We start from the raw sequence: 57,671 nt of genomic DNA, 5'->3' as shown, positions 1-57,671 counted from the left end.
GCGTGTCTCGTCGAGCGAATCGAGACATAGCAGTAACCGACCCTCCCCGGCTGCCCGGTGGATCGCGCCCATCAGCACATCGCGATCCGCGGGCTCCGCGACTTCAGTGGCGATGACGGCAAGCTGTTCCAGCGGGTGCCGCTCAGCCGCGAGGCTTGGCAGGTAGGCCCTGTCCGAGGCACCGGAGGCGAGCAGGGACCGTAAGTCCACAAGGACCGGCAGCGTCCACCGGCGTTCCGCCTCGCGGCGCACGATGTCACGCATGGCTGTGGACTTGCCTGAGCCGGGCGCACCGAGCAGCAGCACCCGTCCGTACCGCCGAAAAAAAATGTCGAGGTCGACTCGTACGTTCTCCTCATCGAGTGGCCCGACATCGCAGCGGATGGTGGTGTCGATCAATGGCAAATCCGCCCCGAAGGCGAGCAGATCGATCCCACCCGGGCTCCCGACGCGCCGGGAATATCGTTCGACTGCGACGCGCTCCGCGGACCTACGCGCTGACGCGCTTGCGGCTGAGTCGCTGATTAGGTCGAACGGTGGCCGGGCGAGGCGGTCGATCCACTGTTCCAGATCCAGCCCGGTGCGCAGAGATGCGGAGCGACGATGAGCTCTCGCCAACTCCGACGTGGCCGCATGGCCTTGGCCGGCTGCTACCACGTTGCCGTCGAGAAGAGCAGCAGCGACTGGTGGGCCGCCGCGGCGCGCATGCCAGGGGAAGACCACTATTGACGCCCGATCAAGCACCGCGTCTCGAACGGCCGGCGCCAGACGCGACATGGCGCTGGTGAGCTTGGTAAGTGCCTTATGTTCGCTGGGCGTGGGTAGGGCCGCGTGTGGGTCCCGCCTTCGATCCAGGGCTTCGGCCAAGTGCTCGATCTCAACCGTGGCGGTCGCCGACAGCGCCACCATCGGCACGCAACCGTTGGGATCCACAGCGACCTGCTCCACCCACTGGTCGATCACCTTGCGAAACGGGCTCTCCTCCGTGGTTGTCAGCTTCAACGACTTCTTCAGCTGAATCAGAACCCGCCGTCCATCGGTGAACGTGACCTCAAGGTCGTCGACCGCCTCGTCGATCTCCGCGCGGATGAGACAGGGCACACCGTGGGTGCGGTCATCGCCGCTGATCTCGATCTTCATCCCTCGAAGACCGTGAGCGGCTACGTAGGCGGCATAGTCCGCGCGAAAGTCTCCGCCCAGCTCGTTCTCGGCACCCCCGCGCGGGCCCCGGCCCGCAACTCCGGTCGGCATGGCTCCAATGATGCAGCATGGTTCCGACATCGAGGGCGACGCTAGGAGAGGTGTCCGGTATGCCGCAGGTTCTCGCAGTGTTGCCGAGTTTCAGCGGGCTGCTGCCGCCCGGTCTTCACAGCTTGCGCTTGCCGAAACGCGCGAGTTCCGCCGCCCTGTTACGGATGACCCTAGCTGAGAGTCACCGAGGAGGGGCCGTGGAAGACGAGTCAACGAGCCGGGCCCTCGGCGACGATTCTTCGTTGCTCTTCGAGAGGGGGTAGCGCGAGCTGCAATCGGCTGAGGCGTTTCTTGTTTATGCTGGATCGCGAGCCGTGGAGGGTGTGGGCGTACAGCCATCCCTGCACCTCGGGCCGGTTGAGGTAGTGGGCCAGGAACTCTGGCGTGACTTGCGAGCCTGGGCGTACCCGGATGCAGGTGTTGCCCATCAGCCAACCGTTTTCCTGCTCGGTGACGATGCCGAACCGTGTCGTCTCACCGATTCGAACCAGCAGGATGTCGCCGAATTGCAGGCGGTAATCCTTCAGCCGGTTGGCAGTTTGGTCGCTGACCCGAGCTTTCGGGCCTGGCGCGATGCCACCGTCGCGGAGGTCGCCGGCCCTGACTAAAGGGATTCCCTCGGGCACGTAGTCGGATTTGGCCAACAGGGTTCCGGAGGGGCCGGGTCGAATGTCGCATCGTTGGTCCAGGTCGCCTACCCACCAGTTGTCCGGGACGACACCGATGAGAGTGTCCTGGGTCGTCTCTGCCCTGAGTGCCGGACGGTGGTCAAGCCGGTCCTCCGTAGGGCCGGTTCGGTCGGGTGGATGAGCCGATGTCCGTTGGCCGGGGAGCGTTGGTGCTGGCACATGTGGATGCGATGCCTGGTAGGCGGCGGGCTGGAGGGCGTAGTCATGGTCGCGGACCTGGTCCCGGGTCACCGCGACCGCGGTAACTGCGGAGCTGCTGTGGGGCAACGCAGTTAAGCCGTGCAGCCAGCGTTGGTAGGCGTGGAGGATGTCGGCGCAGCCGTCTTCGGTCAGTACCCGATAGCTGCCGTCGGTCCGTGTCGCCTGCTGGGCGTCGATCAGCAGAATGTCCTCGCGCGGCGGATCGGTGGGGTGCGCCAGGATCCACACGGTGACCGGGGTCGCGGTCTCGCGGAACAGGTTCCTGGGTAGCGTGATGACGCATCGCACGACGCCGTGTTCGACCATTCCCGCGCGCAGCGGGCGCTGCTGGTCGCTGAGGTTCGAGGCGAAGCTGTATGGCATGACCACCGCAGCTCGACCTCCCGGAGCCAACGCCGTCGCCACGGTTTGCAACCAGGCCGAGGCGGTGTCGTACTTCGCCGGTCGGCCGCATAGCCACGTCCGTTCGGTACGCGGTACCGGTTCCCACTCGGTCTTGCCGAACGGCGGATTGAGCAGCACCACGTCGTATCCTCCGGGTCCGGCGTCGACGTCGTTGGCGTGGGCCGGGTCCGGTGGCTCGGCGGAGAGGTCGCACCGCAGTTCGTGCACCGCCATGTTGAGGGTGGCCAACTGCCATGTCCGGGCAGTCGTCGCCCGGCCGGTCAACACAGGCGGCGGGCTGTCCACAGCCGGCTTACCGCTCCTGGTCAGGTGCTGCCCGGCGGCTACCAGCAGCGATCCGGGACCGCAGCATGGATCGTGGATCCGCTCACCTGGTTGGGGATCAACCAGAGCCACCATCAACCGCGCCAACGCACCGGGTACCAGGTATTCGTCTGGGCTATGGTGTCGGCGCCGGGCGAACAGGTCCAGCAGGTAGTCGAATGTGTCGGCGGCCGGCGCTGGGGCGCTGTTCAGTCTTGCAATCATCTGCCTCAACTGGCCCGGCCACCAGTCGTCTTTGGGCAAGGTACGCAGCTGCTGGGTCGCCGCCGACAGCGGTTGTGGCAGCCGCCGGGTCACCTCGGCCACGGTGGCCTGAATGCTGCCGGTCGACGCTCGTGCCAGCGATGCCCAGCCGGTGGGATCCATCGCCCGTACGTACATCAGGGACATCACCACTGCTTCGAACTGCAGTGGGTCTCTGCTGTCTACCCGTGGCCGGTCCCACCAGGTCCGCAACCGTTGTTGCGGCTCGCCCTGCCACCGCTTCGTACCATCCCCGCGAGCGGGCGCGGTGGCCAAGCCAACCGCAGAACGAAAACGCTGCCCGTAGTGGGTCAAGCCAGGGGGATCGTTCTCTCGGCGGCTCTTCTGATGGATCTTTCGGTGGTCCAACCATTCAGCCATCGCATCGATCGGGTAGCCGACCCGGCGGCCGATCCGGACCGTTCGAGGGAAGGAGGACGGGTGCCGACTGGCCCATAAGCTCACTGCCTGCTCCTTCACCCCGGCCGCCTGCGCTACCTCCGTCCGCGTCATCAGCCGCCGCTCAGCCACCATCGTCCTCACCCCCTCGGCTGCGTCCGGGCTGGACCGCCCGGCCAGTGCCGGCCCGTCCCCGCAGCGCGCGGATCAACTGGACCAGATGCCGGGTGCGCCGCTCACTAATGATCACCCAGCTGACGAACAACATCGATACCAGGACGGCCACGACCAGGTCGGGCCCTGACAAACCCCCGATCAACCGTGTTAACCAGTCCGCCATGCCGATCTCCTCCCCAACGGTGTACTGCGTCCGAAGGTATGCCGTCCGGGTCTGGCGAGCCCGCGCGGATGCTGGTTCAGGGCGTTTTTGTTTCGCTAGTGAGCGCGATTCGTTTGACGCTGAGAGTGGCTCCGCACTCGAAGCGGCGAACGCAACTGGGCCATGGGCCTCCGGCCAAGGAGCACCCGAGAAATCGCCATCGCGCCGCCCACCGAACGAGGGCGGATGGTCGAGGAGGCCCGACACCGCTGCCCGTCATGCTTCCCGGGTCGCTCGACTCGGCCGGGACCGGCACCTACCGGTGGCATCGGCGACAGCGGCGAATTCCTTGTGTTCGCGATGCCGATGCTGACGGCGGCGTCGGCGTACCAACGGGTCGGCGGCCGAAGCGTCTGACCCAGTTCGACGGCCATCAGTAGTTTTCGCTGCTGCGCATCGTCACCGCGTCGGCGACGAACATGCGGCACAAACGACCTGTGATGTTCGATGAACCGTACTGGCCAGCCGGCCGAGAGGGTCAGCAGACGGGGTCAAAGGACAGCACGCTGCGTGCGGGCGTCGCGGTCAGGGCGGCTTGCAATTGCGGGTACCGCCCGGCCTCGGTGACCGCATCGTCGCGTAGAGAGCCAACGGGCCGGAAGAAGAAGCCGGTGTCTGCCTCGTCGCCGCCCTTCAAGAAGACCGGCCCGGCTGCATCGTCGAAGGTCAACGTCAGTTCTACCTGCCAATAGTCCGGTTGAGGATCACCGCTCGTGCTCGGCACCGCCAACTGACGGGTGAATGAGATGCACGGCCGCCCTCCCTGCCAGGGATAGCGGCCCCACTGGACGATAAAGCCGTCGATGTCCGACTCCGGCTCCGGGACCAGGTCCTCGATCTCGACTTGGAGGAACTCGCGGAATGCGCGCCAGGCCAAGGCAACGTCGATCACTGCACCTGGCTCCTGACCGTGCTTGCGCAGGATCCGCGTAAACTCGTCCGCGCTGCGCGGCCACGGCACGCCCACACCCGTCACCAATTCCTTGCCTGTCCGGGACGTGAAATGGCAAGCGACAGCGGCGTGTTCCCAGACGCCGCACCGCGCCCAGCCACTACGCCGCCAACACCTTGCGCAGATCGCGGACAGCGTCGATAGCCTCGCTTGTGCCCTCGGCGTCGGCGTCCTCCCACAGTTCGCGCCATTCGGAGTCCGCGGCCATGATCCGGTCGATCGCCCTCACTGCCAACGCCGCCAGGTCGTCGGGCACATCCAACCGGCCGCCGTCGCGCAGAAACTCCGGAGCGTACGAAGATGTGATCGGCTGCCCGCTGGGTTGCTGTGCAGCCAAGATCGCAGCCGCAGCGATCGCCTCGCAGGCGACGTCGGCGTCGAGGTAACCCACCTCGCCGGCGGCTCTGGTCAGCGCCTCCCGGACCAGGTTCGGTCGCTTGGACACGTCGGCGTCGTCCAGGTCGCCACACCAGTCAGCCGCGGTGTCGTTGTCGAATGGTCCGCTGTCCCAGGTCCCCACTGTGCCTCCCGCCGTCGGTTGCGCGGCATCCTCGCATTCGAGACCGACAACACCCGCCGAACATGGAGGAGGTTACGGTGCCTGGAGGGCGATCGGACAGGTGTTGTCAGTGCCCGCCGGGACAGCAACGGTCGAGCTCGACGTGTACCTGCGCAGTTCCGCCCAGGCGTGCGTGCGGTATGGCCCTGCAACGCCTCGCTGCCGGACTCCTTTACTCGGCTGGTTTACACTTCACGCGACCTGGGAGAACGTGCTTGAGCACGCCGCTGGGACCCTCAACTACTGGGGGTCAAGGGGTCGTCGGTTCGAATCCGGCCGTCCCGACCGATTGACCTGCGGAGATGAAGATCTTCTCAGGTAACGGCGGTAACATCCGGTAACGGATGATCTTGGTTGGCGGTAACGGCGACGACTTTGGCCGCTGGTCCGATGACTATGGAACGCTCTGACCTGCCGCTTCATCTGCGTCCTGGATGGAGCGGCAGTTTGGTTCTTGATACCGCGTCTAGCGCCCCAAATGTTGCCTGGTGCCGCTGGGCCGGGCGGTCCGACGAGCCCTCGGTGCGCGGCAGGATCGTCGGTTGGGCCTGTTCCTGGTCTCAGAAGGTGTGTGGGAGCAGGTGGCCGAGTCGATGTGACCCACGCGTTGTGCCGATGGCGTGGGGTGTAGAAGCCTTCGACGTAGGGGGCACGTGGCGTGCTACGACAGGACGGGCGTTCGGCGTCGGCCCGAGGCCAGCAACGGCTCGCCGAGCAGGAGCGCGACCGTGGCGAGGGTCAGCAGTGCCCCGACGAGGAACGCGCCGCGGACCCCGAATGCCGACAGCGCGGCGCCGCCGAGGAATGCGCCGGCCGCGACGCCGACGTTGAAGGCGGCTGAGTTCGCGGCGAAACCGATCTCCGTGCGGCCGGGACTTACGTGCAGGATGCGTGCCTGGGTGGCGGTGAAGATGGGTGCGGCGGACCATCCGAGTAGCGCGAGGCCGGTGATCACCATGGCCTGATTGCCCGCTGACTGGAAGAGCAGCAGCATTGCCGCTGTCTGCACGGAGACCGCGAGCACCAGGGAACCGCGCGGGCGCCGGTCCAGCATGTGGCCGAGCACCACGACGCCGAGGATTCCCGCGCCGCCGTAGACGAACAGTAGTGGGCCCACCACGCGTTCCGGGAAGCCGGCGACCTCGGTGATGAACTCGCCGATGTAGGTGAAGCCGGTGTACAGACCGGTCATCGCCACCGCTGTGGTGAGCAGCACGACCACGAAGTGCCGGCGGTCCGGGGCCGAGCCGAACGCCGCGTGGCTCTCCTCCGGTCGGGTGGTGGGCAGCAGCACGGCGATGAGGGCGGCGATGACGAGCGCGATGACGCTGAGAATGATAAACGGCACCTGCCATCGGGTGTGCTGACCCAGCCAGGTGCCGGCGGGAACGCCGAGCAGGGTGGCCAGCGAGCCGCACACGGACGTCACGGCGAGGACCCGGCCGCGTATCTCCGGTGAGAACAGCCCCACCGCGACCGAACCCATGACGGCCCAGAACACGGCCTGTGCCACGGCCACCATGATGCGAGCGCCCAACAGGACGCCGTACGAGGTGGTCAGTACCGACCCGATGGTCGCCACGGCCAGCACGACCAGCACGCCGGAGAGCACGAAACGGCGGGGCATGTGACGGGTGAGCTGTGCCATCGGCAACGACACGACGGCGACGGCAAGACCGTATCCGGTGACCAGGAAACCGGCGGCCGGCAGGGACACGCCGAGGTCGGACGACATCAGATTGAGCAGGCCGATCGGCAGGTTCTCCGTGGTGTTGAAGATGAAGGCGGAGAGGGCAATGGCCAGCAGGACGCTCACGCGGCGTCCGACATCCAACGACATCCGTCGGTCGTTCCCTTCGAGTCGCATCAGGTGTCTGTCAAGGCGTGCCGAACCGCGTGACTCAACGCCACGGCCGCCGCCGGTCCACCTTGAATCGTGGTCTCCGGTTATAACCTGCTCCCATATGCCGTGGCGAGACCCTCTCATGACACATGGTCGGGATTGGAATCCCGGGCGCTTACCATTTGCACCGTACGGTGTCGGCTCGATGCTGTGACTTGGGCATCAGAGACCCAGTGGTGACCGAGCAGCGTCGCCTCGTCGAAACCCTCGGGGAAGATACCGTACTTCACGAGGCTTGTGGTGCCGGCGGGGTCGAAGCAGTTGGGTACGGTAGCCAGAGTGGCGTCGATCCCTGGCAGCGGTATCCCCGACTACCTCCAATAGACTGGACACGATCTGGCCTACCCTGGCCCGGCCAGGCGGTTGCCGAACCGATCCCGGTGCGGTGGCGTCGACCAGGATCAGCACGCGAATCCGCATCTTCGTGGCCTGAAGCTGGTGTGCCATGTCGAAAGCTATGACTCCGATGGATGCCGCTGGCGGCGCGGGCGCAGGAGTCACCGGTCGGCGTCGTCATCGAATTCTGCGAGTGGGACGAATCTCGAAGGTGCGGTTCTCCGGGGTCGATCAGTTCCGCATCAGGGATGCCCCTGATTCCGCGACTCACTTTTGGAACGTTGAAATCGTCCGCAGTGTCGACGCGCCACGCGGGGGCGCCGGATAGGTTGAAGCCGGGTAAGTTGGGCCGAGCCGGCCAGGCGGTACGCGCGTCGATGACAACTCGACCGGATTGCGGTGATCGACTGATGTTCTGGACCAGCTTAAAGAGCCTGCTGAGCCGCAAGCTGCGGCTGGCGATGTCCGCGATGGCGGTTGTCCTCGGGGTCGCCTTCGTGTCCGGAGCGTTGGTTCTCACCGACACACTAGGCCGCTCCTTCGATTCGATGTTCTCCTCGGTGTACTCGGACACCGATGTGGGGGTGACCGGCGCGGCCAAGGTCGAGGTCGCCGAGGTCGACGGCGGCGGAGCGCCGACGAGCGTCCCGGCGTCCCTCATCGACAGAGTCGCGGCGGTGCCCGGCGTGGCGCAAGTAACCGGCGTCGTGTCGGTCGACGGCGTCCGAGTGGTCGGCGGCAACGGCAAGGTGATCCCGTCGGTCGGCGCACCCCGGGTCGGCGAGAACTGGACCGGTGGGGGCGCGCTGGTCCAGTTGCGGGAGGGCCGGGGTCCCAACGCGTCGGACGAGGTTGCGATCAACGCCTCGCTCGCCGAGGTCGGTGGCTTCTCGATCGGCAACTCGATCGACGTGTTGACGCTGGAGCCGCGGCGCTCCTTCAAGCTGGTCGGCATCTTCGGCTACAGCGGCGACCGGGATACCCTTGGTGGCACCATGTCGGTCGCCTTCACAGAGCCGGTCGCGCAGCGCGTGATGCTCGGTGAAACCGACGTGTTCAGCAGACTCAACGTGCGTGCCGCGAACGGGGTCGAGCCGATCGAGCTTCGTGACCGGGTGCGCGAGGCGCTCGGCGGCGGCTACCAGGTCAAGACCGGTGAGGAACTGGCCGAAGAGGCCGCCGCCGGCTTCCAGGACGGGTTGGCGTTCTTCAGCCAGATCCTGCTCGGCTTCGCCGCGGTCGCGCTGTTCGTCGGCATCTTCCTGATTCTCAATACGTTCTCGATCATCGCTGCCCAACGCACTCGGGAGATGGCTTTGCTGCGCTCGATCGGCGCCAGCCGCCGGCAGGTGATGCTCTCGATGCTGGGGGAGGCGACAGCCATCGGGCTGATCGCCGCGATGCTCGGTCTGGCTGCCGGGATCGGTGTCGGCGCCGGACTGGCGTACCTGGTCAGCCGGTACAGCGGCGGTCTCACCCTGGCCGGGCTGAGCGTGCCGCCGGTGGCGATCGCCGCAGCTTTCGGAGTCGGCGTCGTGGTGACGGTGATCGCCGCGGTCGTGCCGGCGCTGCGCGCCTCCCGCGTACCGCCGATCGCCGCGATGCGGGACGCCGCCGGGCCGGACCGGCCGCTGACCCGGCTGGCGACGGTCGGCGCCGTGATCACAGGTATCGGGGCGGTGCTGCTGGTCCTGGGCCTCACCGCAGTGGTGCCCGGCGCGATGATCGCCGTGCTCGGCGGGGTGCTCGCCTCGTTCATCGGGGTCTCGCTGCTCACGCCCGTGCTCAGTCGGCCTGCGGTGGCCCTGCTCGGACGGGCGTTCGTGGGCAGCGTGCCCGGCAAGTTGGGCCGGCTCAACGCGGGCCGGAACCCGCGTCGTACCGCCATCACCTCGGCCGCGCTCATGGTGGGCATTGCCCTGATCACCGCGGTCAGCGTGGTCCTCGGCTCGGCGTCGGAGAGCATCCGTGGCCTGGCATCCGGGTCCCTGCGCGCTGACCTGGTGGTGCGTGGCGAACAGACCGGCCTGCAGCAGCCGGGCGTACGTCCCGAGGTGTTCGACGAGGTGGCGAAGCTGCCCGGGGTGAGCGCGGCGGCCGCGGTCTACCGCGACCAGGCAGTCGTCAACGGCGGTCAGCGGTATGTGACAGTCATCAACGACCTGGATTCGCTGGCCGAGGTCTTCTCCCTGCGCCCGGTGCAGGGCGATCCGCGGACGCTCGGGCCCGCAGACATCGTCATCGACCAGGACTACGCCGCCGACATGGGGCTGTCGCTGGGCAGCCCGGTGGCCATCCAGTTCGCCAAGGGGCAGCAGCGGACCTACACGGTCACCGCCATCTACCCGGAATCCGACCTCCCCGGTGGGATGGCTCTGCCGCAGGACGCAGCGCAGTACCTCAGCGCACCGACGATCTCGCTCGGGTACGTGCAACTCGCCGACGACATGCCGGTGGATCAGGTCAAGCCGCGAATCGAAGTGCTGCTTGCCGAGGATCCGGAGGTCTCGGTGGTCGACCTGTCCAGCTTCGCCAACCAGCAGACCGAGTCGCTCGACCAGATCCGGCTGATGATCCAGATGCTGCTCGGCCTGGCCATCTTCATCGCGATCCTGGGTGTGGTGAATACCCTCGCGCTGTCGGTCATCGAGCGGGTGAGGGAGATTGGCCTGCTTCGGGCGGTCGGTCTGAACCGGACGCAGACCGTAAAGATGATCATGGTGGAAGCGGTGATTATCTCGCTTTTCGGCGCACTGCTCGGTGTGGTCGTCGGAGGCGCCCTGGGCGCAGCCGCCGTGCAGGGCCTCGAGGGCGAGGGCATCAACCAACTCGTCGTGCCATGGGGGCAGATGGCGATCTACTTCGCTGGAGCAGGCGTGGTCGGTGTATTCGCAGCGGTCCTCCCCGCGCTGCGCGCCGCCCGGATCAACGTCCTGGGTGCCATCGCCACGCCATAGGGGCCGCCCGTTCCCCCAGGATTCGGCTGAGGCGGCGTCCTGGTGCATCCGCTCCAGGACGTCGCCCCACACGCTGGGCAGGGAATCCAGGCGCTCCCGGGCGTCCTCGTCCGCGTACCGTCCGACCCAGGTCAACGTCTCTCGGATCGGGGCAGGGCGTTTCGCGACCTACGTGTCATTAGGGTCGCCGCACCAGTCGGCGGCGGTGTTGTTGTCGAAAGGATTTGCTGTCCCAGATGCGCACTGGGCCTCCAAGATTGGTTGCGCGGCGTTCTCGCACCGGTCACCGGCAGGATCCTCGAGCAGAAGCCGGCTATGGCGCCCGAGTGGCGATCGACGGGTCGCGACGAAGGTGGCGGCCGTGGACTGAAGCGAGCCCGGCCGGACTGCCTGGCATGGGAAGCGCTTGACGATCCGCGGTAACGAGCCCGGTAACGGAGGGAATCGCAACGGGCGGATGAGGCGGTGAGCCACGGCATGGAAGGGCATTTGAGGGTGTCGTTTCTTTCCGTTTCAGGGACCTTTCAGCCTTTCCCGGCACGGCGTGACAGAATCGTTGTAAAACTGGGGGTCAAGGGGTCGTCGGTTCGAATCCGGCCGTCCCGACAGCGAGAGGGTTTCCACAGGTCAGAGCCTGTGGAAGCCCTCTTTTTCGTGTTCATGGTCGTTCGTCGAGGTCGAGCACGCCGCTTATCGACCCCTTGACTCGACGGGTGACCGACATGGCTCTGCTGGACCTGACCAAGCTCACGACTGACCTGTCCTCGACCTGGGCGGGATACCTGCGCGACTGGGACCGGACGCTGCGGGCGGGCAACTATCCGGAGACGACGCGGTACAACTACCTGCTCGCCGCGGCGCAACTGGCTCGGTACCTGGCCGAGCACTCGCCGGACCCTGATGCCGTCGACGCCGCGGAGGACCCCACCGAGGTGACCCGGGGACATGCGGAGGCGTTTCAGGCGTGGATGATCGAGACCCGGTCCGCGTCGACCGCGCTGAACAAGCACAAAGGTCTGCAGCAGTTCTTCAAGTGGCTGCTGGCTGAGGAGGACATCGACCGCTCTCCAATGGACCGGGTCCGACAGCCTAAGACGCCACAGAAGCTGATCCCGATCATCCGGGACGAGGACACGAAGAAGCTCCTCGACGCCTGCAAGGGCAAGACCTTCCCGCACCTGCGCGACGAGGCGATCATCCGCCTGTACTACAACACCGGAGCGCGGCTGTCGGAGGTCGGCAACCTGCTGCTCGATGATGTCGACCTGAACACGGAGTCGATGCACTACCACGGCAAGGGTGCCAAGGACCGCCGGGTGCGATTCGGGCCGAAGACGGCCCGGGCCATCAGCCGCTACCTCCGAGCGCGCGGCAAGCACAAGGGCTCGGAATTGCCGGATCTGTGGCTCGCCGACCGTGGTGGGCGGAGGTTAGCGGCCAACGGCATCAAGATTCGTCTGAAGCGGCTGGGTCTCGCCGCGGGCGTTGCGAACGTGCACGCCCACCGCTGGCGGCACAACTTCGCCCACGAGTGGAAGCGTGCCGGCGGGAACACGGGCGACCTGATGCTGCTGTTGGGCTGGACCTCGGAGGACATGCCTCGCCACTATGGCGCCAGCGCGGCGGCCGAACGCGCCCAGGAGATTCAGGTGCAACTGGGCATCGGGGAAGGGGTGTAGACGCGGGCAACACGGTCGGCCGACCCGGGTACCGGCTTGCCGACCACGTTGCTCTCGTCGATCGGCGGGCCTGAGTCGCGTCAGGGCTTGTTTCGGTGTACTGGCAGCTCCGGTGCAGATACCGGTACGTCTTGTCGTACAGAGCTGCATCGGATGAGCCGATCTCCCGCTGATCGCTCATCGACACTCCCGACGCCTTCAGTCCCGGTCGACGTTCCAATCGGTGGCGATGTGTAACGGGTGGCCAACCAGCGACGCGGGGCTCGGCGTTCAAGTAGCCGAGAGCAGCGTGTCGTCGAGTTGCGGTCAGGCTGTGCCCGGCCGAGCTCGCCAAGGCGTCGACCGATAACGACCGGCTCGGATTGGCGGGGCCAGACGACGCGCTCTGCTCGCACTCAGCGGCGGCACCACAGATCAGACCGAGTGGGAGCCCACACGACGTTGGCATGGTGGATCTGGCATGGCGAACCGCCTTCGCTCTGAAGTACCCGAACGGGCACTTGGTAGATCACCACTCTGTGGATGACGATGATCACCCAGGGTGGCTATCCTGCTTGTATGTCGGCGGCAGAGACGGTGCAGCAGAAGGGCATTGACGGTGCCGACCTGGCCAAGCGTTGGCTGGAGAGCACCACGTGGATCGAGTTGCCCTTCGATGCATACCACAACGCTCCGATTTGCACTCTGATGCGCCTAGATGGGAAGAAAAAGGTCTACGACCTGTTCGGGTGGATCCACGGGAGCCCGAAGACTCCGTTGTACATCGAGTCCAAGGGCTACGACTCAGTGGGCGGAAAGCAGGCGAAAGAGTTCTGGGAGTTTCTCGCCAACGCGTACAGCATCACGGCAAAGGACCTAAAGGACGGAGAAGACGCACTCCGTGAGTTCTGGTGGATCACGCGTATGCCGTTCAGCTCGACGGACTGGGCCGACTTGACCACGGCCGAGCGGATGAAAACGGCACTTGAGGAGCACCACTCGGAAGTTCTCCCGGACGGCGACATCGACGTCGACACGTTGGCCACTGCCGCCGCCCGGGTCGAGGTGTTCGTCGTCAACCGGCGTCAGGAGGACTTCATGCTCACGGCCCAAGAGCTGGCCCTAGTGGAGAGCACGCTCAACCGGAAGGGCATGAAGTGAGCAACCGCAGCCTCGCCGTAACCGAGCAGATCCGTACGGCAATGGCGTCGAGCAACCCGGACGATATCGTGACTGGGGTCAAGGAGGCAGTTGCGCAGGAGGTCACTTCGCTCAGCCCTGATGCCAAGATCGTCCTAACGAGCTACTTCAACCACACCTACATGCCGGACCTCGTGCTGGAGTGGCACGACGCCGGGAAGCGGGACTCGCGGCCGATCTTCTTGAGGAACGACCTCCGGCCGGAGGTGACTGAGCAGGATGTGCGCAGCCTGGCCCGCCAGGAGCCTGTCGTGCTGTCCCTCACCGCACTCGATGAGCCTTCCGTCGCGGCCGGCCCTCTCCGCGAGCGCGCCCGGGAGGCCAACCGGGTACTCGTGACCGATGTGGTCTCGCTGGCGGACATGGCAACGCCGTTCGGCACTCAGCGTTCCGCCCTGCACGGCCAGGAGGACGCTCCACTGCTGCGGCTGGTGCAGGCGAACCTCCTCAAGGGTGGGCGGGGCCTGCTGACACCCCAGGACGTCGAGCGGCTCGCGCAGAGCGCCACGCCGCCGGACAGCGGCGTTGTTCTCACCGATCAGTTTCTGGCAACGTTCCAAGAGACCACCGACGAGATGTTCGCCCCCGACGCCGCTCTGCGTCTTCGGCGCTCGGCCGAGTTGCTTAGGCTCGGTCTCTCGACGGAGGTCATCGATGCCGTCACCGGGCTGAACGGAGAGCTCCGAGATTGAACTTCGGGTCCTCGTCCCGTATCTGCTCGCCGACGAGACCGCACGAGCCAACACGCGTCTCTGGCATTTCATCGGCTCAATGATGTCCCTGGAAAGGCTTGAAGATTTGGGTGACGCACTGGCGGAGATGGACGTGACCGCTCTCGTCGTGCCGAACTTGGAGATCTGGACGGCCAAGCGAGCACAATTGGTGATCAACAACTCATACGACGAGGAATCAACGGTCACGGTCTCGACCCCGATGTTGCGAACGGCTGGCTCTGAGGTGGAACCTGAGTCCGAGCAGGAGTGCCTGAACGGCGACGAATCCTTCTGGTTCATCAAAAACCGGCTGCTTACCGCCGATGCGGGTCCGTGGCGACTGTTCATCGCATCCGATGCCCGCAGGCTGAAAGGACGCATCGACAGCATCGCCGCTAACTGGGACGACATCGCGCCGCTGATCAACGGATTCGCGCTCGACTCGGTGGACATGCGCGGCTTGTCACGCAGGATCTACGTCGGCGCCGAGGGTAACGGTGACGTCAGTTCAGATGTCGCGCTGATCCGATCCTCGATTGATGACAGCTACCAAGTCACCAAGGTGCAAGTCCGCCGGCCTAACGACGACGAGTCATTCGAAAGCCTGAACGTGGAATTCACCGCAATGACCGTAACCGCCGGGCGCGGGGGCGCACCGATCGCATCGCTGGTCCGAGCCGCAGAACTACTCGCACATCGGCAGCCGCCCGACTTCACCGCGCTCACAGCCTTCCAAGCCCTGCCCATCACCGATTCGAGCGGCCGAGAATCCGAGAGTGCCTAGCGTGATGAGGTGCCACCACGAATGGGCTATATCCGGACCGGCGTGCACGCCTCTGCCGCAGACTCCGCGCGTGGGAATTGAGAAACTACTACCGCCGTTGCGACCGGTACTTCCGGGGCAAGGCCGTGATCTTGGTCTGGTCGCGGTCACCGTTTAGCACGTCGAGCAACTTATCCGGGCACAGCTCGTAGAGGTCGCCCAACCACCGGCGGGCCTTGTTGTCCCAATCCGGTTGCCGCCTGAGACGCCTCTTGCCATGTATCGCCGCCTGCCCATCGCCAAACAAGTCTTCGGAAGCGGTGTCTCAGCCCGTTGTGGGGGTCGCCTTCAGGCGGCAGCGTACCTGCCTATCCACTCGGATCTGTACGCCGACGGCGGGACTTCCGGGACAGTTCCGCCAGCTGCAACATGTACGCCGTCCTCGCGTGTCGTGCCATTTCCGCGCGTACATCTGGATCGAGCAGGCCCTCGGGATCGACCTGTCGTTCGAAGCGATCGAGGAAGCCCTGCGTCCCCGCTGCCGTGCGGGCGCGACGGTCGATCGTTCTGGCCCAGGATGTATGCGCGGCTATGCGTGCCCGGCGTCGACGCTCCTCCGGTGTCAGCCCCGTCGACCTGGCTTTCCGTTCTTCGGGCTCAGACACGCTCACCGATCCCGACACGGGATTGGCTCTCCTGGGCGCGCTCGGCGGCTGCGCTGGCGCCGTAGTGCCGGGGCATGTCGTCTGAGGTCCAACCGAGCAGCAGCATCAGGTCGCCCGTGTCGCCGCCGGCGCGCTTCCACTCGTGGGCGAAGTTGTGCCGCCAGCGGTGGGCGTGGACGTTCGCGACGCCGGCGCGGCGGCCGCGACGTTTGAGCATGAGCTTGATGCCGTTGGCGGCAAGTGCCCGTGTGCCTCGGTCCGCGAGCCAGAGCTCGGCAAGGAGTGATCCTTTGTGCTGGGACCGCGTTCGGAGGTAGCGGCTCATGGCCCGCGCCGTCTTGGGTCCCAGTCGTACCCGGCGGTCCTTGGCACCCTTGCCGTGGTAGCGAACAGTGTCTGTGTCGGCGAGGCTGACATCGTCAACATGAAGGTTGGCGACCTCGGACAGCCGGGCACCCGTGTTGTACAGCAGGCGGATGATCGCCTCGTCTCGCCGGTCGACGAACGCTCTGCCACGACACGTGTCCAGGATGCGTTTCGTGTCATCGTCGCGGATGATCGGTATCAGCTTCTGCGGCGTCTTGGGCTGCCGAACACGCTCCATCGGAGATCGATCGATCTCCTCCTCGTCCAGCGCCAGCCACTTGAAGAACTGTTGCAGAGCTTTGTGCTTGTTCAGGGCGGTTGCGGGTGAGCGTGTCTCCACCATCCACGCCTGGAACTCCTCCACGTGCGCCCGGGTCACGGCAGTGGGATCGTGTGCTGCCTCCGACGTGTCAGGTGCCGATTTCGCGCGATCCTGCAGGTAGCGGGCCAGTTGCGCCGCGGCGAGCAGATAGTTGTAGCGGGTCGTCTCCGGATAGTTCCCGGACCGCAATGACCGATGCCAGTCCTCTAGGAAACCTCGCCAAGAAGGGGGCAGGCCAGCGAGCATCTTTCCTGCGTCTATTGGCACGGGGTGACGCTCCAGGTCGAGCATTCGTCGAGGATCGGCCGCAGGGTGCCGATGGGCCCGTCGCGGTGGTTGAGCAACCGATCTGCTGGTGCGTGCACGGCTGCGGTGTGGCCGGTCACCGTGGGTCCTGTCCATCTCTGGCCTACCGGGGGACGCGGTCAGCAACTTCGGTTCGGGTGCGCCAGTCCTCGGTGGTGATCTGCCAGCGAGTGCGGGTTGAGTCGCCGGTGCCGCGCGGCGCTGGGTGCCGGCTGAGCCGATTCCGCCCGCGTGCGGGAGGCGTCTCGGTGACGACCTTCCAACCCGCGGCCCGTAGGCCGGCGGCGGGCTTGTCGGTGCGGGTGTAGGTGACCATGCGTCGGTAGCCCATGCGACGAGCGACTCGCCATGCGGCGGCAAGCAGGACCGAGTACGCGTTGCGTGGCCCGTCGGTCGCCAGGCGGGTGACTTCGGCGGTCAGGCCGTCGTCGTGGTGGCGGGCGTCGGGACGGCCGACCATGGCGACTCCGATCAGGTTGCCGGCGTGGTTGGTCAGTCCAAGGGAAAACGTGTGTCCCTGCGGTCGTTCGAGCTGCTGGTCGTGGGCGCTGATGTAGGCGCACGCCTGCCGGTAGCTGATCGGCCGTACCCGCGGACGGGCTGGGCGGCGACGCGACGGACGGCGGTGGGCGGCAGTCTCCGGCTGGTCAGTCACGGTGGCCTGCCCGTACGACGAAGACCAGCAGGTGCAGGTGAGTCGGTGAGCCGTGCTGGCTGGCCGCCGACCGTGCGGCGTCTGCGCTTTCCGCGCTCAGGCCTACCGGTGCGGTGATCGCGAGGACGTGCTGGAGATAGTTCATCCCACCGGCGTGAGCCTCGGGGACAAGCCCGGCCAGGTGCACGACCTCGGTGGGCGCCGGTTGGGTCGAACGCTGCTCGACGATGAGGACCGCGAAGCCGTCCGGGGTGATGACCAGCCGGAGGGCCCGGAAGAGATCGGCCACCGCACGGTCGACGGGCCTGGGCTGTGCGAGCGGCTGGGGTCGCGGCCAGCGCAGTACGACCAGGTCGACCTGCTCCATGGTGTCGAGGCCGGCCAGGTCCGCAGCATGGGTGACCGGGCGGTAGGTGCGTCCCGCGGCAATGCTTTCGTCGCGAACGGTCGGGTCGGCGTCGAAGTCGACCACGGTTGCGCCGCGCCGGCTGTAGACGGCGATGATCCGACGCGCCAGCAGGCGGCGAAATGTGGACGCGCTGGTCTCGCTAGGGGCGCCGCTGCGCCACACCGAGATCCAGATCGGCGAGCCACCGACGATGACGTCGACGTGAAGGAAGTCGCGGTGGTGGCCGAAGGTGGAGCTGTCGGCGTATGGGTCGGGTCTGCCGTCTCGGGACAATGGGTCCGGCCCGGTGGGGTTCTCGGGTGTCGCGGAGGATCTGGTCATCGGCGGGTGGCTTCCACACCGGCTGGCCCGTGCTCACGACCACCAAGAGCGGTCGTGACGGCGGGTTTGCTGGGGGAGCACTACGTTGGCCACCCAACGGCGACCCAACCGTTGGCCAACGGTTGGCCAACCTCCGGTCCGGCGGTGGTGGCGAACCGCGCGGTGGGTTGCCGACGAGTCTGGCGTGGATGTAAACGTCGGATTACCTGCACGAGGTGTCGCGCCGGCTCAGCTGGTCACACAGGGTGGCGGGATCTTGACGCGTTGCGCTAGCGTCTCACCTGCAACGCGGCCGGGTTGGTTGGCGGCCATACGGTGGAGGACGCCTCGCGGGTCCACCGCCACAAGGGACGGAAGGGCGGAACCTTGGTGTTTGAGATCGAAGCAGCGACTGCCCGCCGTCCGGGACGTCGGCAAGATTTTGAATGAGATCGGCGGCGCTGTCGGTGCTGGCCGTGCAACGACGTCTCCACCGAAATGAGCAAGGCCAACCAAGGTACGAGGCTGAGAAAATCAGACGTGCGGCTCCGGTCCGGCTCGAGCCGGACCGGAGCCGCAACGCGTAGCTAGTCGACGAGGTTCGGGGAGTGCCGTGCGTACGGGTAAGGGTCGCCGATCGGTGCTGAAGTTCGCCGTCGCCGTGTCGATGGTCGGCGTGGTGGTCGGTTCCGGGGTTGTGGGCGTGCCAGCTCCTGCGTCGGCGGCCGACACGGTACGCGGCCTGCAGTGGTATTTGGACGCGCTGCAGATCCCGCGGGCCCACGAGATCACCAAGGGGCGTGGGGTGACGATCGCCGTCATCGACAGCGGTGTCGACGCGTCGCACCCGGCGCTCGCCGGCCAACTGGCCGGCCGCCCCGGTGACGCCCCGGCGGGATCTCCGCAGGGCCGGGTCGACCGGGATATGGAGGAGGGCCACGGCACGTCGATGGCCGGCCTGATCGTCGGGCGGGGCGGCGACCGGAACCGGCAGCTGGGGATCGCGCCGGAGGCGAAGGTCCTGCCGATCGCGCTGAGCGGCAGCGCGGGCGACGGCAACGACGGTGAGGTGGCGCGGGACATCCGTTGGGCCACCGACGCCGGAGCCGACGTGATCAGCCTGTCCATCGGCTTCGAGCAGCCCGCCAGCGTCCGGATCGTCGAGGCGGTCCAGTACGCCCTGAGCAAGAACGTCGTGCTCGTCGCGGCGACGGGTGAGGGCGGTCGGACGGTCAACTCTCCGGCGAACGCGCCCGGCGTGATTGCGGTCAATGCGACAACCAGGTCGGGGGACCTCTCCCGCTACTCGGTCGGCGGCTCCGAGGTGGTCCTCGCCGCCCCAGGTGACGACATCATCGCTCCCGTGCCGACGGTGGTCGAGGGCAACGGTTACGCGGTTGCCTCGGGCACTAGTCAGGCGACCGCCATCATGGCCGGGGTGGTCGCGCTGGTGCGGTCACGCTACCCGGACCTGGACGCGGCGAACGTGATCAATCGCCTGATCCGGACGGCCCGGGACGCGGGGGTGCCGGGTCGGGATCCGGAGTTCGGCTTCGGCGCCGTGGACGCGCTTGCCGCGCTGCAGCGGCCGGTGCCAGCCGTAGACGGCAACCCGCTGCTGGCGGCCGGCGCGCAGCCTGATGGAGCGACGACCTCTTCCAGCGCCGGGCAGACCGAACGGCCGGCTGTCGCCATCAAGGTCAAGAACAAGACCGGCCTCATGGTCGCGGGCGTGCTGTGCCTGGCCGTCGTCATCGCCGCGGTGGTGCTGGCCGTAGTCGTCGCCCGCCGCCGGCGCCGCCGTACCGCGCCGCCGGTCGGACCCGAACCGGGCAGAGCGCTGGTGGGTGGTCCGGGGTTCCCGCCGCCCGTGTACGGGCACCCGGCCGTCCCGCCGCCCGGCTACGGCCCGCCGGAAGGTACGCCGCCCCCGCGGTCAGATGCTGCGCAGCATCCTCATCCACGTCAGACCAGGCCGCAGCCCGTACCCCCATTCCCTCCGCCCACTTCGCTACCGGGGCAGCCCGGCGGATCGGCGCAGCCCGGGACCGCACCGCCCCAGGGCTTGGGCGGCCCGCACCAGCGCTGACACACCACCGACCGATCAACGGGGGGGACGGAGATGAGCGACGAGGGCAACAGCCCACCACAGGTGGAGGGCTGGACGCGGTTGCCGCCCGGCGTCGCCGACGCGATGCCAGCGGGCAGCCCGTTGCGGCCCATTGCCACGGTGGCTGCGCACGGGCCGGCCGTGGGGTTCCGTCAGGATGACGTCCGCGCCGGCGCAGGATCGGCGCCGTCGCAGCTCGTGGGCGGGCCCGGTCAGCGCGACGTCACCGAGTGGGAGGCGGACCGCCTAGAGGCGGCCGCCGACAACATCGAGCGGCACGCAAGCTACCTGCGCCGGCTCGCCGTCGACATGGAGGAGATCAAGGACCTGCTCGGCGGCGAAGCGGCGCTGGCCAGCCCGGGCGGCGCGCTGGGCGGCTTTCCCAAAGGGCTGAGCCTGGCAGCCGCTCACCATGGTCTGCACCGGACGACCTCGGAGTCACTGACGAATCTCTCCGACGACATGTACCGCGCGGCCGATGCGTTGCGCGAGGTCAAGCGTCAGTACGACACCGCCGAGGACGCGAACAAGATGTCAGCGCAGGAGATGCAGCGAGCCCTGAGGTCCGGCGGACCCGGTCCGGGCAGCAGCGCGGAAGGAGTTTGACGTGAGCGCTCCGAGCTGGGAGGAAATGGCGCGGCAGGTGCTGGTCGCAGGCCGGCCGGCCGACGTCACCAGCGCCGCGTTGGGCTGGCAGGCGCTGCTGGGCAACGTCGAGGAGGTCAAACGGCTGGTGGACGCCGACATCCACGATCTCGGCGAGAGCTGGAAGGGCCCGGCGTACGACGCGTTCCGCACGCACATGGAAGCGCTGACCAAGCAGGCCGAGACGATCGTGGACGGTGCCCGGGAGTCGGGCAGCGATCAGCACAGCATCGTGACCGTCCTCCAAACCGCCGCGCAGGACCTGGAGCGTGCGCAGAACGCAATGCCGGTCCCCCAAGGGTGCGTGGGCGACCTGGCGGCGGCCCGCAACGGTGCCATAGTCATCGAGACAGGGCTGTTCGAGGCGAGCATCCGGGCCGACTTCACGGGTAGTTGGCCGATGGAGAAGCTCGGCCAGCTCAACGACCGGATCGGCGAATTCTTCAACAACAACACCGAGGACGCGCGCAAAGCCTACGACCAGGTCAGCGACGACTACGCAGCCCGGGAGCGGGAGACCCCCGGAGGCACTCAGTCGGAGAAGCGCACGGGCAGCGGCCCGAGCGGGGTGGACCTGGAAGGTCCGACGGGCACCGGCGGTGCCGGCCAGCCGGCCAGCCTCGGTGGAGGGCCTTCAACCGGCGGTCTCGGCGGTGAACCTTCTCTGGGAACCGGTCACGTCAGCTCTGGCGGGGGAGGTGTCGGCTCGGGCACCCACCCGGACCTCTCCTCCGGCACTGGCGGCTACGACGGCAACGCCCCAAGCGGCAGCGGCAAGCCCTCGGGCGCCGGCAGCGACCTCGGTGGCGGTGCTCTGGCCGGCGAGTACAGCAGCGGCCTGGCCGGCGCAGGCGCAGGTACGGGAAGCCTCACCGGCGTGAACTCCGGGTTTGGTGCCGGCGGTGGCGTGCCCAGCGCGACCGGCCTGGGCGCCGGGGGCGGCGGCCTTGGCGGCACGGCAGGCCTGGGTGCCGGGGGCGGCGGCCCCATACCGGGCGGTGGTTCCCTGGGCCGCCCGGTCAGCCTAAGCATGCCACCGATGATGGGTGGCGCGGCTGGTACCGGTGGTGCGGGGCGCGGTGTCAATGGTCCGTCCAGCAGGGGCGGTGCGGCGATGGCGCCTGGCATGGTCGGCGCGGGCGGCCGGGGTGGTTCCGGTAGCACGGGCGCCCGTGCTGCCGGCGGTGGCGTCCGGGGCGGCCTGACTGGGACGAACGGCGGGGTCGACGACGGCAACGAAGAGTCCCAACACGGCACCTGGCTCAGGGAAGACGACGACGTATGGGGCCCGGACGACGACGGCACGGACGGCGTGTTGCGCTGAGGCTCGCCATCGACCAGTGCTCCGCGCGTTGACGGCGGCGGTCGTCCCTGGGGTCGTGCCCGACAATGATCGCGGCAGACCCATCCGGAGAACAGGGATACCGACGTGCCCGCCAGGCCAGCCCAACAGCGGGGCGCCGTCACCCAACGACGGCGAGTCTCGGCCCAACGGCGGCTGGCAGCCTTCTCCGTACCGCGAAAATCATTTATTTGGTTTAGGTCATGTCTGGCGGTTGGTTGCCACCCGCTGCGGAGTCACCGTGGCGCTGCGGACGAATGCGCTCTGGCGCGGGATCGTCGGACCCGGCGGGCGGCGTACCGGGCCGCGACGGCCGGTGGCCTGTTGAGTGTGCGCCGGTTGATCACGGCCGCGATGAAAGACGACGACCTGCCGATCCGGTCCCTGTGCGCCCGAGGTGCCGTTCAGGCCGCGACGGACCCGGCTCAATTGCGGGGGTTGCTGGTCAGCCGTACTGCGCTGGTTCGGGCTGAGGCGCTGCAGGCCGTGACTGCGGTCGGTGATCTGGGCGCCGCTGAGGCGGCGTTGCCTGACCGGCATCCGCTGGTGCGGGCGATTGCTCAGGCCGGGCTGCGCCGCGGTGGCGCGGATCCGGCAGAGTTCTATCGCCTGCTTGCTCGGCGGGAGCCGCTGGCGCCGGGGGTGATCGCCGGGCTGGGCGAGACCGGTGGCGTCGAGGATGCCGGCCTGGTGCGACGGTGGCTGGCGCATCCACGTGCGCGTGGTCGGGTCGAAGCGGTCCGAGCATTGCGTCGCCTCGGCGTGACCCGGTCGGCCGAACTGGTGCCACTGCTGCGCGACGAGTCTGGCGCGGTGACCAGCCAGGTGGTGGCGGCCCTGCGACACGACCTCGGCGCCCTGGATCCGGAGATGCTTGAGGCCCTGCTCAGGCCGGGCAATGCGCCGCATGTCCGGTTCGCGGGCTACCGGCTACTGACCTTGGTCAACGCGTGGCAGCGGCTGGCCACCAACCTACGGCTGGTCGATGATCCCGACGACCGGTTGCGCGTCGGTGCGCGGGCGGACATCAGCTCGTGGCTCGATCGGCAGGCGGCCACGACCTATCACAGTCCATCCCGGAATCTTGCCGCCGAACTCGACAACCTGATCGAGCGTGCTCGCCCGATCCTGGGCGAGGACAGGGTCCGGCTGCTGCGGTTCCATGCCGGCCTGCGGCATGAGGCGGCGGTATGACCGGCGACGACATACCTCGCCCGCTCAGCGACATCGAGCGGGACGTCATCGCGCGGCTGCTGTCCGTGCCGTTCCCTGGGCGCGACGAGTTGCGGGCGCAGTTGCCGTTCGCCACAGTCGAGGGCAGCTGCGGGTGCGGCTGCGTGACCGTGAACCTTGCTGTGGACCGCGTCGCAGCGCCGGCCCCGGTGTTGTCCGGTGCACCGGTGTCGGCTGACATCAGCGACGACGAGTTCTACGCCGGCATCGTGCTACTCGTCGATGGTGAGGGCTATCTGTGCTGTCTGGAGGTCTACTCCATCGGTGACGAACCCGTCCGGCGGCCCCCAACCGTTGAGCAGATCAACGCCCGTCCGCAGAGGTAAGCGCCGGCCTTCAGCCGGACGGGAGGCGCATCAGCCGAGTGCGGTGAAGCTGAATCCTCCGAGTTCGGCTTGCTGACGAAGCGGGTCGACTGAGGCCGGTCGGTGAGATGGCGGCCAGCCGGTTGAGTGAGCCCCTGGAACAGGTGCGGCAGCGGTGGGCCGAAAGGTCGTTCGCGGAAGTCGTAGCGGTCCAGCAACGGAATCTTCCCTCGGCGGCTTTGATCCGGCGGATGATGCGGACAGGACGGCTACCGATTCCGGCCCGTCGAATCCTGTTCCACCGCATCCACTCTTCCGGGCCGCGGTCACCTGCCCAGCCGCGTCAGGTCCAACAGGAGCCGAGAGCCATCGTCACCGTCTCCGCAGGAAGGCGTAGACGATCCTGTTGGAGGCGAATTCCGACACGCTGACGAGGTCCCAACCGAACTGGCCCAGGACCTCGGCGGCAGCAACCGCCTCGCTGATCTGGTCGCCGCCCAGGCCGTGATGAGATACCACGGCCAGCAGGCGATAGGGGTACGTACGAAGATCGGCCTTGCCCTGCAGAATCGCACGGGCGGTGACGGTGCGGGTTCGGGTGATTTGCTCCGGGGTCTCTGCGGCGGGCATACCCGGCACCATAGTGACTCGTCGCTCGGGCCGTCTGCCAGCGTCGCAGCCGGTATGTTCGAGACATGTCTGCGGTGACCGGTGTGTCTCGTCTTGTCGTGGCGCTCGTTGCGGTGCTCGCCGCTGCCGCCTGTGATGGTGCCTCGGCTCCTGCGGGTGCGCCGACCGCCGGGCCGGCCACGAGCGGCGTTGCCTCCACCGCGCCTACCGCCTCGGTCGGCCCTGTCTACCGCGCTCAGGATCTGGAGCTGTGTAAGCGTACTGATCTTCGGCCGTTGGCGGAGTTGTCGCTGACGGTGACCCGTACCGATCCGAAGCCACCTCTCGGGCAGCCGGGTGCGGCGTGTCTGTTCGAGATGCGGACGAAGGACGGGCATGAGGCGAGCCTGCGGGTGGAGGCGTCGACGCCGGCCAACGCGGAGGAGGCTCTGCTGCTCTATCGGTCTACGGGACGGGTGACGGTGATGATTCCCGTCGGCGGCATCTCCGGTGTGGGCGACGAGGCCGAGGCCTTTACTAGGCGCTCCGAGCCCGGCTTCAAGTACGCCGAGTACATGGTCCACGCTCGCATGGGCAACCTGGTGGTGAAGGTCTGGGTGGCCATCGGTGGTGCCTCGTACGTCGCCACTGAAACGCTCGCGCCGAAGGCGCTGACGCTCCTCAGGGCGACGCAGGCGGCCGTACCCACGGTGTGACGCGCCCGTCGGTCATCCTCGGACGGCCTCGGGCCACCGCCCACCGGGTAGCTTCGAGTGGTCGCCGACCTGCGTGGCGATGTCCCGGATGTTGCCCAGCGCGTCGATGAAGCGCTGGCTGATGGTGAGCAGAACGTCCAGGCCGGCGGTGACGAGGTCTCCGACCGACTTGGCGAGGGTGGAGATGGCCCACGGTAGGTCGATGACGGTTGCACCCTCACTCGCTGCCTGCACCAGTTTGCCGACCAGCCCCGTGACGATCTTCGCGAGTTCGACGGCGTAGTCGACGTTCGCCTTGGCGATCGTGAACAGCCACTGGCTGATGAACTCCGACTTGACGACGGACTCGTCGACGGCGGCTTTCTGCTTGAGTGCCTTGGCGTTGTAGGCGATCGCGGCGTCGCCGGTCCACTTGGGCAGGTTCTCGTTCTTCGGGTTGGTGGTGTCGGAGGAGAGGTCGGAGACCGGTGTCTTCACGTCGTTGACCCAGCGGAAGCTGACCTCGATGAGCGAGAGCACTGGCAGTTGATGCTCCAAGGACTGCTCGACCCGGTCGAGGATGGCATCCAGCCCTGCCCGGGTGGTGTCCAGGCTGTGCTTGATCCACAAGAGTGCTGCCGGTCCGAGGAGCCACTTCCACTGCTGTACCTGCTCGACGATCTCGTTGAACGTGGCGATCGCCGTGTCGATGCCGGAGCGGATGTAGTCGAACGCCTTGTTGAACGGTTCCCCGTACTCGAGATCAGTGGTACCTGGCTGCATGGGGTGCTCCGTGCCCTCTCCGAACGTCGCGTGCGGGATGCTAGGCCTTGTAGATCTTGTTGAGGTCCAATGAGACGATCTCGTCTGCCCGGTCGTACTCGTCGGCGATGCGACGCAGGGCCTCGCCGACCTGTTCGAATTCGGTCACCGCCCCATTCAGGACGGCAACCATGAAGGTGTGGAAGTCGTTGTACGCCGCGGCGTGGATGAGGACGTTCGCGTCACCGATGAAGAAGGCCGAGGGGTCGAGATGCAGCTGCTCCGCAGCGACCTTGATGGCGGCGATCCGGTCCGACAGCGTCAGCCACTTGCCTCCCTCGTCACGGAGCGAGTCGGTGATGACGTTCAGTGCATCCATCTCACTACCTCACGATCCAGTCGGTCCGGCGTTGGCAAGCTCGAACGCGCGGAAGAGGGAACGGGCTTCGAACTGCAGCTGACCTGCATCTGCCCGGGCGATCCGCCTGGCGTCGCCGGTGATGCCGGTGATGCCGCCTCTGTGGATGTGCAGCGTCAGACAGCCGTTGGGGCTCGACATGCTTGACTCGTCCGTCCGCCTGGGCAAGCGAGCCGCAGCGTTGAGCTCTGCGTCAAGGTCGTCCAGCGTTCGCCAGGTGTCGCGAAGCCACGTGTACTCATCAACGTCCCGATCGGGGGTACTGTCGAGCGGCTCCTGATCCGGCGATGCAGAACCTCTCTCCTCCGTCTGCAGGCGGAGGAGAGCCGCCAATTCGAGGGCAGCCTGTACGCCCGCGGCGTAGGCCTCGAAGAGCGCACCGGCGAACCCGCTGGGACCAAGCCGGCCGCGCCACTCGCGAGCGATCGTGACAGCTGAGACCTCTCGCTGGGTGTCGACCACCACGCGGACGGAGCCGGTGTGGTCCACCCCGGAGCACTCCTCGGGACGCAGTTCACGTCCCGCCTCGCGCAGCGCACGATCGGCCTGCTCGCGCAGGGCGGAGTCGTCGCCCAGGAAGTCCAGACTCGCCAGTTTGAGGCGTTCATGCCTGCTGCCCTGCATTCGCCCCCCGGCCTTTTGCTCGCTCAACGCTTTCCGTGATGCACCCGCCACGGCGAGGTAGGACCACGGTACGTGAATGACCAAGATCCGGGGTACCCCGGGCGCTGGGCTGGACGTCTCGCTACGGCGAGGACATTGTCGAGGCAGAGAGGTGCCCCGGGGAACCGCGCCGATCTCCGCGGCGGCGGCCCGTTCGGCTTGAAGTGGCACTTGGTGGTGAGCGCTGAGCTGTGGTCGTTCCAGGTGGGCCCGGACAAGATCGAGGTTGGTTGTCCGGATCTGAGTGGCGCTTTCGGCGATTGGAATGGCTGCCGATGCTCGACCTGATCTCGGCTGGATCAGAGGCGAACACGTAGATAGGCCCGGTCATCGAAGCTCACCTGTCCCGGCAAGATCGCCTTGGTGCCGGCAAGCTCCGCCACGCACCAGGGGTCCTTCTCCAAGAGCAGGGCGAGCTCTGATTCGGACGCGGCCAGTGTCTCGCCGATGACCGGGTAGCCGTCGCTGGCAATCATCAGTTCGTCGATGCCCTCGGGCACCGGATGCACTACCACCAACGACGGAGGAACCGGCCGGCCATCGATTGCGGCATAACCGTACGGGCCGATGCTGTTGCGGAGGGCACCCTGCCGCCCGATCAGAGCTCGCGCCGCGAGTCGCCCGGGGTCCGCCTCTACCACCCGGTCCATGCTGATCGTTCCGGCAGCGGCCTCCGCAGCCAGAACCGCAGCCCGGATCGACACAGCGACGCGGTCGACCAGTTTGCGTGGCTGCCCGACCGACGCGGGGAGTCCGCTGTAGGAGAATCCGACGTCACCGATCTGCCAGATCTCCCGGCGCACTCGCGAAAAGACGGTGACCGCCGCGCTCGGCCGCTCGGCTGCTGTCAGCCCAGAGCCGAGGCGGGCCGCCAGCTCCGAGGTCATGGCCGCAACCGCCCGATGCGGGTCAACGCCGTGCGGCAGTTGCTGCACGGCGTCGCGGCAAGCCGCCATGGCCCACCATCCACCCGCCGCGCTCCCGTAGCGCCGACCACTCACATCCGTAGCGCCGTCAATGACAGCCGCATGCTCGGCGGTCACCACGACTGCGTCCTCGCAGACGAGCGGATCTCCGGACTTGCCCAGCACGAACTGCTCCACGATCTCCACAAATCTGATACTCGCCTACGACACCGAACCGCCTCGACCCGGACGGTGCCAACTCGGTCCGGACGGTGCCACCTTGCGGCGGAAGGCGGCCGCACCCCGTTGGCAAAATTTCCACCCACACCAGCCAACAGGACTCTTGAGCTGCTGAAACAGAACCGGTTAGCGATCTCCCTGAGGGTCCTACGAAGAACGGCGTCGTGTTGGCCAACAGGAGGTCCAACGCCGTGGCCTGCGGACAACAGCCGTACGTGTGCCGATTTCTAAAGTCGTGGAGCACCGGCGAACGCCAGGTCGCGTTGGGTGCGCGTGTGGGGATGAGGCGCGAGAGCTGCCGCGGCCGGTGGCAGCCCGCCGCACACCGGGAGTACCCGCGATGCCTTCCTTCTCCGAGTGGCCCGACTCTCCGCTGGACTCCGCCCAGCGCGCTTTCGACCTGCTCGTCCGCCCGCCCACGACTCTTCAGTTCGACGGCCGCCGGTTCGCCGGCTGCCCGGACCGCCTGATGTCCCTGTACGAGCTGAAGCGGTTCCTCCTCGACCGGGACACCTCGCGGGAGGTCCGCGACCTGGTTTGGCGGGAACTCGTCGTCCGCTCGCGCCAGGACGGCCCCGGCTGGGGGTTGGGGGCCGTCGGCCTCGCGATGCCCGGCCTGCGGGCCTTGGCCGGTGGGTTGGCGCGGGGTTACCGGGGCGACAGCGACGATATCGACGCCGAGATCCTGGGGACCTTCTGGGACCGCCTGGTGCGCCGGGTGGACGTCGACCAGCCGAGGATCCTCCCGCGCATGCTCGACGCCGCCGGGCGGGCGGGCCTCAAGGTGCGATACGCCGACGTCACCACCGAACCCTTCGACAGCGAGCCGCCCGGGCCGCGTACCCCGCTGCAGCCGTGGGATCACCCGGAGTTCGTGCTGGCCCGCGCGGTGGCGATCGGGGTGATCGACGCCGACGACGCCAACATCATCGCCGAGACGCGGCTGGAAGGCGCATCGGTGCAGGCGGCTGCGGCCCGGTGGGGCATCGCGGGACAGTTGGCCTCGCACTGGCGCGACCGGGCTGAGTCGAGGCTGGTCGACGCCATCCGTGACGGGGAACTGGCCCACGTCAGGCTGCGTACCCGTCCGCCCAAGCCGGTTCGCCGCACGTCCCTGCGGGCGTGGCCCGGCCAGTGACCGGGCGGCCGTTGGGTGACGGTTGGCCACGCGTTGAACGGTCAGCCCCGGGAAACCCGGCCCAACACGGGCTCTTGGCGGTCACGAGACCGATCACCCCTCCGACACGCCAGCCGGGGTACGCGAGCGGTCTCCGGCGCCGCCCGGCACGGGTGGTGACTCGGTCCGGCTTAAGGTCCGTGCTCACCACGAAACCCAAACCCGATGTGGAAGGAGCAGTGCTTCCACGGTCCCCGCTCGTACGGGCGGCGCCTCCCAACCGCTTTCGAGCACGCCCCACCGAGCGGTGGGGCGGGAGGTGACCACCGATGCGCCGCATCCTGAACCGACTGTCACTGTCTACTACGACCAACGCCGGTGTCCTGCTCGGCCTGACCGCGCAGGTCATCGCCGGAGCGCCTGAACTGCTCGCCGTCAACAACCTCCCGACCGTCATCAACAACCTGGTCGTCTGGATCGTCGGCATCCTCGTCGGCGTCGCCACCCTGTTCCTCACCTACGGTGGGGCGTTGTACCTGATGGCCGGCGGCGACCCCGGGCAGGTGGAGAAGGCCAAGGGCGCACTCAAGGGCGCTGCCACGGGCTACGCCCTCGCCGTGCTGGCCCCGGTGCTGCTGACCATCCTGCGCGGCATCCTGGGGACCTGACCCGATGTTCTGGGACATCGTCGGAGTCGGAACCCTGCTGGACGAGATCCTCACCTGGCTGGCACAGCGAGTCGCGGATGTCATCGAGGCCCTGTGGTCATTGCTGTCCTCGGCGTTCCTCGTCGTACCCGACGTCACTGGGCTGCCGCAGGTCGAGACGATCAGCGCCCGCGCCCTGATGATCGTGAACACCTGCTTCGTGCTGGCGATCATCGCCTCCAATGTCGTGATCATGAGCCGGGACAGCGTGCAGGCACGCTACGGCGTCGGTGAACTGGTGCCGCGCCTGGTCATCGGCTTCATCGCAGCGAACTTCGCGACGCCGCTGTCGAAGGGGCTCATCGAACTGGGCAACGCGCTCACCCAGGCGCTCACCAGTGACCCCATCACCACCGAGGGCTCCCTCGGCCAGATGAAACGCACCGTCGTCGACGCCCTCACCGACCCCGCCAACGCGCTCCTCACACTGATCATCGGGATTGCCATCGCAGCTCTCGTCGCGATGATCATGGTTGGTTGGATCCTGCGCCTCGGCCTGCTGGTGATCCTCGTCGGCATCGCACCGGTGGCGTTGGCCAGTCACGCCACACCATGGACGGAATCCGCGGCGAAGCTGTGGTGGCGGGCCTTCATTGGTGCCCTGGCCACCGTCATCGCCCAAGCCCTCGCCTTGCACACCGCGCTGACCGTCTTCCTCAGCCCAACGGCGAACCTGCCCGCCCTCGGCCTGCCCGACGACCCAACCGGCACGTTCAACCTGTTCATCATCTGTTGCCTGCTGCTGGCCGTGGTGAAGATCCCCGCCCTGATGCGCCGCTACGTCACCGGAGGTCAGTCCAACAACGTCGTCGGCGCGTTCATCCGCGTCGCGATCGTGCAGCAGGTCAGTCGGGCCCTGACCGGGGGCCTGTGGCGCGGTGGCCGACAGGCCAGCCGGCCAGCGGCGCGAGTGGCCGCCCGCCAGACTGGCCCAGGGGGACCGGGGACCGGCCCATCGTTGCCGAGACCGACTGGCGGCGGACCTCGGCCGGGACCGGTTCCGCGCAGGACCGCGCCGACGGCGGCACCCGCCCCTGCGGAGCGTGCTCTACCGAGAGTTCCGTCCGGGCGGACCCCGGCCACCGCGATGCCCCAACGCATGCCCCGCTGGCGTCGGTGGTGGGCCTACACCGACTCCGGCACCGGCTGGCCGGCGGACTCCCCGCCCCAGGGCATGCGCGGGACGAATCGGCCACCGCATGGGTCCGGAGCCGCGCCGTCATCGATCGGGCCAGGTCCGGCGTCAGCCCACGCCCCGAGCGGTACGGGCTGGCCGTCGACGACGGCGTATGGCCCGCGGACCACCCGCGCGTCAGCGGCAGCGCGATCCCGGGCCACCAACCCTCTGCCACCGACTCCATCCTCCCGACTGTCGGCCCGGGGCAACAGCGGCAATGACCGCTTGCCCGGCTGACACCCCACGCCCCAGTCCAACCGATTGCCTGAGGAGACCCCATGTCTGATGTCGATCTCCGTGCTCGGATCCCTGCCGACGTCGAAACACCCGATCGTCTGCTGTTCAACCTGACCACCCGTCAGGTCGCCATCCTGGCCACCGCCGTAGCCATCGCCTACCTGCTGTTTCGGACACTGCTCGATGTTCTGCCGATGCCGGTCCTGCTCGGCGGTCTGGTCCCGCTGCTCGGTGCCGCAACCGTCCTCGCGTTGGGCCGCCGCGACGGATTGAGTCTGGACGCCTGGCTGCTCGCCGCAGTTCGCGGCTCCCGCACCCCACGACGGCAGGTTCCCGCACCCGGCGGGGTGCTCAAGACGCCCCGGTGGGCACCGGGCCCCAGCAGCGCCGAGGGTGAGCTGACCCCGCCGACGCCACTGCGCCTGCCGGCGCGGTCGATCGCCACCAACGGAGTGGTCGACCTCGGCAGTACCAGCGCCGCGCTGGTCGCCGTCAGCACCGTCAACCTCGGACTCCGCACCCCAGTGGAGCAGGCCGCGCTGGTCGGCGCCTACGCGCGGTGGCTCAACAGCCTGACGGCCCCGGTGCAGATCGTGGTCTCCACCCAACGCGTCGACCTGACCAGGCACGCGCATCGCATCGCCGACACCGCGGACCTGCTGCCCAACGCTGCGCTTGCCGACGCCGCTGCGGACTACGCCGAGTTCCTCCTCGATCTGGAAGACGATCGGCAGCCGCTTTGGCGCACCGTCACCATCGTCCATACCGCTACCGGCGCCCGCCGCGACCAGGACGTATTGCGCGCCGCCGAGCACACCGCTGGTGCCCTGCAGAGCCTGGGGGCCAGCACCCGCCTACTGGATGGCCCTGCCGTCTGCGCGGTGCTGGCCGCCGCCGTCGACCCCTACACCCTGCCCGTGCCCGGCGAACGGGCCCTACCTGACGAGCCCATCACCTCCGAGGAGCCGTCGTGAACCTGCTGCGACTGCTTCGTCCTCGTCGGCCTGCCATCCCGGCCACACCCCCGCCGGCGGAGGCCGACACCCTCGCCGCGCTTATCGGCCCGGCCAGCGTGGAGGTCACCCCCCGCTACCTCAAGATCGGCGAGGGCTACGCCTCGACGTTGATCGTCAACGGTTACCCGGCGGAGGTCGGGGCCGGCTGGCTGCTCCCACTGACCGGCTGGCCCGGTCGTGCCGACGTCGTCATCCACATCGAACCGCTCGCCCCGCAGGTCGCCGCGTCCCGGTTGCGTCGCCAACGCGCCCGACTGGAATCCTCCCGGCGCGCCGACGCCCAACACGGACGCCTCGACGACCCCAGCACCGAGGCCGCCGCCGCGGACGCCGCCGAACTCGCCGACCGGGTCGCCCGCGGCGCGAGCCGCCTGTTCCGGGTCGGCCACTACGTCACCGTGCACGCGCCCAACCTGGACGAGTTGACCGAGTCCGTCGCCCACGTACGGGCCACCGCCGCCTCGGTCATGCTCGACACCGTCCCAGCCACCTGGCGGCACCTGCCGGCCTGGACGTCGACCCTGCCGATGGGCGTCGACAGCATCGGCATGCGGCGGGTCTTCGACACCGATGCCCTCGCCGCAGCGATGCCCCTGGCCTCCGCGGATCTGCCCGCCCCGTTGCCCGGCGACCCGCCCGGCGTCTCCGGGGTGCTCTATGGGGTCAACACCACCACCAACGGCATCATCTGGCACGACCGCTGGGCCGCCGACAACCACAACAGCGTCGTACTCGCCCGATCAGGTGCCGGTAAGTCGTACTTCATCAAGCTCGAAACCCTGCGCTCCCTCTACGACGGGGTGCAGGTCAACGTCATCGACCCCGAAGACGAATACCTGCGGCTCGCCGAAGCGGTCGGCGGCACCGTCATCCAACTCGGCGCACCCGACGTCCGGCTCAACCCGTTGGACATCTCCGTCGACGACAACCGACCCGACGCCCGCAACCGGCGAGCGCTGTTCGTGCACACACTGGTCAACGTCCTACTCGGCGCCAGCGGCCAGGACGGCGCGATGGCACCCACCGAGCGCGCCGCCCTCGACCGGGCAGTCAACACCGCGTACCTTGCTGCCGGCATCACCAACGACCCGACCACCTGGGCTCGCCCGGCTCCGCTGCTCCGCGACGTCGCCGCGGCACTGGAGGCCGACGCCACACCGCCGGCGCTCACCCTCGCCGCCCGCCTCTCACCGTGGACCACCGGCAGCTTCAACCACCTCTTCGACGGACCTACCACCACCGACCCCACCGGGCACCTGGTGGTCTGGTCCACCCGGCAGCTCGCCGACGAACTCCGCGCCCCCGGGATGCTCCTCGCCCTCGACGCGATCTGGCGCACCGTCGACGCTCCACCCGCCGACGGCCCGACCGCCGACCCACGCCGACTCGTCATCGTCGACGAGGCCTGGACCCTGTTGCGCGACGGCGAAGGCGTCCGATTCCTCAACCGGCTGGCGAAGGCCGCACGCAAACGGCGGGCCGGGGTATCCGTGGTGACACAGGACGCCGCAGACCTGCTGGGCTCCGAACTCGGGCAGGCCGTTGTCGCGAACTCGGCCACCCAGCTCCTCATGCGCCAAGCCCCGCAGGCCATCGCCGCCGTCGCCGACAGCTTCAACCTGACCGGGGGAGAGGCGCGGATGCTGCTGTCAGCGCAACGCGGGGAGAGCCTCCTGCTCGCGGGCGCCAACCGGGTAGGCGCCCACGCCGTGTCCTCTCACCGGGAACACGAACTCTGCGTCACGGGCGACCTCGACGGGCAGACACCGTGACAACGCTCGCCTCATCGACACCGCCGCCGTCGCCCTTTTCGCCGCCGTCGCCCTTCGTGCCTCCGCCGGTCCCGTCCAACCCGATCGCGGACGCCATCGTGAACGCACTCCGGTGGGTGACCGACCGTCCGTGGCTCGCCATCGTCATCGCCGCCCTCGGGCTCGTCGTACTGGTCGCGCGAGGACAACTGCACAGTTGGCGGCACCGGCGGCTGCACCGTCACGCCCACCAGGTCGTCATCACCCCACCACCGGAAGTCGACCCGGACAGCGCCGCCCGCTGGTGGGCAACCTGCGCCGAGATCCTCCGTCCGGCCGGATGGCGACGCCTGATCCACGGCACTCCACACGTCGGTTTCGAATACCGATGGGCGGGCCGGCAGTTGACCATCAACATCTGGTTGCCCGGCACCGTGCCCACCGGACCCGTCCTCGCCGCCATCACCGGCGCCTGGCCGGGTGCCACCGCCACCGTCACTGACGCCACCGCACCGATACCCCTGGCGACTCTCGACGAGGGCGGCGCCCTGCTTCCCACCCTCGCGGCCTGGTACCCGATCGTCACCGACCACGACAGCGACCCCCTGCGACCACTGATCTCCGCGCTGTCCGGGCTGCAGGATCCCGAGTACGCCTGCGTGCAGGTACTCACCCGCCCAGCCACACCCCGGCAGATCCGACGGCTCCGCGCCGGAACCGGGGCCCTCCGCAGTGGCCAGCCCGCACGAGGGCTACTCGACCCCACAGCCTGGCTCCGCGGACTGCTCGAACTGATCGTGCCCAGGCTCGGCCGGGCCCCCGCGGGCACTCGGGCCGCCACCACCCGGTCGGTACCGACAGATCCGGAACGCGATCGCGACGCCCGCGCCGCAGTCGACAAACTCGCAGCCGGGCAGCTGTGGGAGACCTCGATCCGGTACGGCGTCGCCCACACCAACCCCCGGAAGGTGGCAGAAGAGAATCTGCGGGCCCGACTGAAGACCCTCGCCCACGGCGTCGCCTCCGCCTACGGCGTCTATACCGCCCGCCAACGACTGCGCCGCGTCCGGCTCAAGCAGCCCGCCGCAGTGCTGTCCGCGCGACCACTGCGCTCCGGGTACCTGCTCGGAGCCGGTGAGCTCGCCGCCGTCGCGGCCCTACCGACCGACCTGGCCGTGCCCGGCCTCCGACGCGCTCGCGCGAAGCCCATGCCAGCGCCGGTCGAGGTTCCCGCCGGCGGACGCGGCGTCAAACAACTCGGACACGCCGAGATCGGCGGTCACGCCGTCGGGCTGCCCGTCGTCGACGCCCGCCAGCACCTGCACGTCCTCGGCTCCACCGGCGTCGGCAAGTCGACCTTCCTGGTCAACATGATCCTCGACGACGTGGCCGCCCGCCGCGGCGTCGTGGTCATCGACCCCAAGGGAGACCTCGTCACCGACGTCCTGGATCGGCTACCGGAGACCGTCGCCGACCGGGTCGTCCTCATCGATCCCGACCAGGACCAGGGCGGCTACTTCAACCCTCTCTCGGGAGACGACCACGACCTCGCCGTCGACAACGTCGTCTCGATCTTCAGCAAGATCTTCCAAAGGCACTGGGGACCGCGCATCGACGACACCCTGCGGGTCGCCTGCCTCACCCTGATGCGCAAGGCGCACGCCACGCTCGCGCTGGTGCCACCGCTGCTCAACGACCGTCAGTTCCGGATGGCCTTCACCGACGGCCTCGACGACCCAGAAGGCCTGCTCGGCTACTGGAGTTGGTACGAGTCCATGCCGCCGCCGGTGCGAGCGCAGGTCATCGGACCCGTCATGGCCCGGCTGAGGGCATTCCTGCTGCGGGACTTCCCACGCCGCACCCTCGGAACACCCCGCTCGTCATTCGACATGGGGAAACTGCTCGACAACGGCGGCATCCTGCTCGCCCGTCTCCCCAAAGGCCAACTCGGCGAGGACACCTCTCGGCTGATGGGCTCCTTCGTGTTGGCCCGCGCCTGGCAGGCCGCCACCGCCCGCGCGAGACTGCCGGAGGACAAACGACGCGACTGCACCGTATTCGTCGACGAGTGCCACAACTTTCTGAATCTGCCCGGCTCGGTGGACGACATGCTTGCCGAAGCCCGCGGCTACCGCATGAGTCTGGTGCTGGCCCACCAGGACCTCGCTCAATTGCCACGACCCACCCAGCTCGCGTTGAGCGCGAACGCCCGCAACAAGATCACCTTTAATGTGGCGCCCGAGGATGCGCACCAGATGGCCCGGCACATGTTCCCCGAACTGTCCGAACACGATCTGAGCCATCTGGACGCCTACCAGGCGGCCGCGCGGCTGGTCATCGGCAATCGGGAGACCGCGGCGTTCACCCTGCACACCCGGCCACCCCGCCCCGTGGTCGGCGCCGCCACACACATCCGGGCCGCCTGTGCCGCTGCCAGCGGGAATGCGACAGACCCCACCGCGATCGAGCAGCTCGCCAAGCGCCTCGCCGGCATCGATCGAGGCAAGACATCTCGCCGCAGCGACTGACGTCGCAGCTTCCCATTCCATACACCGGGGTGGGTTCGCACCCTGGTCGCCGGTCCGGCCCGGCCATGGTCGTTGCGAGCAGCCTGGGAATCGGTCGCTGCTCACCCAACAGTGCAGCTAGGAGACGTACATGAGTCATGATCAGCCGTCCCGACAGTCCCACCGGGGGGACATCCTCCGATCGGGGGGTGCTCCGTGACCCCCCGACCCCGATCCATCCTCCGTCGCTCGACGACCACGCTGTCCGACGTCTCGGCCCGCCTTCGCCCTCGCGATCGGGTGATCGCCTTCCTGCTGTCCGACCACACCTCCCTCACCACCGACCAGATCACCTCGGTCCTGTTCGACTCACCGTTCACCTGCGCCCATCGCCTCTACACCCTGCGAAGGCTCGACTTCATCGACCGTGTCCTGCGCTCCCACCCCGGTCAACCCGCACAGGTGTACTGGGTGCCCGGCCGGCTCTCCGCCCGCTTCGTGGCCCTCGCCCGCGGTGACACCCCGCCCACCCCGAAAGCCGTCGCACTCGCCGCGGACTCGGTGCTGTCCAACCGGATCCGGCAACACACCATCGAGACCAACCAGTTCTTCATCGACCTCATTGCCCACGGGCGCCGTCATCCCGAGGTGAGGCTGACCCGCTGGTGGTCCGAGCAGCAGACAGCCGCCGTCTTCGGACAACGCGTACGCCCCGACGCACACGGCGTCTGGAGCAACAGCCGCAGCAGCGTCGGCTTCTGGCTCGAGTACGACCGTGCCACCGAAGACCACCCTCGTCTACGCGACAAGCTGGACCCCTACCGGCGCCTACGGATGGACGGCGGACCCGGCCACATCCTGCTGTTCTCTCTGCCAAGCCGGGAACGCGAACGCAACTTCCACACCAAGCTCGCTGACGCCGCCCGTCACGATCACCGTGTCGCCGACGCCCTGGCCACTCTCATCGTCGCCACCTGCGCCCGGGACCGGATCAATGGACACAGCCCGGCCGGACCGGTATGGCGGCTCGTAGGCAATGGAGGACACCGGCTGAGCCTGCCCGACTTGCCCACCACCGAGGACGAGCCTGGCCCCCTCAATCCCGGACCACCACGCCCGGCCGAGGATCCGCTCCACGAGCTGCGTGACGAAGCAGAGTGAACCGGTTGACCCTTATCGACTACGAGACCATCATGACCCCACCGGCCAGTCAGGCCGCGTGACTGAAACTGTCACCTATCGGTGCAGCGGACCCTCATGACACCGCGTCGATGGCGATGTCGACGAACCGAGCCAGGTGGAGCTGCGCGGCGACAGTGATCGTGTCCTTCGGGCCGCCTCGATGCTTGGCGACAATGAGGTCCGCCTCCCCCGATCGAGGCGACTCCGGGTCGTAGTAGTTGTCCCGGCTGATCAGCACGACGATGTCCGCCTCCTGCTCAAGCTGCCCAGAGTCGCGGAGGTCCGACAACTGCGGCACCTTCTTCGTGCGCTGCTCGACGGCCCGGTTGAGCTGGCAGACGGCGACCACGGTCGTGGCGAGGTCGCGAGCCAGGTCCTTCAAGTCCTTCGCCGCCTGGCCGACCTGAAGGTCGTGCCGGTCGCCGCCGCCGGGGAAGGTGAGGCGTTGCAGGTAGTCGACGACGATTAGGCTGGGCTTGCCGTGCTGCTGGGTGAGCCGGCGGGCGTGACCCTGGATCGCGGCGACGGTGTTCGACTTGTCGTCGATGAAGATCGGCAGCCTCCGGACGTGGTCACGGGCCTCGGCGAGCCGCCGCCAGTCCCGGTCATCGAACTGCGCCTTGGGGAACAGGTGCAGCGGGATGCGGCCAACGTTCGACCAGAGACGCTGGTTGACCTCCCGCTTGGTCATCTCCATGGTGAACATGAACACTGGACGACCGGTTTCGGCGGCGGCCAGCGCCCAGTTCGCGGACAGAATGCTCTTTCCGGCACCCGGGCGGGCGGCCGGGATAACGAGCTGTCCGGGCTGCCACCCGTTGAGCAGCCGGTCCAGGTCGACGAACCCGGTGCTGATGCCCGGCTCCACCTTCCCAGCGGCGACGTCCCGGAGGCGCTGGAATTCTTCGTCGGCGAAATCGTCAACGTGGGCGACGTCGTCGGCGGCCCGGTCGATTGTGGCTTTGTGGATGGTGCGGGAAGCGTCGTCGACCACCTCGTCGATGGGCTTCGACAGGTTGGTGGCGGCCTGGGCGACCTTGTACGCCGATTCGAGGATCCGGCGCCGCTTGGACCAGCCGGTGACGATCCCTGCGAAGTGCCCCGCCTGCGCCGCGGAAGGCACGGAGGCGACCAGTTCGTGTAGGTACGGGGCGCCACCGGCCCGGACGAGGTCGCCCTTCTCGTCGAGGGCGTGGGCAACCGAGATGGGGTCGACGGGCTGGCCGGCCGTCATCAGGTGAACGATGGCGGTGTAGATGGTGCCGTGCTTGGGCTGGTAGAAGTCACCCGGCTCAAGCCGGATGATCACCACGTCGGCGGCGGATGCGCTGATCATCATGCTGCCAAGGGCGGCCTTCTCGGCGGCCTGGTCGTGCATCGGGGCCTCGGGGCGAGGCATATCGGTGTTCATCAGGCGGCCGTCCTTCGCGCTCGGGCGTCTTCGTGTGCGGCTTCGGTCTTGCAGGGCTTGCAGTTGTCGGCGGGCTGACCCCAGTGGCTGCGGCACTGCTGGTCGTGTGGCACTCGGGTGGGCCGCGGGGCGCCGTCGGGGGTTGGGTCGGCTACGTCTTCCCAGCCTTCGTCGGCCAGCCATGTGACCAGCAGCGGCCAGTAGCGGTGGTCGCGGCCTTCGGCGTGCTTTGCGGCGGTGAACGCTTTGAGGCGGCGGAGGATCAGGTCAAACTCGACACCCTCGGCGAGCGCCTTGGTGAGGACGCCTCGTGCTGCGGCGCTCTTCTCCGTCTTCGGGTACGCGGTCCGCAGCTCGAGCCACCGGGGATCGTCGGCGCGCATCGGTGCGGGTTTGGGTTCCGACTCGTCACACACACTCGCCCGCTGTGGCGCGACGGCGGTGCCGCTGTCGACGAGCGCCCTGGTGTGTTCTTTACGGCTACGGAACGGTGTGGGGGCGGTATTTACCGCGCCTGACGCGGTATTTACCGCGCCTGACGCGGTATTTACCGCGCCAGGCGACGGGAATACCGCTCCTACGTTCGGTGGAGCGGTATTTACCGCGCCTGTCGTGACCTGCTGGTTCTCTCTCACCGCCGGATCAGGTGCGGTAGTCGCCGCGCCTGCCTTGGCCTGGCCGTTTGCCTGTCGTCGGCAGACCGGGCAACCGCACCCGGGCGGCACCGGAAGCTCCGGCAGCACCCACCGCGGCACGAGGCCCTGCCGGGTGTAGAGCGGGTTGCCGTGCCGGTCGGCGCCCAGTGGCACGCGGACGCTGAGATTGTCGTCGCCGGTGCCCTTGCGGAGGTGCTTGGTCAGCCGGTCGGCAACTTCCCGAACCTGCCGCTCGGGCACGCCAAGGGCCTGCGCCAGGTCAGCGACCGGAATGTCCCGGCCTTCCCCCTTGACGCGGGTCTCCTCGGCGATGGCGATGAGTAGCAACCGCTCGGCACCGCGCACCGCCTCGGGTGCGTGGTAGAGGACGTGCTGGACGAGGCTGATCATGCGGTGCCTGCCGGTCCCTCCGTCGAGGCGCTGCGGCGGCGCTTCCAGTCAGCTAGGGATACGACGGCCGAACGGCCGACGGGGAGGTGCACCAGCCGGGGGTGGTGCGGTCGGGCCGCCCAGTAGACCGGGCCGCCGATGGTGGCCTCGTCGGGATACGTGTCGGCCAGGGCTGCGGGATAGACGGTGCCGGGAACCGACACGTCCGGCCAGTCGACCGCTTCGGAGTGAGTCACGCGGCCCGCCCGATGACGTCGTCGGCTGCCCACCCCATGAGCGCGGGCAGCTCGTCCAGACGCCCCTCGCGGGTGGCGAGTTCGATGATCCACGCGTCAGCCTCGGGTGCGCGCCGCAGCTTGAAGAGCGCAGCCATGTCAGCCTCGCGGTACATGATGAGGCGGCTGAACCACGGGGCAGTATTGCTGTCGATCTTGAAGTCGGGGTCATTGGTGGCCAGCGCGATCTCCCACCGGACCCGCTCCACGAGCGAGTTGATGCCCAGATTCCGATGCCCGTTCCGGTTGATCCACTGCCGGCAGAGCATCACCATCGCCCGGTACACGGCCGGGTTGTCGCGGTGGAACCGCTCGAACTTCTCGGTCGAGCTGAATGCCGGGTCCTGTCCGGAGGTGATGCCGGCGGCATCACGGAAGAGGTCGAGCAGGTCGCCCTGCTGGTTGCCGGAGGTGTCGGCTACGTTGCTGTGGTCGGCGGCACCTTGCGCTCCGCCGGTGAAGCTGCTTACCATTGATTCACCGTTTTCGATCAACCTCGCGCCGGCCTGGTCCCTAAACCGCCGGCGCGAGTTGCTGTCCGGGGTCGGTTAGGCGGCGGCGCGGCGCACGATGGTGCGACGGCGCGGCATACGCGAGACGTTGGTCTTGCCGGCTTCCCTCGTGAGGTGAAGGCCCAGGATCGCGCGGAGCTGGGCGATCGTCTGGTCGTCCGGGATCGGAGCGTCCAGGTGGGCAGTCGGTACGAAGTTGAGCCGCCCGCTCACGCGACGCCCACCCGGGTACCGGCGCGGAGAACGGCCTCGGCGGCGATGGTGGCGGCTTCGAGGGCATCCTTGCGGACGCGGTCACCGGTGTGCTTGCGCCGGGCCATGTCGGCATATTGGGCGCTGATGGCGGCGGCGACCCGGCGCCCGAGTTCGTCGGGGTCGGTGTCGGCGAGACGCCCGTCGGGCTCGATCTCGCGGATGAGCTTTTCGCGCTTAGCGGTGCGGGCTTGTTCGAGCACGGCGCGGCGTCGCTCGGGGGAGTAGGCCATGGCACACCTTTCGGGTGAGGCCACGGCGGCAGAGTGTGAACATCGACTGCATGGGCCTGCCAGGCTTGATGCTCACGTCCCGAACTCCGTAGAGTCGGGGGTGGTCGAAGGTGTTACCAGCACCGTCGATCCGGTTGCCGCCGAGGCGGGAACTGCATTCAGAAGGTGATGGGGTCGGGCTTTTGGGCTCGGCCCCATCGCTTTTTCCGGCCCTTGTCGAGTCGGAACTTAACTTAGAACACCAGTACGCTTTCGCGCCCTGTTGCTGCCCTCAAACCTACTGGTGCCCGAGTCGGCGGGCAAGCAGCCCCGCGCCTCGGCGCGACTCTGCGTGAACTAATTTTGATCTTCGCCTGTAGTGCCGCCGATGGGCGGGCTGGTGCCCGTCGCGCGTTACCTGATCTTGGCTGGAGGATCGGGAAGCGTCACGGATGACGTGCGAATATTGGCGAAGTTCCCAACTCGTAGGCGACTTGTGGCCCGCTGTGGTGCCGTAGCTCATGTGTACGATTCCCTGTCCGCTGCGTAGTTTAAGCCACCCCCGACGATTACCCAGCGTGAGCATCAGTGAGGCCCGCAGAGGGCTGGTTATGTAGCAAGCCGTACGCAACGCACATACACGATCTTCGCTATTCCCTGTTCGAGCAGGAGAAGCCTCGAAACGCTTGGGGGGTGATTTCCAGCGTGTCAGAATTTTACTGCTGGTAACGGGCTGTAGATCCGCCGTGAGCGCAACCACAACCCCCTGTGGTCCCCCTCGGCGGCGCTGGTCCGGACCGTCCGGACGGCTTTTGTCGGCCCTCTGTCGGGCATCGCGAGGGGGTCCGGAATTGAGTCAAGGGCTGCCGGTTGTGGTCCGGTTTTGCCAGGCGTACTCCTCGGTAACTAGGGGTCGGAAGGGTTCAATCTGAGCCCTATTCGTGGCGCAGATCACAAATATCCCTGTGCTATCAGTCATTGACCCGCCACCGAACGTCTACAGACCGGGGGTCAAAGTAGGGCTGACCGGGTTGCCACCCGCCGGCCGCCCTCGGCGAGTCGGCAACAGCACCACTGCGGCGATCAGCTCCACCACCGCCTGACGCTTCGAGATGTCCAGGCGTCGCCATGCCTCGCCCAGTTCCGGCTCGCCGAGTAAAGACACAAGCGGCGACGTCGCCGACTCTGCTGCGATCGTCGCCTCCGTGCGTTCCAGATCGCCCCGCAGTGCCTTCGAGATGATGCCGGGCTGCCGGGAGTTGATGATCTTCGTAGCGCGCTGGTGCGCTGCCTCGTCGAGTTCCCGCCGCAGGTCGCGCGCCTCCTCGCGTAGCGCCTCCAAGTCGGGCTTCTCCCGCCGGACCAGCTTCGCCGCAACCTCGGGGCGACCGAGGTACGCAAGCACCGTGGCCTCGACCACTTCGTCCACAAACTCGGCGTGCCGGCCCACGTGAGGCTTCCCCTGCTCGGTCTTACGGCCGCACCGGTAGGTCCACGCACCGCCACTCGTCCCCGCCGTCTTCGAGGCTCGGACCGTGCTGCCGCACACCCAGCAGCGGTACAAGCCCGAGCCGAGCCAGCGACGCGCGACGTTGGTGCGGTTTGTTCGGCGCCCGGGATCGTTCAGGACCGCCAGGCAGGCCAGCCAGTCTGACTCCTTGACGATCGCCGGCCACACCGCCTTCCCGACGATCTCCATCGTCCCGTCGGGGCGGGTGATCTCGACCAGGCCGGCGTTGCGTGCACGGCGCAGAACCTTTCTGAGTTCGGTCGCGGCCCACGGCTTGCCTTGCTCAGCGAGGCGCTGGTCAACGAAGTCTCAATCATGGGGGAGCCAACAGTCGTCCGGCGGGTCACGGTCATTCGCCAACGCCGTGTGGCTGCGGAACTCAACACCTGCGTCGCGGTACCCAACGCCCTTGGCCACTCGATGGATGTCGGGCCGTCGAATTGCCCAACACCCCTGCTCAAACAGCCGAGGAGCGAGGCGATGGCGCGCGCGTCGCCCTGCTGGCTGGTGCCCTCGCCACGCATCCGCTCGTTGTCCAACGATGATCACTTTCTGTTGGGTCCGCAGGATATCGTGAACTCTCTTCTATAGAACCCCCATCACTGCACCACCTCGGGCCTTGGCTCGCCCCGGCAGGAGCCGCACCCGCCCACCCGCCATTTTGGCCGGTCGGCCGCGACACATCCTCCCTGGCACCCACACCCACCCGCACCACCCAGGCGCCACCGCGCCAGCCCTGCCATACAGGCAGCAATGCCTCGACGCGCTCGCGTCATCACGCTCGGGATCCCCGCCCGCCGGAGCTTCCACCGGCGCCAGCCCCGCGACCTCCGCACCTCGCCACCCTGTCCGTCGACGCTGTCGCCTGCCCGCGCACTCTCGCGCGATCGCACCTCGGCCGTGTCCCCGCTCCCTGCCTGGAGGAGCTATGCCCGCACGTCCTGTCGTGCACACCATCGTGGTCTGCCTGCCCACCGACGCGACACCCCAGTCCATGCCCGCCCTCGCGGCGACCCGCCTCATCGCTCAACAGCTCCGTCCCGCCGGCCCTGTTGGCCACTTCGCCGCCCGTCACCGACTGACTCGCCGATTGCTGCACCGCTACCAGGGCTACGCCGCCGGCGGCCCGGTCCGTCACCTTGACTTGGCCGGCATGCGTGCCCGCGCCGCCACCAGTGCTGCCTGGCTGTGGCACCGATGGCGAGACGTCGTCGACGGCACGCGCGACGCCCAACCGCTCTCGGCCTTCGTCGACCGCCACCGCGACGACCCGGCGCGCTGGCCGCTCAGCCGCGCCCAACAGGCATTCCTCGCCCAACCTCGGGTGCTCGCGATGACCACCTACAACGCCGCCTACCGGCAGCAACCTATTCCCATCGCGGACATCGAGGCCCTTCAAGCCAGCCTCAACAGTTACCGAACTCTCGCGGCGCTCGCCGCGGTGCCCGGCGATGCCCTGGCCGCAGACGCCGCCAACTGGCTCACGCCCAGATCGGGCCGGCTGGCCGACCAGCTGGACTATCTGTACGCCGCCAACGACCACATCGACCGGCTGCGCCCGAACGAGCAACTGGTCGCGATTGCCGCTTGGCCCGTCGCATAGAAATCGTCCAGCTTGCGGCGCAATCCTCCCGGCCGGTCGTACCAGCGACACCCACGACAAGCCGCAATCGACTCGGACCAGTGCAGCGACGGGAGACCCCGCCCTGCCAACTGGCCCGGCTGACTTTGCCAACCGCCGTACCTCCCGGCCGGATCAGGCACTCGCCTGACCGGCCGTTTTGCGTGCCCAGGGGTTACCGACCCCACGACAGCAGAGGAGAAAGAGGATGACCATCACCGCGATGCGGCCGCCACTCGACATCCGTAAGTCGGCGCCTGCTCCGGCACAACAGGCCACCTACCTGATGGTCGGTCCGTCCGGACGGCTGACCGTCCTGGAGGCCCCTGCCGATGGCGGCGGGTTTCGGCTCGGCCGACGCATCACCACCGGTGCCGCCTACCGAGTCCAGCTCGATGAATGCACCGTCATGTGGCTCGAGGACGACCAGCAGGGCAGGGGAGTCCCCAACTGGACGGCCACCCAGATGGCCCTCGAGACCACCGGACTTCCGTACCTCGGCCCGTGGGACGAGCCCTACCTGTGCGGGCCGATCATCTTCACTGGCGCCGGTCGTGGCGCGGAGCCGATCGGGCTTACCGACCGGCAGTTCTCGTTGCTCGTGGACGCCCACGCCGCAACGGAGCTGTGGTGATGAGGTCTACGACGGCGCTCGACGACGAGTTCACCGCGCGTCGGTCCAGCGATCTCTCACCACGACCTGGCGTCAGTCTGGCTGCCGACAGCCAACTCGGCATCCCCGTTGGACGGGGGAGAGCATGAGGCGAAGCACCGTTGCGGACGCTGTCCGAGCATTCCAACGACTGCGTACCGTCAACGCCGGAAGTCTGGTCGGGGTCGCCCTGGCGGACCGGTACCGCACCTCACCACCACTGAAGGTCGACACACTGCCACCGGCGCAAGCTGCGGTGCTGGGCGCCTCGATCGAGGCTCGGACCGCTGGGGTAATCGACGGGGAAACCCCCGCGTACCTGGTCTACTCCGGCGATCTTCCGGTGGCGTGGTGCACGGTCCGCGCCAGCGTCGTCACCCCTGATCTCGTACTCGACGGAACGCTGGCCCGGCACCAGCGGATGGCGGTGCAGGCGTTGTCCAACCTTGCCCGATGGGTGCTGGTCGCGCTCGCCGATGCCAGGGCTGGGGATGAGGCCGCCGTCGTTCGGTCGGCGATGAGCCAGGAGGGGGCCGTACGTATCGCGCCTGCCGACGACCTGACCTCGTCCGCAGCCGTCCTCCTCGACGGCGACCTCACCGCCGACCGAGCCAGCATCGCGAAGGTGCTTCCGGTCAATGCCGCAGCAGAGGTGATGGTCCTCGACGCGCACGGCTTTGGCCGGTACGGCCGCGACTCGCACCGACTGCCACTGCCGGTGCTGTGCGCGATGCGCCGGATCGCCTCGACCCATCAGTTGCCGTTGGCTGCGGTCGGCGACTGGCTCGCGGCGAGTGGCGGTGTCGACGTGGACGTACCGGCCGAGGAGCTGCCCGCGATTTTCACCGCCGGCTTCCTCGGGCTCTTTCCGCACCCTTCGGCATACGCCGAGAGGCACCTGGTCGATCGCGGCTGGGCCACGGCGCTGGAGCGCCTGGGAATGCCCCGGCGCTACATCGACCTCGAAGCCCTGCGGCGGGACCTGTTCGACAACGACGTCTATGCCGTCGCTACCACCGATGCGACCGGTGGCCAGGCTGTCGCCGTGTTCCGTCGTCCGGTGCCGTCCTGGCCTGAGACACCGACCTCCACCTCCATTCCTGCCCGTACGGCAGCACGGGCGTCGACGAAGGGAAGGCACCCATGACCGAAGCGTTCTCCGGGGACATCGGCCGGCTCAGCTGCACGGCCTCCCAGGCCTGGCGGGAGGTTACCGGCGAGTCGATGCCAAGTGACCTGCTGACCGCATTCCTCGCCGCAGCCAGCAGCCCCGCCAGCGAAGGACCCATCGCCGCTTCCGAGCACGACCACACCAACGGCGATGACCGCATCGTCTGCCACGCCCGGTTGATCGAGGATCTGCTGCAGGCCCGAGCGCGGACCAATCGGGCACGCCACGAGGCAGCCGAGCACCGCACCGGCCTGCGTCGGCTGCAACTTGGCGTCCGCACAGCCGGGCTCAGCACTCTCGGCGAGAACCCCGACTTCGAGGGGAGCCTCAGCGAGGCGCTGGCCGACTGGGGACTGCCGCCGATCCCCTCGGACCACCAGGTCACCCTCCGCGTGCCGATCACCATCTGCGTCTCCGCGGTCGACGACGACGAGGCAGTACGCCTGGCCGTCAGCGAACTCAGCGAGGAGTTGCCCCGGCTGCCACACCGGCCACTCTTCTGCGCTGACGAGGTGGAGGTCGTCTCCGTCACCAACGCGTGACCGCGATCGCCGAACCCGACAAACCGAACGATCCGCCGCCGTCCCAACAGGGGCGGCGTTCTTCGTCTCAGCCAGAGGAGGTAACACGATCATGACCGACACCGTCGAGCTGCTCGACGCCCAGAACTCAGCAAACCCGGAAGCTGCAGCTCCGGAGACCGGGCCGGCCGCCACCGACCTGATGATCCACACCGCGGTCACCGAAGAGATGCTCGTCGCGGCCTGGCAGGCCACGAATGGATCCGGCGACACACCGGCGTGGCTGAGCAGGGTCGCGACTCTTCTCGCCGCCGGCTACGGGCCGATGCCCGCCACGCCCACCGACGAGACGGCTCACCACCTACTCACTGCGGCGGTCGCCGCCGCCAATGCGACTGCCGAGGCCGCCGTGGTCGAGGCCAACGCCAGGCAACTCGCTCACGACGAATTCAGCAATGACGTACGCCGTAGGGCGGCCCGCGCCGTCAACAACCGTGAGATCTGCCTGTCGGGCACGAACTACGCCCTGGAGCGGCTGGGGATCACCACCCTGCCCGTGGAATACAGCGTCGAGCTACTCGTCCCGGTCACCGTCCGGGTGCGCGCGACCGACGAGGAAGACGCCTACGACCGCGCCGCGGACGAGCTGCGCGACATGGTGTCCGGCGGCGACCTGGACTTCGACGAGTACGACCTGCGCCGCGAAGGTGCCCAGGTCAGCGACGAGGACATCGACCTCGACGACCTCGACTGATCGCTGCGGCCGGCATCCCGTTCACGAGCCTGCCCGATGCCGTTGTCGCTAGGGCAGCGGGCCCAGGTACGGGCACGCCCCGCGCGGCACCGTGAGCGGCGGCTCCTCCGAGCTGGTTCCCGTCAGGCGATAGGCCCATCAGGGGCCGGTACCCACCCCAAGGCCCGGGGGCGGGCCTCGCCTGCGACAGCGGCCCGCCCTCGGAGCTCCTCCATGAAGGAGCCCAATCATGCCCAAACCCGATGCGAGACCCACCGACAGAGGTGATCTGCTTCGCACGACCGCGACCATCGCAGTCGTCGCCATCCTCGCGGCCGCACCGGTTGCCTTCCTAGCGTCGTACGGCCATCTCACGGCGGCGGTACTCGTCGCCGTCATCGCCATGCAGAGCTGGATCCCGGTTGGCATCACCGCGACGACCCGGCTCATCCGGCAACGCCGGAGACTCGCTGCGGCCCATGCCCGCGAGGAGGAACTGGAACGTCGAGTTGCCGCCGGTGCCGCTTGTGAGGAGCTGCTACGGCGAGAACTTGCAGCCGCCCAGTGTGACCCGCTCACTGGACTACCCAACCGGGCACTCGCTGACCGGGCCATGGCCGCCGCCACCGGGGTGGCGGCGCCGCTGACCATCGCCTTCGCCGATGCCGACGGCCTCCACACGGTCAACGCCAACGGCGGACACGCCGCAGGTGACCAGTACCTGAAGGCCATCGCCGCCCGCCTCACCCACGCGGCCGCCTCCGTCAGCGCCGGGGCGCAGGTTGCCCGTACGGGAGGCGACGAGTTCATGGTCCTCGTGCCTGGCGCGGACGCCACGGCCCTGCGCGACGCCATCCGCATTGCCTTCGTCGGACCCGCGACCGTAGCGGGACGGCGGATGCAACTCCGGATCAGCGTCGGGATCGCCGTCAGCAGCGGCGGTAACGCCCGCAAGACCCTGGCCCAGGCCGACGCCGCCATGTTCACCGCCAAACGGGTGGGCAACCAGACGCTCATCTACGACGCCGACCGTGACGGCGTGCCGGAGCTCGACGGCACCCGACCTCAGGTACGCCGCCGGGATGTCAAGCCCCACCGCGACACGGCGGCCCGGGCGACCGACGGCACTGCCCCGACGACGAGGCTGGTCTGCTCGCTGGACGAGGCGGCCACCATCGCGAACGCCCTCTGGCTTGCCTACGACCGGTGGGCGGCCGTGCTCCATACCGAACCGAGTGATCCCGCGGCATCCACTGCTCCGGCCGAGACGATCGACGTCACACCCACGGCGGAAGGACTCGACCGCACGGCCGCTTTCGCCGAGACGGAGATGGCCAAGTACGCGGGACTGGCTCAGCGCTTATCGGCGCTCATCGACACCGTCAGCGAGCAGTCGTGAACGAACCAGAAGTGCCCGGCACTCCCGCCTGCCAGTGCGCAGGGAACCGGCTGCGGAGCGGGATCGCCGTCTACCCATCAACGAACCGAACTACGGACCGTCCCGCTTCGGACGCCGGTGTCCGTGAATCCGACCATCCCAGTCGCGCTCACCTGCAAGCGCGGCCAGCCGAGAGGAACCCGCTGATGCCCAAGCACGTCGCCCCCGAGACCAAGAGCGGCCTCCTGCGCCGTTGTCTGCGCCGTGGACTCCACCCCGCGTCCACGTCCTTGCCCTGGTCAGCCTGCACGTCGTTGCCCTGGTCGTCATCTCCGCAACCGGCCTCGGCTCGCTCGGGGGCCACTGACGCCGACCGCCTCGCACCGAAAGCTGTGCAGGGCCCTCGCAGCCACACTCGCGCGACCGAACGCCGCCGAGTGACAGCCATCCGCGCAGGTCGAGCCCGCGCTGATTCCACCTGTCGTCGCTGACGACGCTGCTTCCCTCGACCCAGACCTCCGCCGGGCCGTACCCCGCCGATCCCGAGACGACTGCGCCTGGGCGCGGCGACACGCCGCGCTCAGGCCAGACGGCGTCCACTGGGATCCCTGGCCCGGCGGCTGCCTTCCACACATCCTCCGACCGGGAAGGAGACAGAAGCTGAAATGAGCACCATCGACGACCCAAGAGTCGCCCGCGCCGTCCTGGCCCGGCTGACCATTGTCGGCGACCGACTCGTCCACACCATGATCCACGAGGAGGGCCCGGAAGCGGTCCTCCACCGGTTGATCGCCGGCCACCTGCCGCAGGCTGAGGCGCGTTCCGCAGCTGCCGAACAGTTGGGTGCAGCCGGTCTGCGGCAGGTCGCCATCAGGATCATTGCCGACACCGAACAGATCGGTGCACGGATCGTCATCCCGCAGGACGCGGAGTGGCCCAAAGCGCTGGAGGACCTGAACCAGCACAACGACGCCACCGACGACGATGCCCGGCTGCCCGCCCCACCGCCGTGCCTGTGGGTTCGCGGCGCACAGCCGCTCGGCGACACGCTGCACCGGTCTGTTGCGGTCATCGGAGCCCGCGCGGCCACCAGCTACGGCCAGCATGTCGCCGCCGAACTCGGCCACGGCCTCGCCGAGAGCGGGTGGACAATCTTCAACACCGGTGGGTACGGCGTCGACGCCGCAGCGCTACGCGGCGCACTGACGGCTGGACACCTGGCCGTCGCGATCAATCCCGCTGGACTCGACCGTCCCCACCCGCAAGGCAACTCAGCGCTGTTCGAGCAGGTCTCCCTGATCAGCGCCTGGCCGCCCGGCAGCGCGCCGTACCGGAGCCGCGTACCCGTCAACGGGGCCTTCCTGGCGGCGATGGCCGGCGGTTGCGTGCTCGTGGAGGCAGCCCTCCGCAGTGGCGCCCGGACCGTCCTGGCGCAGTCCAATGCCCTCGGCCGACCTGTGATGGCGGTGCCCGGTCCGGTGACCTCGGCCCTTTCCGTCGGCTGTCACCAGGCGCTGCGCGAGACGCCGCGGGTGCGTCTGGTCCGGGACGTCGCCGACGTCGTCGGACACCTGACGGAGCGACACCCATCCGAGGGAACGACGACATGAACGCTTTCCCGAACTGGCGGGACCTGCTCGAGTTCATCAGGGCAGCGGGCGAGACCGACGCCAGGAACGGCACCTCGCTGCCCACCGACCACGAACTGTGGGCGGTCGCCCACCGTAGCCAGGGAGTCGTGCCGCCCGATCAGATCGACAACGATCTGATCGCCGAACTACGCGACGCCTTCAACGACGGGCGGCAGCCCACCCGCTTCGACATGCAGGCCGTGGTCGTCGAAATCGCCAGGCACGGTCATCACGCACACATCGGCCACTCGGGCGGCAATACCGCCACCATCTACGCCGGAAGCCAACACACCGACCAGAACGGGGATGCCCGCTGGGCGGTCACCGCCGGCCCCGGCTGGTTCGCAAAACGCGATCACCGGGAGCCGGTCGCCGACACGAGCGAATTCCAGATCGGGCCGGACGACGACGCCTGGACCATCGCGGTGCCGGACCACACCAGCCCGACCGAGGTCGCCGCCCTGATCGTCACGGTCATCGAACAGGTCGCCGAAGGGCACGCACGCCTCACCGGGTCCCCACCCCTGCCAGTCCACATCCATGGCCACGATCAGTCGGACGCCGCGGAGGAGGAGCCAACGCGGGGTCGGGCTCATGACTGACATCGTCTGCTCGCGGTGCCAGACCCTCAGCAGACTGTGGCGTCAAGGCCTGCGGTGGTGCGAAGCCTGCGAGACGTACCTCGTCAATGACGCCGGGACCGGCACGTGGGTCAGCTTCGTCGATCGCGATCATCGTCAGCGCGCGGCGGAGAACGAACGGGCCATCGCGCAGTCCGTCGACCTCGTCGACGAGCACCTGCCAGAGGCGCAACGGTTGGTCCCCGAAGGGTGGGCCGCCCGACGCCACCAGACCGACGGTGCCCGATGCCACGTTGCCATCGATGCCCCGGCTGATGCCAACGCAACCAGCTACCTGTCCCCACCCGACGGCAGATCCGGCTGGTACGTACGCGTCCACAACCGCACCACTGGGATCGACTACCCGCTCTACACCGACGGTGGGGCGCGCGCAGCATCGTTCGACACGATCGAGGCCGCAGTAGCCGCCGCCGTTGAAGCGCTCCGCGTAGAGAGCGCCAAGGAAGCCCGGCGTCGCTGACGGCCTGAAACACGCAGTAGCAGGTGCCGCGAGCCGAACGCCCGAGACCTCCTGGGGCACCTCGCACCCCCTCCACTGGCCAACTGATGTCGCCCCGCTGCGCAATCGCACGACCAGGCGCTGCGTCCCGGCCGTGGCTGCGGGCGGTGCCGGCCAGCACACAAAAGCCGACCTTGCAGCCCGGGATCGCCGCTCGCGGTCCCGGGCTGCTCGCTCTGAAAGGACCAACCTCGATGACTGACGACGCCTCTGGCGGTAATGAGGACTACCCGTACATCCGTGCCTGGGGCCGCATGCGTGGCTCTGCCCCCGACTATCTGGCCTACCTGCTCGACCTGGCCCGGGCACAGAACGCGCCCGCCGACGCTGTGGAGTTCCGACACCGCGATGGTCACTGGATCACCACCGACGAAATCTGGGCCGCCGACAGCCGCCGCCACCTGGGTCTGGACCCGATTCCACCGATCGCGCCCGACCTCGATCTGGTGGTCGCGGAGATCGGCAATGCGATGCGCTGCTCGCGCTGGATGACCGACCGCAACGGGCTCCGAGAGGTTCAGCGCCTGGACATGAACCGGCTCCGGATGACCTTCGCCACCGGCTTCACCGGCGACCTGCACGTGGAGATCACCCCGCCCCGGCCGTGATTCCGCTCGCGCCGAAGGCCGTGCGCCGCGGCCGTGCGCACCTGGCTTCGTCCGGCGAGAAGGCATCTCTCTGCGCGTAGCCGTCAACGCGCACCTACACGCGTACCCGGACCTCAACACACGCCCGCGCCGCTCGGGCGCGCTCCCCGGCGGAGTCCTACGCGCCACGCCGACACCTGACCGAACTCGATAAGGCCCCGCAATCCCACACCAATCCACCCGCTTTCGCGCGGTGGATCCGAATCGGAAGGAAACACGATGACCAGTCCCGACAACTCCATCCTGCCGGTGCGTTCGGCCGCAGAGATGCTCGCTGCCGTGCCGCACCTGGTCGGATTCCACCCGACAAACAGCATCGTCCTGATCGCGATCGCCGGGACGAAGGTCGCCCTTGTCACCCGGGGAGATTTGCCCGCTGGACTGGACGACATCGCGCAGGCGTTGCCGGCCCTCGACCAGGTCCACGCGACCCACGTGGTGATCGCCGCCTACGGGCCAGAAGATCTCGCCACACCGGCGGTCGACGCTGCCCGTGCGGTACTCACCGTCGCCGGCCTGCAGGTGTACGACGCGCTACGCGTCACCGATGGCAGGTACTGGTCCTACCTGTGCGACAACCCGACGTGCTGCTCACCCGATGGCACGCCGTTTGACGCGGTCGCCAGCCCACTGTCGGTACGGGCCGTGGTATCCGGATCCAGCCCGTTCGCGGACCGCGCAAGCCTCGCGGCCTCCATCGCACCCGCAGGCGGTGCCCTCCGTGCCGCCATGACCGAAGCAACCGACCGCGCCCGCCGACGGCTGGCGGACCTACCGGCCAGTCTCAGCGCCGTCGAGGCCGAAGGGCAGGCAGCGTTGACGGAGGCGGCCAACCGGTACCGGAGCGGCCAGCGGTGCACCGATGACGAGGTCGCCTGGCTCACCACGCTGCTCAGCACCATCGCCGTTCGGGACCATGCCTGGCTGACCGCCAGCCGCGAGGAATGGCACCTCGAACTGTGGCGGGACCTCACCCGGCGCGCCGACCCGGACCTGGTCGCGGCGCCCGCCAGCCTGCTGGCCTTTACCGCCTGGCTGCAGGGGAATGGTGCGCTGGCCGACATCGCGGCGCATCGCGCGCTGACGGCTGATCCGAACTACGGGATGGCACTGCTCGTCCTAGATGGGCTCCGCGCGGGCATCCCCCCGTCAGTCCTCGAGGACTGGCAGATCTGGGCTGCCCAGCACACCGACCGCCCATGATCCGCCGCGATCAGGAGGGGAGCAGCACCGTGATCAACCCACCCACTGGCTCGGCCGCCGCCACCGTGGTGCAGCAGGCCCGTTGGGGCGCCGAGGAAATCCTCGACCTGCTGTATGCCGGCTTCCAGCACTCCCGCACCGTCGCCCCCGACGTGGACGCTGTCCGCGCCGCCGCCGACCTCGTCGCCCAACAGATGGTCCTCGTCCGGCAAGCCGACACCGATCTGATCGCCGCGCTTCGCGGCGCACTCACCCTGGCTGATCACGAGATCCGCGACAGCAGCGCAGCCATCGAGGAACGCTACCGGCAGTTCGTCGACCTGGTTCGGCGCTGGATCATCTTCGCGGTCAACACCGGAGCACTTAGCGTTCCGGACGCGAACGACGCCCTGCGCTACCTGACCATGCCCCCGCCACTGCGGACCCACTTCGAGGCCACCGTTCACACCCCGCTCGCCATCGAGACCGACGCGGACAACAGCGACGAGGCCGTAGCTGCGGCGGAACGTCTCCTCCGCGTCGAACTTCGCTGCCTACGGGACGCATCCATCCACCCGACCAAGCAGTGGCAACTGCGGCTGCGCGCGCTCGATGAGACGCCGCCGACCAGCAACGTCAGCGGCGAGCGAGGCTCCCGTTATCGGATCGTCTTCGTGGTGCCACTCGTCGTCGAAGTCAAGGCCCTCGACCCACGAGGCGCCATCTCCGTCGCGGTCGACGTCGTTGCGAACGACCTGGACCGCCTCGAGGTCGCACGCGCCCACACCGACAAGATCCGCGCGGTCGACGTGGTACCCGTCCACCACCACGAGTACGACTTCGGCACCGACTGACGACCGCGTTCTCCACGCCCGCACCCGGAGCGGCGCACCACCAGGTGCGCCCCTGAGCGCCGGATCACACCGATGTGCGGTGTCGGCGCCCTGGAGGCGCCGGCACCGCCCTTCTGGAAGGCCGCAAACCTGATGCGATTGAACACCCGAACGCGTGGCCACCATGTCACCATCGCGCACTGCCTGCGTACCCCCGCGACCCCGTATGGACACGCCACCGGCCCAGTTTCGGACCGCCAGGAGGACAGCCGCCCCGCGGTGGACGTCGTCGTTTGGACGACCGCCCGGCAGGCGTATGTCACGACACCCGACACTGCACGCAGCCTCGCCCGAACGACCCTCGACATCGGGGTCGCGCCGTCGCGACGACGGGCGGGTCGCTGATGGACATCCGACTCGTCCTCGTGGGCATCGCCGTCGCCTTCGCCGTCACGGCAGTCGACGTCGTACTTCGGCGAACCGCCCGCCCGGTCGGACCGGGACGGTCCCTGACCGACCTCGTCATCACCACTGCAGCCACCCTGACCACCCTCGGACTGGCCGGTGTCGCCGGCGCGGTCAGCTACGACCACCTCCGCGAACTCGCCGAATCGCGCGGTGAGCAGGGCTGGAAGGCACACGCCTTCCCGCTGACGGTCGATGGCATCGAGGTCGTCGCCACCTTGGCGATCCTCGCCGACCGGCGGGCCGGCCGCCCCTCCGGCGCGTTCCCGTGGATCGCCCTCGCCGCCGGCGGGGTCGTCAGCCTCGGTGCGAACATCCTCATCGCCGAGGACGACGTCATTGCCCGGATCATCGCAGGCTGGCCCGCGGTCGCGCTCATCGCCGCGATCAAAATGCTGTCGCGGATGCTCGAACACTCCGCCGACGACTCGATGCGACGTCACGACACAACTGACCCGCAGGCCATCGGAACGCGACACCTCACTGAGCCTGACATCAGCAGGGGAGCGCCGGACCACGACGGCATCAGGCCGGACGACGGTTCGCGACACGATCCCAACGTGTCGCGGGATGACCCTGACATGCCGCGGCACGACGGCGATGACCACGCGCCCGGCGAAGACCTCGATCAGCCCTGGCCGGTCGACCTGATCCGCCGCATCCCCGTGAATGCCGACCGCTACCGCCGCTGGCAGGCCGTCTGGGCGGACATGAAAGACGGCGAGACCGACCTCCGTGCCCTCGCACAGCGACACAACTTCGATGTGCGCTCCGTCCAGGCGATCCGGCGTGCCGGCCAGTTCGGCATGCTCGACCACCCGCTTCCGACCGCCCGCCGGTTGGCCGAGCTGGCCTCCCACAACGGGAGCCACGACAGCTCGCCCGAAGCGCCAGCGGCACCCTCGACCCCTGGGTCCTGAGTCTCAAAGAGCGCTGGCTCCGCATGTCGATCCCGGCCGGTACCCCTCTGTCCCGGTGGTGGACGTCTGCCTCACTTGTGTAGAGGGGCAGAGGGGGCCGGCGCGGGGCCGCATCTTGACGACTCATTTCTCGAGGTCGAAGGGGACCCGCCTGGTCCTCGCGCCCATGGACTCTCGCCGGAGTCTGATTCGCCGATTCAATCCTGCTCAGCCTGCCTGGGATCCGCGTCCGACCTGTCCCCTCGCTGGCGATGGCCGCCCGCTCGAATCCGAAATGCAGCTCCTGGTGCCGCATATGCGGCCCTTTTTGCGTTTGTAGACCTGCTCGTCGCAGCGCCAGACCTCTTCGACTCGCCGGACGCGCCGGGATCAGCTCCTTGGCACCGCTGGCGACTGCTCACCAGTGGAGGAAACATGACCATCAAGCCACGTCTCAGCACCACCAATCTCCCTGAATGCTGGAGCCGGCGGTGAGTCGTCGAATGCTCGCCACCCTGCTCGCTGCCGTCGTCACGGTGGTATTCGTCTGTCTCGCGGGCACCGGCCTTCTGCTGGGAGGCTCCGCTGCCGGCTGCGGCTCTGGTGCGACATCCGGTCGATCGCTTGCCCCAGCGCCGCCCGGTGGGTGGACCGCTGTCGGCCGGTGGGATCGCAATCAGGTAGCCAACGCTGCCGTCATCGTGGCCGCTGGAGCCAGCAAGGGCGTGCCCACTCGGGGGTGGGTGATCGCCGTCGCCACCGCGATGCAGGAATCGACGCTGAGAAACCTCCCCGGCGGCGACCGGGATTCCGTCGGACTGTTCCAGCAACGACCCAGCCAAGGATGGGGAAACGTCGCGCAACTCCTCGACCCGACCTACGCCGCCGGTAGGTTCTACGCCAAGTTGTTGGGGATCCCCGGCTGGCAGACCTTGCCGCTTACTGAGGCAGCCCAACGTGTGCAAGTCAGCGCCTATCCCGACGCGTACGCGAAGTGGGAGCCGGAAGCCACTCAGCTCGTCGGCACGATCACCAGCGGCGAGAGTTCACTGCCGACTGGGCGGCTGGCCAGCTGCGGCGGCGCCAGCGGGCCCTGGACCCAGCCAGTCCTCGCGGCTGTCGGCTCAGGCTTCCGCTCCGCAGGCCGGCCCGGTCATGACGGCGTAGACCTCAGCGCCCCACGCGGCACCGTCATTCGAGCCGCATCCGCGGGCATCGTCAGCCGGGTACGTTGCAACGCCATCGACAACCGCGACGGCAGCAACTGGGGCTGCGACCGCGACGGGGACCCGAACCTCACCAGCGGCTGCGGCTGGTACGTAGACATCGATCACGACGGCGGGATCATCACCCGGTACTGCCATATGAACGAACCACCGCGGGTCGAGGTCGGCGACCACGTCATGGTCAGCCAGCCCATCGGCGTCGTCGGCTCGACCGGCCACTCGTCTGGGCCGCACCTCCACTTCGAGGTCCACGCCAACGGTGATGCCAATGCGGATGCGGCCATAGATCCGGTCCCGTTCATGATCAATCTAGGCGCACCGTTGGGTTAGCAGGGCACCGCACTATGTCGGCGTCCATCAATGGCCGGCCCTCTCGCGTTCGTGGCAACCGGGTTGGCGTCTCGCCAAACTCCACGAGGAGCCCTTTCGCCGCCGACGAAGCTGGCAGGTAATCGACGATCCGCACGGTTGTCCGGGGTGGCGGCCGTATGGGTGCCGGTTGACGTGTCGACCGTTGATAGTGACGTTACGTATCGGCGGGAGGCGTGAACTGCACTGCTGCGTGCGCCTGCGCGGATTTGCCGATGAGAGGGCGTCGCGGTCGCTGTTGTACCGATGTGGGTTCGCCGAGAAGTGGCCGTGAGCGCCGGCCTGGCCGCACAGGTCTTGCATGGCGACCGTACTTCTCGGCGATGTGCGGGCCAGGGCCCCGGCAAAGTCGTCAGGTGATGCCGAGTAGTGCCAGTGGGCGGGTGCTGTCGCGGGCGTGATGCCGGTT

General features: G+C 68.1%; 52 protein-coding genes (1 of these 52 running past the window's edge). 32 read left to right on the top strand and 20 right to left on the bottom strand.

Translation table 11 applies throughout. From position 1 onward, the window contains the following. The 5 genes from ACFQGL_RS28540 to ACFQGL_RS28520 all read right to left on the bottom strand — a co-directional run. A protein-coding gene (locus tag ACFQGL_RS28540) for an NACHT domain-containing protein (RefSeq protein ID WP_377515683.1) crosses the window boundary here: on the bottom strand, positions 1 to 1,140 show its beginning. It extends 2,421 nt beyond the left edge of the window; only the first 1,140 of its 3,561 coding nucleotides appear in the window; the start codon lies at positions 1,138 to 1,140; the stop codon falls past the left edge of the window. A gap of 320 nt (positions 1,141 to 1,460) precedes the next feature. Further along, on the bottom strand, positions 1,461 to 3,260 hold the full coding sequence (locus tag ACFQGL_RS28535; RefSeq protein WP_377515682.1) for an N-6 DNA methylase: 1,800 nt from the start codon (positions 3,258 to 3,260) through the stop codon (positions 1,461 to 1,463). Positions 3,261 to 4,369: 1,109 nt separating this feature from the next. Further along, positions 4,370 to 4,858: a hypothetical protein gene (locus ACFQGL_RS28530; protein WP_377515681.1), complete on the bottom strand. Its 489-nt coding sequence runs from the start codon at positions 4,856 to 4,858 to the stop codon at positions 4,370 to 4,372. Between the two features lie 85 nt (positions 4,859 to 4,943). Beyond that, positions 4,944 to 5,363: a DUF4259 domain-containing protein gene (locus ACFQGL_RS28525; RefSeq protein WP_377515680.1), complete on the bottom strand. Its 420-nt coding sequence runs from the start codon at positions 5,361 to 5,363 to the stop codon at positions 4,944 to 4,946. Positions 5,364 to 6,063: 700 nt separating this feature from the next. Next, complete coding sequence (locus ACFQGL_RS28520) at positions 6,064 to 7,218, bottom strand: MFS transporter (protein ID WP_377515678.1); 1,155 nt, start codon at positions 7,216 to 7,218, stop codon at positions 6,064 to 6,066. 833 nt (positions 7,219 to 8,051) lie between these two features. Between ACFQGL_RS28520 and ACFQGL_RS28515 the strand changes: the two genes are divergently transcribed. From ACFQGL_RS28515 to ACFQGL_RS28495, 5 genes are all read left to right on the top strand, one after another. Beyond that, positions 8,052 to 10,598, top strand: coding sequence for an ABC transporter permease (locus ACFQGL_RS28515; RefSeq protein WP_377515677.1), 2,547 nt, complete (start codon positions 8,052 to 8,054; stop codon positions 10,596 to 10,598). 722 nt (positions 10,599 to 11,320) lie between these two features. Continuing rightward, positions 11,321 to 12,277, top strand: a complete 957-nt coding sequence (locus tag ACFQGL_RS28510; protein WP_377515676.1) for a tyrosine-type recombinase/integrase — start codon at positions 11,321 to 11,323, stop codon at positions 12,275 to 12,277. Between the two features lie 558 nt (positions 12,278 to 12,835). Next, a complete protein-coding gene (locus tag ACFQGL_RS28505) occupies positions 12,836 to 13,417 on the top strand; it encodes a hypothetical protein (RefSeq protein WP_377515674.1) in 582 nt (193 codons plus the stop codon). Next, a complete protein-coding gene (locus ACFQGL_RS28500) occupies positions 13,414 to 14,148 on the top strand; it encodes a hypothetical protein (RefSeq protein ID WP_377515672.1) in 735 nt (244 codons plus the stop codon). Before ACFQGL_RS28505 ends, ACFQGL_RS28500 begins: the two co-directional genes overlap by 4 nt. 79 nt (positions 14,149 to 14,227) lie before the next feature. Beyond that, positions 14,228 to 14,953: a hypothetical protein gene (locus tag ACFQGL_RS28495; RefSeq protein ID WP_377515671.1), complete on the top strand. Its 726-nt coding sequence runs from the start codon at positions 14,228 to 14,230 to the stop codon at positions 14,951 to 14,953. Positions 14,954 to 15,589: 636 nt separating this feature from the next. Here the strand turns inward: ACFQGL_RS28495 and ACFQGL_RS28490 are convergent. From ACFQGL_RS28490 to ACFQGL_RS28480, 3 genes are all read right to left on the bottom strand, one after another. Then, a complete protein-coding gene (locus ACFQGL_RS28490) occupies positions 15,590 to 16,576 on the bottom strand; it encodes a tyrosine-type recombinase/integrase (protein ID WP_377515669.1) in 987 nt (328 codons plus the stop codon). A 118-nt stretch (positions 16,577 to 16,694) separates the two neighbouring features. After that, complete coding sequence (locus ACFQGL_RS28485; RefSeq protein WP_377515667.1) at positions 16,695 to 17,246, bottom strand: XF1762 family protein; 552 nt, start codon at positions 17,244 to 17,246, stop codon at positions 16,695 to 16,697. Continuing rightward, a complete protein-coding gene (locus ACFQGL_RS28480; protein WP_377515665.1) occupies positions 17,239 to 17,976 on the bottom strand; it encodes a hypothetical protein in 738 nt (245 codons plus the stop codon). Before ACFQGL_RS28480 ends, ACFQGL_RS28485 begins: the two co-directional genes overlap by 8 nt. Before the next feature lie 592 nt (positions 17,977 to 18,568). Between ACFQGL_RS28480 and ACFQGL_RS28475 the strand changes: the two genes are divergently transcribed. From ACFQGL_RS28475 to ACFQGL_RS28455, 5 genes are all read left to right on the top strand, one after another. Next, positions 18,569 to 20,044 carry a S8 family serine peptidase gene (locus ACFQGL_RS28475; protein WP_377515664.1) on the top strand — a complete coding sequence of 492 codons (1,476 nt, stop codon included), beginning with the start codon at positions 18,569 to 18,571 and terminating at the stop codon, positions 20,042 to 20,044. A 33-nt stretch (positions 20,045 to 20,077) separates the two neighbouring features. Continuing rightward, positions 20,078 to 20,671, top strand: coding sequence for a hypothetical protein (locus tag ACFQGL_RS28470; RefSeq protein ID WP_377515663.1), 594 nt, complete (start codon positions 20,078 to 20,080; stop codon positions 20,669 to 20,671). A gap of 1 nt (position 20,672) precedes the next feature. Then, positions 20,673 to 22,034: a WXG100 family type VII secretion target gene (locus ACFQGL_RS28465; protein ID WP_377515662.1), complete on the top strand. Its 1,362-nt coding sequence runs from the start codon at positions 20,673 to 20,675 to the stop codon at positions 22,032 to 22,034. A 372-nt stretch (positions 22,035 to 22,406) separates the two neighbouring features. Next, positions 22,407 to 23,246: a hypothetical protein gene (locus ACFQGL_RS28460; RefSeq protein WP_377515661.1), complete on the top strand. Its 840-nt coding sequence runs from the start codon at positions 22,407 to 22,409 to the stop codon at positions 23,244 to 23,246. Continuing rightward, a complete protein-coding gene (locus ACFQGL_RS28455; RefSeq protein ID WP_377515660.1) occupies positions 23,243 to 23,611 on the top strand; it encodes a hypothetical protein in 369 nt (122 codons plus the stop codon). The genes ACFQGL_RS28460 and ACFQGL_RS28455 overlap by 4 nt, the downstream gene beginning before the upstream one ends. 351 nt (positions 23,612 to 23,962) lie before the next feature. On the opposite strand, the gene ACFQGL_RS28450 is transcribed toward ACFQGL_RS28455, so the two are convergent. Beyond that, complete coding sequence (locus ACFQGL_RS28450) at positions 23,963 to 24,220, bottom strand: transcriptional regulator (protein ID WP_377515659.1); 258 nt, start codon at positions 24,218 to 24,220, stop codon at positions 23,963 to 23,965. 65 nt (positions 24,221 to 24,285) lie between these two features. Here ACFQGL_RS28450 and ACFQGL_RS28445 point away from each other — a divergent pair, with 65 nt between their 5' ends. Next, a complete protein-coding gene (locus tag ACFQGL_RS28445) occupies positions 24,286 to 24,915 on the top strand; it encodes a hypothetical protein (RefSeq protein ID WP_377515658.1) in 630 nt (209 codons plus the stop codon). Positions 24,916 to 24,927: 12 nt separating this feature from the next. Here ACFQGL_RS28445 and ACFQGL_RS28440 read toward each other — a convergent pair whose 3' ends face one another. From ACFQGL_RS28440 to ACFQGL_RS28425, 4 genes are all read right to left on the bottom strand, one after another. After that, a complete protein-coding gene (locus ACFQGL_RS28440; protein WP_377515657.1) occupies positions 24,928 to 25,677 on the bottom strand; it encodes a hypothetical protein in 750 nt (249 codons plus the stop codon). Between the two features lie 40 nt (positions 25,678 to 25,717). After that, on the bottom strand, positions 25,718 to 26,035 hold the full coding sequence (locus ACFQGL_RS28435) for a hypothetical protein (RefSeq protein WP_377515655.1): 318 nt from the start codon (positions 26,033 to 26,035) through the stop codon (positions 25,718 to 25,720). 9 nt (positions 26,036 to 26,044) lie between these two features. Continuing rightward, on the bottom strand, positions 26,045 to 26,725 hold the full coding sequence (locus tag ACFQGL_RS28430; protein ID WP_377515654.1) for a hypothetical protein: 681 nt from the start codon (positions 26,723 to 26,725) through the stop codon (positions 26,045 to 26,047). A 311-nt stretch (positions 26,726 to 27,036) separates the two neighbouring features. Then, positions 27,037 to 27,849, bottom strand: a complete 813-nt coding sequence (locus ACFQGL_RS28425; RefSeq protein ID WP_377515653.1) for a hypothetical protein — start codon at positions 27,847 to 27,849, stop codon at positions 27,037 to 27,039. A 373-nt stretch (positions 27,850 to 28,222) separates the two neighbouring features. On the opposite strand from ACFQGL_RS28425, the gene ACFQGL_RS28420 reads away from it, so the two are divergent. From ACFQGL_RS28420 to ACFQGL_RS28390, 7 genes are all read left to right on the top strand, one after another. After that, positions 28,223 to 29,020 (top strand): hypothetical protein, encoded by a 798-nt coding sequence (locus ACFQGL_RS28420; protein WP_377515652.1) that lies wholly within the window; start codon positions 28,223 to 28,225, stop codon positions 29,018 to 29,020. A 308-nt stretch (positions 29,021 to 29,328) separates the two neighbouring features. Continuing rightward, the gene (locus ACFQGL_RS28415; protein ID WP_377515651.1) at positions 29,329 to 29,667 is read left to right on the top strand and encodes a pilin; all 339 of its coding nucleotides are present in this window, start codon (positions 29,329 to 29,331) and stop codon (positions 29,665 to 29,667) included. Between the two features lie 4 nt (positions 29,668 to 29,671). Continuing rightward, the gene (locus tag ACFQGL_RS28410; protein WP_377515649.1) at positions 29,672 to 31,120 is read left to right on the top strand and encodes a hypothetical protein; all 1,449 of its coding nucleotides are present in this window, start codon (positions 29,672 to 29,674) and stop codon (positions 31,118 to 31,120) included. 41 nt (positions 31,121 to 31,161) lie between these two features. Beyond that, the gene (locus tag ACFQGL_RS28405) at positions 31,162 to 32,094 is read left to right on the top strand and encodes a PrgI family protein (RefSeq protein ID WP_377515648.1); all 933 of its coding nucleotides are present in this window, start codon (positions 31,162 to 31,164) and stop codon (positions 32,092 to 32,094) included. Further along, positions 32,091 to 33,908, top strand: a complete 1,818-nt coding sequence (locus ACFQGL_RS28400; RefSeq protein ID WP_377515647.1) for a VirB4 family type IV secretion system protein — start codon at positions 32,091 to 32,093, stop codon at positions 33,906 to 33,908. The genes ACFQGL_RS28405 and ACFQGL_RS28400 overlap by 4 nt, the downstream gene beginning before the upstream one ends. After that, positions 33,905 to 36,415 carry a type IV secretory system conjugative DNA transfer family protein gene (locus ACFQGL_RS28395; protein ID WP_377515645.1) on the top strand — a complete coding sequence of 837 codons (2,511 nt, stop codon included), beginning with the start codon at positions 33,905 to 33,907 and terminating at the stop codon, positions 36,413 to 36,415. Before ACFQGL_RS28400 ends, ACFQGL_RS28395 begins: the two co-directional genes overlap by 4 nt. A gap of 195 nt (positions 36,416 to 36,610) precedes the next feature. After that, the gene (locus ACFQGL_RS28390) at positions 36,611 to 37,555 is read left to right on the top strand and encodes a replication-relaxation family protein (RefSeq protein ID WP_377515644.1); all 945 of its coding nucleotides are present in this window, start codon (positions 36,611 to 36,613) and stop codon (positions 37,553 to 37,555) included. A 94-nt stretch (positions 37,556 to 37,649) separates the two neighbouring features. Here the strand turns inward: ACFQGL_RS28390 and ACFQGL_RS28385 are convergent, their stop codons facing one another. From ACFQGL_RS28385 to ACFQGL_RS28355, 7 genes are all read right to left on the bottom strand, one after another. Beyond that, complete coding sequence (locus ACFQGL_RS28385; RefSeq protein WP_377515642.1) at positions 37,650 to 38,987, bottom strand: replicative DNA helicase; 1,338 nt, start codon at positions 38,985 to 38,987, stop codon at positions 37,650 to 37,652. Further along, entirely contained in the window at positions 38,987 to 39,988 is a 1,002-nt protein-coding gene (locus ACFQGL_RS28380; RefSeq protein ID WP_377515640.1) for a hypothetical protein, read from the bottom strand. The genes ACFQGL_RS28385 and ACFQGL_RS28380 overlap by 1 nt, the downstream gene beginning before the upstream one ends. A 41-nt stretch (positions 39,989 to 40,029) precedes the next feature. Continuing rightward, complete coding sequence (locus ACFQGL_RS28375) at positions 40,030 to 40,269, bottom strand: hypothetical protein (RefSeq protein WP_377515638.1); 240 nt, start codon at positions 40,267 to 40,269, stop codon at positions 40,030 to 40,032. After that, complete coding sequence (locus ACFQGL_RS28370) at positions 40,266 to 40,802, bottom strand: hypothetical protein (protein WP_377515637.1); 537 nt, start codon at positions 40,800 to 40,802, stop codon at positions 40,266 to 40,268. Before ACFQGL_RS28370 ends, ACFQGL_RS28375 begins: the two co-directional genes overlap by 4 nt. 54 nt (positions 40,803 to 40,856) lie before the next feature. After that, the gene (locus tag ACFQGL_RS28365) at positions 40,857 to 41,033 is read right to left on the bottom strand and encodes a hypothetical protein (protein ID WP_377515636.1); all 177 of its coding nucleotides are present in this window, start codon (positions 41,031 to 41,033) and stop codon (positions 40,857 to 40,859) included. Next, complete coding sequence (locus ACFQGL_RS28360) at positions 41,030 to 41,305, bottom strand: hypothetical protein (RefSeq protein ID WP_377515635.1); 276 nt, start codon at positions 41,303 to 41,305, stop codon at positions 41,030 to 41,032. Before ACFQGL_RS28360 ends, ACFQGL_RS28365 begins: the two co-directional genes overlap by 4 nt. 976 nt (positions 41,306 to 42,281) lie before the next feature. Continuing rightward, a complete protein-coding gene (locus tag ACFQGL_RS28355) occupies positions 42,282 to 42,983 on the bottom strand; it encodes a recombinase zinc beta ribbon domain-containing protein (RefSeq protein ID WP_377515634.1) in 702 nt (233 codons plus the stop codon). 757 nt (positions 42,984 to 43,740) lie between these two features. On the opposite strand from ACFQGL_RS28355, the gene ACFQGL_RS28350 reads away from it, so the two are divergent. The 14 genes from ACFQGL_RS28350 (at position 43,741) to ACFQGL_RS28285 (ending at position 57,223) form a co-directional block, all read left to right on the top strand. Beyond that, entirely contained in the window at positions 43,741 to 44,397 is a 657-nt protein-coding gene (locus tag ACFQGL_RS28350; protein WP_377515633.1) for a hypothetical protein, read from the top strand. A 226-nt stretch (positions 44,398 to 44,623) separates the two neighbouring features. Further along, complete coding sequence (locus ACFQGL_RS28345) at positions 44,624 to 45,049, top strand: hypothetical protein (protein ID WP_377515631.1); 426 nt, start codon at positions 44,624 to 44,626, stop codon at positions 45,047 to 45,049. 124 nt (positions 45,050 to 45,173) lie between these two features. Continuing rightward, positions 45,174 to 46,214, top strand: a complete 1,041-nt coding sequence (locus ACFQGL_RS28340; protein WP_377515629.1) for a hypothetical protein — start codon at positions 45,174 to 45,176, stop codon at positions 46,212 to 46,214. Next, on the top strand, positions 46,211 to 46,780 hold the full coding sequence (locus ACFQGL_RS28335) for a hypothetical protein (protein WP_377515627.1): 570 nt from the start codon (positions 46,211 to 46,213) through the stop codon (positions 46,778 to 46,780). Before ACFQGL_RS28340 ends, ACFQGL_RS28335 begins: the two co-directional genes overlap by 4 nt. Positions 46,781 to 46,871: 91 nt before the next feature. After that, positions 46,872 to 47,513, top strand: coding sequence for a hypothetical protein (locus ACFQGL_RS28330; protein WP_377515626.1), 642 nt, complete (start codon positions 46,872 to 46,874; stop codon positions 47,511 to 47,513). 229 nt (positions 47,514 to 47,742) lie between these two features. After that, positions 47,743 to 48,891, top strand: coding sequence for a GGDEF domain-containing protein (locus tag ACFQGL_RS28325; protein WP_377515625.1), 1,149 nt, complete (start codon positions 47,743 to 47,745; stop codon positions 48,889 to 48,891). A 644-nt stretch (positions 48,892 to 49,535) separates the two neighbouring features. Next, entirely contained in the window at positions 49,536 to 50,480 is a 945-nt protein-coding gene (locus ACFQGL_RS28320) for a DNA-processing protein DprA (RefSeq protein ID WP_377515624.1), read from the top strand. A 128-nt stretch (positions 50,481 to 50,608) separates the two neighbouring features. Continuing rightward, on the top strand, positions 50,609 to 51,103 hold the full coding sequence (locus tag ACFQGL_RS28315) for a hypothetical protein (protein WP_377515622.1): 495 nt from the start codon (positions 50,609 to 50,611) through the stop codon (positions 51,101 to 51,103). Continuing rightward, the gene (locus tag ACFQGL_RS28310; RefSeq protein WP_377515619.1) at positions 51,096 to 51,602 is read left to right on the top strand and encodes a hypothetical protein; all 507 of its coding nucleotides are present in this window, start codon (positions 51,096 to 51,098) and stop codon (positions 51,600 to 51,602) included. The genes ACFQGL_RS28315 and ACFQGL_RS28310 overlap by 8 nt, the downstream gene beginning before the upstream one ends. Positions 51,603 to 51,835: 233 nt before the next feature. After that, the gene (locus tag ACFQGL_RS28305; protein WP_377515618.1) at positions 51,836 to 52,249 is read left to right on the top strand and encodes a hypothetical protein; all 414 of its coding nucleotides are present in this window, start codon (positions 51,836 to 51,838) and stop codon (positions 52,247 to 52,249) included. 258 nt (positions 52,250 to 52,507) lie between these two features. Next, entirely contained in the window at positions 52,508 to 53,491 is a 984-nt protein-coding gene (locus ACFQGL_RS28300) for a DUF4192 domain-containing protein (RefSeq protein WP_377515617.1), read from the top strand. Next, positions 53,488 to 54,324, top strand: a complete 837-nt coding sequence (locus ACFQGL_RS28295) for a hypothetical protein (RefSeq protein ID WP_377515616.1) — start codon at positions 53,488 to 53,490, stop codon at positions 54,322 to 54,324. Before ACFQGL_RS28300 ends, ACFQGL_RS28295 begins: the two co-directional genes overlap by 4 nt. Before the next feature lie 383 nt (positions 54,325 to 54,707). Continuing rightward, positions 54,708 to 55,688 (top strand): DUF2637 domain-containing protein, encoded by a 981-nt coding sequence (locus ACFQGL_RS28290; RefSeq protein WP_377515614.1) that lies wholly within the window; start codon positions 54,708 to 54,710, stop codon positions 55,686 to 55,688. 470 nt (positions 55,689 to 56,158) lie between these two features. Beyond that, on the top strand, positions 56,159 to 57,223 hold the full coding sequence (locus tag ACFQGL_RS28285) for a M23 family metallopeptidase (RefSeq protein ID WP_377515691.1): 1,065 nt from the start codon (positions 56,159 to 56,161) through the stop codon (positions 57,221 to 57,223). Positions 57,224 to 57,671: the final 448 nt, after the last annotated feature.

The sequence above is a fragment of the Micromonospora vulcania genome, assembly GCF_042658605.1.
Classification (GTDB): Bacteria; Actinomycetota; Actinomycetes; order Mycobacteriales; family Micromonosporaceae; genus Micromonospora; species Micromonospora vulcania.
The sequence above is the reverse complement of the archived record's forward strand: the minus strand, read 5'-3'. Positions and strand labels throughout refer to the sequence as shown.

Bases quoted from the DNA above. Each gene is read 5' to 3' on its own strand.
- ACFQGL_RS28415 (WP_377515651.1), top strand. From the start codon at position 29,329: ATGCGCCGCATCCTGAACCGACTGTCACTGTCTACTACGACCAACGCC.
- ACFQGL_RS28345 (WP_377515631.1), top strand. From the start codon at position 44,624: ATGACCATCACCGCGATGCGGCCGCCACTCGACATCCGTAAGTCGGCG.
- ACFQGL_RS28455 (WP_377515660.1), top strand. From the start codon at position 23,243: ATGACCGGCGACGACATACCTCGCCCGCTCAGCGACATCGAGCGGGAC.
- ACFQGL_RS28330 (WP_377515626.1), top strand. From the start codon at position 46,872: ATGACCGACACCGTCGAGCTGCTCGACGCCCAGAACTCAGCAAACCCG.
- ACFQGL_RS28325 (WP_377515625.1), top strand. From the start codon at position 47,743: ATGCCCAAACCCGATGCGAGACCCACCGACAGAGGTGATCTGCTTCGC.
- ACFQGL_RS28505 (WP_377515674.1), top strand. From the start codon at position 12,836: ATGTCGGCGGCAGAGACGGTGCAGCAGAAGGGCATTGACGGTGCCGAC.
- ACFQGL_RS28435 (WP_377515655.1), bottom strand. From the start codon at position 26,035: ATGGATGCACTGAACGTCATCACCGACTCGCTCCGTGACGAGGGAGGC.
- ACFQGL_RS28410 (WP_377515649.1), top strand. From the start codon at position 29,672: ATGTTCTGGGACATCGTCGGAGTCGGAACCCTGCTGGACGAGATCCTC.
- ACFQGL_RS28420 (WP_377515652.1), top strand. From the start codon at position 28,223: ATGCCTTCCTTCTCCGAGTGGCCCGACTCTCCGCTGGACTCCGCCCAG.
- ACFQGL_RS28405 (WP_377515648.1), top strand. From the start codon at position 31,162: ATGTCTGATGTCGATCTCCGTGCTCGGATCCCTGCCGACGTCGAAACA.
- ACFQGL_RS28340 (WP_377515629.1), top strand. From the start codon at position 45,174: ATGAGGCGAAGCACCGTTGCGGACGCTGTCCGAGCATTCCAACGACTG.
- ACFQGL_RS28355 (WP_377515634.1), bottom strand. From the start codon at position 42,983: ATGGAGATCGTCGGGAAGGCGGTGTGGCCGGCGATCGTCAAGGAGTCA.
- ACFQGL_RS28440 (WP_377515657.1), bottom strand. From the start codon at position 25,677: ATGCAGCCAGGTACCACTGATCTCGAGTACGGGGAACCGTTCAACAAG.
- ACFQGL_RS28335 (WP_377515627.1), top strand. From the start codon at position 46,211: ATGACCGAAGCGTTCTCCGGGGACATCGGCCGGCTCAGCTGCACGGCC.
- ACFQGL_RS28490 (WP_377515669.1), bottom strand. From the start codon at position 16,576: ATGCTCGACCTGGAGCGTCACCCCGTGCCAATAGACGCAGGAAAGATG.
- ACFQGL_RS28360 (WP_377515635.1), bottom strand. From the start codon at position 41,305: ATGGCCTACTCCCCCGAGCGACGCCGCGCCGTGCTCGAACAAGCCCGC.
- ACFQGL_RS28515 (WP_377515677.1), top strand. From the start codon at position 8,052: ATGTTCTGGACCAGCTTAAAGAGCCTGCTGAGCCGCAAGCTGCGGCTG.
- ACFQGL_RS28310 (WP_377515619.1), top strand. From the start codon at position 51,096: ATGACTGACATCGTCTGCTCGCGGTGCCAGACCCTCAGCAGACTGTGG.
- ACFQGL_RS28445 (WP_377515658.1), top strand. From the start codon at position 24,286: ATGTCTGCGGTGACCGGTGTGTCTCGTCTTGTCGTGGCGCTCGTTGCG.
- ACFQGL_RS28290 (WP_377515614.1), top strand. From the start codon at position 54,708: ATGGACATCCGACTCGTCCTCGTGGGCATCGCCGTCGCCTTCGCCGTC.
- ACFQGL_RS28385 (WP_377515642.1), bottom strand. From the start codon at position 38,987: ATGAACACCGATATGCCTCGCCCCGAGGCCCCGATGCACGACCAGGCC.
- ACFQGL_RS28320 (WP_377515624.1), top strand. From the start codon at position 49,536: ATGAGCACCATCGACGACCCAAGAGTCGCCCGCGCCGTCCTGGCCCGG.
- ACFQGL_RS28460 (WP_377515661.1), top strand. From the start codon at position 22,407: ATGAAAGACGACGACCTGCCGATCCGGTCCCTGTGCGCCCGAGGTGCC.
- ACFQGL_RS28300 (WP_377515617.1), top strand. From the start codon at position 52,508: ATGACCAGTCCCGACAACTCCATCCTGCCGGTGCGTTCGGCCGCAGAG.
- ACFQGL_RS28480 (WP_377515665.1), bottom strand. From the start codon at position 17,976: ATGACCAGATCCTCCGCGACACCCGAGAACCCCACCGGGCCGGACCCA.
- ACFQGL_RS28295 (WP_377515616.1), top strand. From the start codon at position 53,488: ATGATCCGCCGCGATCAGGAGGGGAGCAGCACCGTGATCAACCCACCC.
- ACFQGL_RS28305 (WP_377515618.1), top strand. From the start codon at position 51,836: ATGACTGACGACGCCTCTGGCGGTAATGAGGACTACCCGTACATCCGT.
- ACFQGL_RS28510 (WP_377515676.1), top strand. From the start codon at position 11,321: ATGGCTCTGCTGGACCTGACCAAGCTCACGACTGACCTGTCCTCGACC.
- ACFQGL_RS28470 (WP_377515663.1), top strand. From the start codon at position 20,078: ATGAGCGACGAGGGCAACAGCCCACCACAGGTGGAGGGCTGGACGCGG.
- ACFQGL_RS28535 (WP_377515682.1), bottom strand. From the start codon at position 3,260: ATGTCCCTGATGTACGTACGGGCGATGGATCCCACCGGCTGGGCATCG.
- ACFQGL_RS28495 (WP_377515671.1), top strand. From the start codon at position 14,228: ATGATGTCCCTGGAAAGGCTTGAAGATTTGGGTGACGCACTGGCGGAG.
- ACFQGL_RS28450 (WP_377515659.1), bottom strand. From the start codon at position 24,220: ATGCCCGCCGCAGAGACCCCGGAGCAAATCACCCGAACCCGCACCGTC.